Genomic DNA, 57,151 nt, shown 5'->3' on the forward strand with positions numbered 1-57,151 from the left:
CTCAAAGCCCGTCATTTGCTGACCAATTATACGTCCTTGGTCGCGTCACCCTCGTACATAAAGCAGCATGCGCCCATAGAAAAGCCTGATGACCTTCAAGATCATAACTGCTTACTCATAAGCCATGAGCGGCAACGACACTACTGGCACTTCAGTAAAAAATCCGTGAATAAAAAGGTGTCAGTCAAAGGAAACTTAATTTCTAAAGGTGGCTCACCGTTGCTGTATGCGGCATTACAGGGAAGCGGTGTTCTACTACTGTCGGACTGGATGCTAAAACCGTACTTAGAAAATAATCAACTAGTAAAACTGCTACCTGTTTGGACAGCAACCCATGGTGAGCAAAGCAGCGGAGAAATTTTTGCTATCTATAAAAGCACCCAATATCCCAAGCCTCATATTCGCGCCTTCATTGACTTCTTGGTGGAGAAACTGCAATCCATGACACCGGTTATTTAACCTATAGCTAATGACAAGTCGCAAACGGTCATCTACGACAGGAACGCAGCGCAACTGAACGACTCATTGATAGATTACACGGTGCTGTCCAAAGTGATTTAGGTCGATCTTGGATAGATCGATCTTCTGTTATCGAAAGTATTCAGCAGACACTCTCCACCTCTTTACGTTTAATGTCGATAACATTAGGTCTCACCTTTGTACTGTGCTTATTCAGTTCACCTCATACATTTCATCACTGGAAGCGAGGAAAACTTGCCCGAAGTCGTGTCAACGCTTAGACCCAAACTAGTCTATGCATTTTATGCATAGACTAGTTCACATAATATCATTTGAGTCACCTCTTTCATCTCATTACACTGCGCGCTCTTTTTTATCACCATAACATCACGATTGAGCGCCATGTTTTCACAATCAATTTTGGCTCAACTGTTTAGGATGCTTGCACTGCTTACCGTCACACTGGTTGCTGTGCATCATTCCCCGACATTACTTGAACTGTTTGCTGGGCAAGCCATTAATTCTGGCTGCCACCAACAAAACCCAACGGGTGAACCTCATCATTCACACCAATCAACACACCACCATCATTAGAGCCTGATTTTTATGAGTATTTTCCGCTTTCCTATTTTAGTTTGGCTCGGTATTGGCATTTTAATTACTAGCCTAGGTATCCGTCAGTCCTTTGGCATTTTTATGATGCCCATTTCTGAGCATTTCCAAACTGGACGCGAATTTTTTAGCTTCGCCATTGCCTTACAAAACCTCATGTTTGGCGTGTTCCAGCCCTTTGTTGGCATGGCTGCCGATAAATGGGGGTCGAAGCGCATTATCTTAATGGGGGCTATCGCGTACGCGGCGGGATTATATCTAACGTCTATTGCCACAATTCCTTCGCAACTCTACTTCTCGCTAGGCGCGTTAGTCGGGCTTGGTTTAAGCGCCACTAGCTACGTCATTGTACTCGGCGCAGTCGCCAAGGTTGTCCCAGCACAACACGCAGCGAAGGCCTTTGGGCTGACGACAGCAGCAGGATCCTTTGGTATGTTTGCCATGATCCCCGGTGCACAAATGATGCTAGAAACGATTGGTTGGCAAGGCGCCCTGCAAGCGTTTGCTATGCTTTGTACGATGATGATTGCGTTTGCGTTGTTTATGAAATCCAATAAAGCAACAAGCGCTTCGCAAACACACCAAGTTGAAGAGCCCGAGCAAACACTGGGTCAAGCACTCAAAGAAGCCTTTAACAATAAAAGCTATTGGCTCATTCATGCTGGCTTCTTTGTTTGTGGCTTCCACGTCATGTTTATTGCCACCCACTTACCCAGCTATCTAGCAGACAAACACTTGCCTGCCAGCAGCGCTGCTTTAGCACTGGCATACGTCGGTATTTTCAATATCTTTGGTTCCTACTTTTGGGGCGTGATGGGGGATCGTTTCAGTAAACGTCACGTGATGTCTGCGCTTTATTTAGTTCGCACTGTCGTTATTGCTTGCTTCGTCACGCTGCCCGTCACAGAAAGCACAGCGGCTATTTTTGGCGGTGCCATTGGTTTTTGTTGGTTAGGGACAGTGCCACTCACATCGGGCCTTGTTCGTCAGATTTTTGGGGCTCGTTACCTTTCTACGCTTTATGGTTTGGTCTTCTTCACTCACCAAATCGGTAGCTTTTTAGGTGCGTGGGCGGGTGGTCGTATCTATGATTACTATGGCTCATATGAGCCTATTTGGTGGTCAACGGTCGTATTGGCCTTCCTAGCAGCGCTGATTCACTTACCTATCAATGACAAACCGCTTCGCACTTTCAAGCCCTTGGCTGCGGCTTAACCAAGTACCATCCCTTTCTCATAGCCTCTCTTAGGAGAGGCTACCTTACGAACCTATTCAAGCTCTTCTAGCTGGCTGTGCAACCAATCAGAAAAAACGCGATACTTCGAACGATGTTGCATGCCTTGCGGGCAAACCAAATCATAGCCTTTTCCAGAATCGACTCTTGCAAAAGGCGCAATAAGCACCCCTTGTTCTATCAATGGTTTGACAAATTCATATCGACCTAATGCGACGCCCATAGAGCAACACGCCGCCTCAATGGCTAACCGATTATCACTGTATCGGTCATAACTACGTTGACAATCCATCGTCAACTCGCTTTTCTGCAACCAGTGCTGCCACGAGCTACTATCACCGCTGTGGATAAAATTGGCATCAACAAGGTGCCCAACGCCGTCAAGTAACCCTTGTTTTTTTGCGTATTCAGGTGAACAAACGGGGGTTCTGATGCCGTTAAATAATCGAGTGCTATGGTGATTAGGGTAGTGACCATCACTATAAAATATCGCCACATCATAGGGATCAAACTGAAATTCAATCTGATTCTGTTTCGTCTGCAGCTTAATACTTAAATGCGGGTATAAACGCCGAAACGAGTTAAGTCTTGGCATTAACCACGCCGACGCAAAATAAGGCGAGGTAGCAATATAGATCTCCCCTGTTAATTCACCATTTTGTATATCACTGAGCTCATTAAAGATGAGTTCAAATGAGGTGTTTAACATTGTCAGAACTCTCTCCCCTTCAGGAGTCAGTGCCAGCTTACGTGTTTGGCGGACAAACAGGCGAAAATTAAGCTGTTTCTCCAACTTTTTTATCCGATGACTCACCCCTCCTTGAGTTAGAAATAATTCTTCCGCAGCCAAAGTAAAGCTCAAGTGCTTAGCCGCAATACTGAACGTGTGCAATAACGCAAGAAGCTGTTGACGATTTGAGAATGGCACTATGCATTACCTCCAGTAATCCATTAGAGCAAATAGCGAGTTTGTAGGGTATACCCAATCCGATTTAAATTAAACCACGTAATCCAACAACATTAATTAAGAGGTCGTTCTATGAAACCTAAGCAAACTCTCAAAGTCGTTGTCATCGGTAGTGGCTCAAGCTATACCCCTGAACTCGTTGAAGGCTTACTCACTCGCCATCATGAACTGCCGATTGCCGATCTATGGTTAGTCGATATCGAAGCCGGAATGGAAAAAGCGCAAATCATCGCCGACCTAACAAAAAGAATGATTGCAAAAGCAGGCTGTAACATCCGAGTTCACCTAACGACTAATCGAAAACAAGCGCTAGAAAATGCCGATTTTGTTTGCTCTCAGTTCCGAGCTGGTCGTATGGAAGCACGCCTGAGAGATGAACGCATCGCTCTAAAATATCGCATGATTGGACAAGAAACTAATGGCCTTGGCGGATTTTCAAACGCTTGCCGTACCATTCCCATTGCGTTAGACATTGCGAGAGAAATGGAAGTCTTATGCCCGGACGCATGGCTACTTAATTTTACTAACCCGTCTGGTATGGTCACTGAAGCACTGTTGAAATACTCCAGCATTAAAACTGTCGGTCTTTGTAACGTTCCCGTTAATATGGAGCGCGGCGCGGCAAAAATGTTAGGTGTCGATCGAAACGAACTGACGATGCAAATTGCCGGGCTGAACCATTTAGTTTGGGCTCGACAAATCCTGCACGGTGGTCAAGATAAAATGGCACAAGTCACTCAAGCCTTGCTCGATGGCAATGACCAAATGACACCCAAAAACATTCCGCCATTTCGCTGGGATCCAGAATTAATTACCAATATGGGTATGGTGCCATGTGCCTACTTACGTTATTACTACCAGTCTCGAGACATCATTCACAAAGAGTTTGCGGCATCCGAATCAAAATCGAATCGAGCTGAACTTGTCGCAAAAGTAGAAGCGCAGCTCTTAGAAATCTATCGAGACCCCAAACTGGATACGAAACCTAAGATACTAGAAGAACGTGGCGGCGCACACTATTCTGAAGCGGCGTGTGAACTGATGAGCAGCATCTTTAACAATAAGCGAACCATTATGCACGTCAATACCCGCAACAACGGCGCTATCCAAGGTTTACCTAATGACTGTGCTGTCGAAGTTAGTGCCGTCATTACAAGTAGCGCTATTTTACCGCTTAATGTCGCACCATTTGACCAAGATACACTGAGATTGATACAGCTAATGAAGGAATTTGAAACGCTCACCGTAGAAGCTGCTATAAATGGCGATACTAATGCAGCTAAACGCGCGCTGATTCTCAACCCTATTGTTGATAGTGGTAGCCATATCGACGAAGCGATCAAAGAAACGGTGCAAGAGAATATTGAATTCATGCCTGCATTCGCTCATGTATTAACTCGATAGGACAAGTATGAAGCTAATTCTTAACGCCGATGACTTCGGCTTAACTGAAAGCGTCAATAACGCTATCGTCGACTGCTTTAAAGTAGGCATCGTTAAATCGACCACTATCATGATGAACCAACCGGGTACACAGCATGCCATAGATTTATACCACCAAGGGTTGATTCACGAACTAGGTCTGCATTTCACCGTCACTGCGGGGAAGCCGATTCTAGACGCGAAAGAGGTGTCAACACTGGTTGATGAGCAAGGTTTTTTCCTAACACGACGCGAATTATACGACAAAGCCGATGTCTGCTCAGAGCAAGTCTATCAGGAGCTGAAAGCGCAGTACTACGCTGCACTCAAGGCGGGCTTAGCTATCAACCACCTCGACACACATCACTTTGGTGGCATCTTTCCTCGTTTAAAAACCGCATTTACTCAGTTTGCTAACGACGTTAATTTGCCAGTAAGACGCACTGACAGCATTATCGTGGGGCAAGATGTGTTGAAAGTCGCGACACCCGATGCGTTTGATCTTGGTTTTTATGATGAAGGAGTAAGCCTTGAGCACCTAAAAGCGATGCTTATCAGCTATCAAAATAAAATGCCGAGCGGAGTGGTTGAACTAATGTGTCATCCGGCCCAAACGGTCACTCCGGAGCTAGTCGAATTATCCGGGTATACTCAAAAACGCGTTGATGAATGGAAACTCTTAACCTCAATGGAGTTAAAGACGTGGCTAAAAAACCAAGGTATAGACTGTGTCGGATTTAATCATCTCCATCACGGCTAAGCGCTAATCAAAGGAACAATAGATCGTCGCCTGATGGCTTTAACGCCCCCTGAAAACGCCCCTATTTATGAGGGGCGACCAATTTAATAGTGTTTAACTTGGTCATTCGAAGTAAGGGGGCCATCGACCTTGGCATTACTAGTACTATAGGTATTAATACGTTGCAGAACTTCCACACCAGTTCGCTTTCTATCCTTGGCATATTTGTAATCAAAGGTGGGGATACGTGACAGGTTCACGTTGTGCTCGAAAGCCCGCCAGTGTGGTTTACCCAAGTTAACTCGCGATTCAAACCTAAAACCACACGAAGAACAATGACTTCGCCAGAATCACATCAAATAGAAAATTATCACTCATTATTTATGGTTTGTAGATTTTATTTCCCCACACAATGCCAATTAGAGACAAAAAGGCAATTTTTTTCTCCAACGACTTACCTATACTGTGGCACATCAAAAAGGCGCAATAAGCCTATGATTTAATACAATTATTAATGAGAAGTTTTCATGAATTCGAAGTCGCTAACTATTTTACTATTTGTCTCAGTTTGCTTAATTTGGGGGACCACTTGGTTCGCCATGGAAGTAGCGCTACACTCTATCCCACCTATTTTTGCTACTGCACTGCGTTTTATCCTAGCAGCCCCTTTACTAGCAGTATTGGCGAAAGCCTTTAACCAGCCTCTGCTTTTTCCAAAAGGTAAACGTCGCTGGTTACTGATAGTTGCGCTGATGTACTTTGCTATTCCTTTTACTTTGATGATCTATGGCGAGCAATATATCTCTTCAGGGTTAGCGTCGATCATCTTCGCAAACATGCCCGTCGCAGTCATGTTGATGTCTGGCTTATTCTTAGGTCTACGACTAGCAAAGCACCAAATATTTGGTTTAATTTCAGCAGTGGTCAGCTTGTGTTTAATCCTCGGCAATGAAATGCAGATGGGTGGCGAAGACTACCTAATTGGTACCGTTTGCTTAGGCCTTGCTGTCGCTATTCACGCGGTTATGTATGTGTTGGTTCAAAAGCACTGCAAAGGAATTGAAGTACTGACCTACAACGCGGTACCGAGTTTAATTGCCGCTCTGTTCTTGTTCGCCGTTTCGGCTATGAGTGAAAACGTCAATGTCGAATCCTTCACATGGGACTCAATTTCAGCGGTGCTTTACCTAGGCTTTGTAGCAAGTGTTGGCGGCATTGTTGCCTACTTTAAATTGGGGCAAGTATCGACACCATTTCAGGCGTCTATCTGCTTTTTGATCTTCCCAGTAGTCGCTCTGCTAATTTCGTGTTACATCAACGATGAAGTGCTATCTGAGCAATCACTGGTTATGATGATACCGCTTCTGTTTGGCATCTTACTCACTAAGGTACCAAAAGGAGTTTTCAAACTACGTTCCACACTAAAAGCCGCGAGCAATAACTAGTTTCTTTCTTTAGAGGCTCGCGATGAGCCTCTAAATACCCATCGCTTAGTTAATCGCGTACAACGTTGAATGCGCTTTGCGCTCGCACTAACGATTAAGGGGTGAGGGGGAAGTACTAGATAACCAAAATAAATGTGTTTCAGTTCAACAATGACATAAGCCCCTCTTAAAGAGGGGCTTATGTCTGCGAGTAGTTCACTTAAAAACTAATAGCTCACTTGAATATTAATAGTTCACTTGATAGTTCAGAGCAAAAGTACGACCTCGTCCTTTGTAGTTATAACGCTCACCACCGCGATACAGGATTTGAGCTTTTTGTCCCCATACCGTGGTGTAATCCTCATTAAATAAGTTATTAACCGAGAATGCTACGCTGCCAACGGGTAATTGAACCGTTGTTAAGAAGTCAACCGTGGTATAGCCATTGAGCTTACCGCCTTGATCGTCTTCTCTATCCAACATCGTTTGGCTTTGTATACGAGCAGAGTAACTGTCTTGTGCATACCCAAGCCAAGAGCCGACTTTAGAGGCACTGGAGTACCCTACACCCACTTTCTTCCATTCGCCGGTGGTCTGGTCTTTATCTTCCGTTTCGACAAGATGGCCGTTGGCTCCAATACTCCAATTATCATTGATGTAGTAACCCACCGATGCCTCTAGGCCATAGGTTCTCTTATCTTTGTTTTCAACGATAACGTCGTAGTTTTTCGTCTTAATTGATTTATCCGATAACGCATAGTACGCCGCCGTTTGAATACTCAAGCTATTCATATCTATGCGGTAGCCTATTTCATAGCTATTCGTTTTAACGCCTTCTAAACGAGCGGAGTCAATATCATAGGCTTGAACTAGCTTTCTATGACCCGGATTCGCCGCGTCATCTTCGTACTTACCTTTGCCATAATATTTAGCGGCATCGGGTAAATCAAAGCCTTGCGAGAAATTCGCCCAAATCTGACTATCATCCGTGAGCTTATATAGAGTGCCTGCGTTAAACAGCCCGATGTTATAGTCCGTCGAGCCGCCTTTGACTGCGTCTGCAGACGTGGCCGATCCCATCGCGATATTGACTTGCTCGTTTGCAGCAATGAAGTCATCCACTTTATTGTGCATATATTGGAAGCGATAGCCCCCTTCCACACTCCATTTATCCGTGATCTGGTAGCCCAATTGAGCAAAAGCCGCTACCGATGAGGTTTCCACACCTGGGTAACGCCCGATCGTATGAACGGTGTTGTTCACCATGCCACCTGAAGCAGCGCTCGTCGCCTGATCAAAAATAACCTGATTCGACTCTAACGTGTCCATATAGCCATCTAAGCCATAGTTTAGGCTCAGTTGATTGAAATCTTTCACCAAAGCGGTTTTAAAGCTGATGACTTGTGTTTTCTGTTGAGAAGCTCTGAGATGATCGTTGTTTCTTGAATCTGAATAAAGGTAAGGAGCGAAAGTGTAATCTTCATTTCTAAACGACAATTGAGCTAAGAGTTGCTGTTGCCCAATGAAATCCGTATCGGAGTATTCGGCGTTAAGTAGCACTCTTTTCGTGCCTTGCTGACGGTCAGAGGAAAAGCCATCAGAAACCGTTGGGTTAGTCTTGTTGGCAAAATTGGGGCCGTAGTTTAAGCCATAAGGGCTAGACTGCTGGTTGCTGTAATACTGAGCCAAGAGGTTAACGGATTTTGAATCAGCGAGGTCAAACGTTAATGAGCCCATGGTGTCGAGCACTTCATTGAACTGCGACGAACCTTGCGTGGTATCCGGCACCACCATTTTGCCATTAGCATCATAAAAGGCTTGGGTTTTACCATAAACGACCGATGCACGGCCTCGTACCTTGTCATTGCCGCCACTCACCGACTGAGCAACCTTAAAGTCTCCATCTTCACTGGAATTAAATCCAGATTGACCGCTAACAAATGACTCAAATTGCAGTTCTTCAGAATCGGCTTTCTTAGTAATGATATTGACCACACCACCTGTCGCGCCCGCCCCATAGATGGATGTCGCACCAGATAGCACCTCTATTCTTTCAATATTAAACGGATCAATCGAATCTAACTGGCGACTCACCGCTCTTGATGAGTTCATAGAGACACCATCAATCATGACAAGCATTGGGCGACCACGAAGGTTTTGTCCGTAGTTGGTTCGGCCTTCCGTTGAAATATCCAGTGAAGGCACTTCCTGAGCTAAAATTTGACCGAGACTTTTACCACTGCGGTTACCACGCTCTATCGCCTCATTGTCTACGTACCAAACTGTCGCTGGGATTTCACTAATACTTTTAGGGGCACGACTCGCTACCACCACTAATTTTTCATCTGTTTTGCGTTCAACACCCGATGTATCCGATTCAGCCTGTGCTGACATGGATACACTAAAACCTGAAGCAACCATCGTTGCCAGAATGCCGTTGAGCGCAAATTTCCTTGAACTGATTTTCATTGTTTTCTCTTATTATTTAAACCACTAACACTAATGACTACCGGATGTAGCACGCCACAATCCAACTCTCGCAGGATCATAAATGATAAGCATTACTATTTCCATTTATATTTGTACTTTTATTTCCCTTAATTATATAAATGCGAGAGTTGAGTGGATGATTTTTGCTATTCAATTAAGCAAACTGATGATTTTCGTCATGATTCATTGATAAGCTTGTATTACTAGGCGTATTCCAATCGATAAAGTCACCTCGGCTGCTAATATCAAATATCAGCGAATTTGCCACCGAATTAATGATCTTAGCCGCTCGCCACGCCGCCAAGCTTAATTGTGGTTCAGCGATACCGTGACTATGAATTCCTGCATTAACAACAAAGACCTCGCCGTAATTTTGTTGATCGAATTGAGCAATATTAAATCCTTGACCAAGGCAAATATGCTGGTTGTGATCGCGTTGAAAATGCGCTTCTAGCGGTTTGGCGCAGCTGGGTAAACTCCCCTGATAGCCGGTCGCCAGAAGAACAATATCCGTGTCTTCCTGTTCAGCACCGCTAGTTAGACCATTTTGATAATGTAATCTAAAAGCGTCCCCTACTTGCTTCATCTCAACCATCGTCCTATGTGGCAGTAAATGCACCCAACGTTCTTCACCAGCGACATCAAACCTTTGATAGAGCGCTTGGTAAATCTCCAGTAAGCACTTCTGGGTCACCCCATCCGAAGTTAACTTCTGGCTAGCCACTTCTTTTTCCTTAATGGCATGATTTAACTTATAAAAGTTTTCAACGTAGTCTGGAGTAAAGTACTCATTAGTGAAGGAAGCTTCATCCAACGGTTGATAATTGGCTCGTCTCGAGATCCAGTTAAGTCTCGCTGGTTTACCCCATTTCTCATTAAGAATATTAAGGAAAATGTCCGCACCAGATTGCCCACCGCCAACAATCGTCACTTTACGCCCCGAAAAGTCTCGGTCACGTAAGGCAATCTCTGCGGCATGAAACACGTTAGCTCCCAAAAATGGCTTAGCTGATTCGGGGAAAAATGGCGTTTTCCCTGTTCCCAAACAAAGGTGTCTTGCTTTAAATATTTGTCCATTAGAGTGAACATGATAAAGGCCGTCGCGCTTTTCAATCTGCTCGACCGGGTGATTAAACTGTACGTTAGGCATTTCATTACTGGCCCAGTGCAGATAATCGGAAAACTCTTGCCTGCTGATACAGTTTTGCTCTGTACTTAAAAAGCGGTAATATTTTTTCTTGGTCACTAGATAATTGAGAAATGAATATGGACTCGTCGGACACACCGCACTCACGAGATCTTTCAGAAAGTGAGTTTGCATGTGTGCATTATCTAACAACAGGCCAGGATGCCAAGAGAACTGGCTTCGGGCCTCTAGAAAAAGACTTTTTACCGTGGATGTTTCATTAACCAACGCGGCAACACTTAAATTAAATGGGCCAGCTCCTACGCCAATCAAATCGTATATCTCTTGATGAACTGTGGTGTGTTTCATTTAATGTTCCTTATTGTTCGGCAATATAAAGTGGGTTGTCCATATATCGAACCATATCCGGTAGCATGCGATCGCTGCTCTTATCGGTGTTGTGTCGGAATTTAGACAAGTTCAGCCCCAGTCTTAGGATTTTTGGTTTGAATAGATCAAGGCTTTCAAACCGTTCAGCAAGATCAGGGTGTCGATGTTGGTACTGTCTAATAACTCGAGAAAGGCAGCGGTAAAATTCCAGCTCTGACACATCTAAATGATGAAGAAGTGGTGAAATAAACCGCAAAACCGTAACAAAGTGCCCCGTCTGCAAGTCATGAATAATCAATTCTTCAGGAAGGCGAGTTGTCACTTGCCTAACAATATCGGGAAGCCCGTCAAGTTCAGGGATATCGGATTGAACTAATCGCATATCACCTTGAAAGTCTTTCAATAGAATGCGCTGAGGTATATTGTCCCGGCAGATAAGCGTCACATTCTGACCATGAGCAATTAAGGAAATACCGTGCTTCGCTAACAAGTGGTAATAAGGGATCACCACGACTTCAAATAGCTTATTTAGCCATTGTTTTGGCGCAAGCCCTGATCGCTTGATCAACTCAACAATGACCGAGTTACCATGACTGTCCTGCTCAAACAGCATCGCCATGACATACGCATGTTCGCCTTGTTTTATTTGGCTTTCTGCCGACTCCCGCCAAATGACTCCCAGTAATTCATGATAGCGATACGGGGCGTTCGTTAACGGCGCATAACACTGAGCGTTAATGTAGGAACTGGCTGGCTCCTCCAATGCCTGTGTCCCAAGGCGTTGCAATTCACTATCGTTGCGGCACAGTGACTTAATCCAACTTGACGCATAAGGTCCAGCCTTGATATATCGTCCTGGTATGCCGCGATAACAAGAGGTATTCATTATCGTCAGCGGCAACTTAATATCATATTGTGGCGCAGTCGTATTCGCCCCAGATGGGTGAACTGATAATGTTCGAATCGATAACTGAGATGAAACGAAAGCCCCCGCCTCACCTAAATAAATCAGTGTCTGGTCACTCAGTTCCTTGATGAAAGCTAACGATACTTTGCTGCGCCATTGCCATGGGTGCACAGGTAGAATCACATAGCTGGCGATATCAACACCCAAGGCGTGGATTTGTTGGTGAAACTGCGACCATTCTTCGGCAGAAAGCACGCTCGAATTCAAATGTTCATTCCAGTCAAGGTGGCTGGCAATACCTTGCTGCAATGTGTCGCGACATACTGCGACCCACATCAGTTGAAACTGGGCTTGATACTCAGGAGCGTAAGCTTGTAAGTCATCAATTCCCCATCCTCGTCGGCCTTTATTGAAAGCAAATTTGGGGTGACCATTAACGATTGCTTGCTGCTGTAACAAGGAAATATCACATAAACGCTCTACCGAGTAATCGGCTCTATTTGCCATCATACGACAGTCCGAATAGAGCGTAGCGTTCATGTCTTCTACATGTTCCGCAACTTGCTCATCGGTCATTGGTAAATGATGTTTTAGATCTTCAAGCAGATGAAGCGCTTCGATAGTGTCGCTTTCCTTGCCATTATCTATCCGGCGGATCGATGCAGGATCAATCTGGATATTATCCCAAATATACCATTGGCCCATAAAAAGATACTTAGACTCACCGACCCACGCGTAATACTCTTGCATGTTGACAAATGCTTCACTTTTACCAATATCAAATGCGCCTTCATAATAAAATTCACTTAATATTTTCGCGACCATTTGCCGATTCGCGGCCGCCCAATAACAAGAGATAGCGGTCATATCATCCATTGCGAGCCTCCGTAAAAAAGCGATCTCTTAGCATCATCATGAGTGCCGATCTTTTATGAGGAAAATTAAACTCAAAGCACTTTTCAAAACAGGTGGTCGTTAAGCGATGAAATAACTTTGCATTGTCAACTCTAGGCTCCATAACGATTCGCGTGGTGCGAACATCATCTAAAAAAATATAGTGGCATAGCGCCCATAGCCACGAGTCAAAATGCGCTTTCCCCCGAAAGCTGTTTTCACCCACTAAAAGGTGTATGCCCCGATCAAAGGTTTGGCAGTCGTAGTAAGGCGCGAGTCGATCCTCTTGAACCCAATAGACTTCAAAATACCCAAAAGGCTGCCCATTAAACTCTCCGATTAACGGCAATGTGAAAGAATCAGAGAGTCGCTCAAGAATGAACGCTTCGAGTTTATCTTTGGTCCATGCTTGCTCCCAGAACTCGGCGACTCTGGCATCATTCATCCACTTTTCAAACCTATCCATATCGCGACTTGGATCGAAAGTACGAAACGAAATAACCTTGTCTAGCGAGACGTCAAAACGGCTGTAGACCTCCCCTGTTGGCTTAGTAGGGCGAAGCGGGTTATAGCCCTTTCGTGGATCTCGCTGTTCCAGTATTAAAGGAAAGCGATCAGAGGGTTGATGTTTGTGTCCAGTAGCCGTCAATTGATAAAAGGCGGCTTTAGACAGCTCGTTATTCTCAAGCCAAGATGGGCATAGATTTAGGCGACGGCATTCATCGTCAGAAAGTGCGACGCCCTCATTGTTTGTTGAGTAAGTTAACTGCGCTTCTATTTTTTTAACTAATGCATCAGAGTTCATCGACTAACTCCTGTGTTGCTACAAGGGGGTTATTCAAATCAAAGTAAATAATGGACGGATCAGGGATCGAGTTCTCATTGAGTCCATGTAAATAGCAGAAAAAGTTACCTTTACAGCACAAATTTGGCGAGGTCAGTACGTACTTCAAGCAATCATGGTCGGCTGGGTTACTTTCATACAGCGCGAGTAACCGCAATCTTAATATCATGAATAGTTGATCTTCATCCACCAAGCTCGATAGGCTAGCAATGACACCATAAGCGGAGTTGATAATGAGGTAGTAGGGAAAGTAACGATTCACTTTATCGTCATTCCAATAATTATCGGTCTCAGTCGGACTGCCCAAATGAGGGAATAGACTAAACGCCAATTTCGTCAGCCCAACGCCTTGACAGTCTCTAAAGTAGCTTTGAGTTGGCAAGCCCTCTTCCATTTCGACAACGATATTTTGCTGGTGGGCTAATAGCACGATGCCCAGTTGGCTCTGAAGCGTAAAAATAGGCAACACAACCTTGTCACAAAACTGCTCGAACCACTCCAGCGCAACAGACTCAGCGGAAGCTTTTTTCCTCTTACTTTGGGTACGAATCATAGATGACAACACAGAGCTATCACTGGAGTAAGGCGTTTGCTGGCATAATGTGGCTAACACGGCTTGGGAGCGATGAGAGCTCTCAAGTGATGCCCTAAAAGGGTTCTCGCGAATGGTAAGCAGCGATTCGTCAATGATTAGCCCATCGCCATCAACTAACCCCATATAGGCGGGTTCTTGTAAAATCCTAAGCTCATGGCTGATGAGTTCATATTGCGATGGAGTGAGATGTTCACAAATAGAAGCCAAAGCAACGCCGCGTTTTACTTCTTTTTCAGAGAGTAAACGAATCGAATTCGTCAGTTTGACACTCAAAGAGTATTTGAGCATGAAAGGAGAGTCTGGGTTAAACAGTGCACGTGTTGAGGATGTAGCAGACCAAGATTGTCCAGCAAAACCTAAATCAACTAACTGACCCGATTTCACATGCGGCTGTATGCTGCTAAGCGCCAACATTTGCTCCGCCTGCCACGGGTGCATTGGAAAGACATTCCATCCCTGATGGTGGTCATACTCATGTATCTCATCTGGCAAACTACTGTCACTTTGTCGCAATTCAAGCAAATAATCTTGCCAACTTTCAGTCCCAGCTGAATCGCCGACCATAATGTCATCAGAAGCTGCAAACCACCTTAGACAGAATGACGCTTTCAGTTCTGGTGAAAGTTGCTGGCTTAGCTCGATACTCAGATTCGAGCGACTCTTTGGCGCTGGGTGCATGGAGTGACCAATGAACAAACTTTGTTCAGCTTCAAGAAACTGCCACATTTTATCGTCCTGATGATGGCCATATCGATCCAAGGCAACCCAAGTATTTCTGTGACTTTCCATCACCGCATCCAAAAATGCAGATTTTTGCGAAGCGGAAATATCGCCCACGAGCTCCGCGTTTGAAAGAATACACTCAACCGCACGCTCGAATGTGATGAACTCCCACCACTTACCATCGCTATCACCTCGAACAATCGTCGATGAATAACAATTCATGCCCGTTTTAGACATTCGTAACACTTTGACTCGTATGTCACTATTGCTGCCTATCGGTATCGTTAAAAACCGGTCTTCGCCTACCGCAACAATACTCGCTAAGCGAGACTCTCGATAAAGCCCATTAAAGAAACAATTTGCCGCTACATCCGTAGTACGTGCTTGACTAGGATTCATCTGTCATTACCTCTATAAGTTGAACCACAAACAACAATGCGAATGCTAATTATTATCATAATTAATTACAATAGATTTGTTGTGCGGGTAATTTGAGGAATAAGCAGTATTATCGAGATTGGAACGAACTGATGACGAGATATGGTCGAAATGTAAACGTAACGCCGGGGAACTGACGTGCAACAGGTTGATAGAACCATCAAAAAGACCAATAAAAAAGGCACGTCCCCGTGCCTTTTTTTGTGAGTTGTATCACGTGAATATTATTGATAATTTGAGTTCATAGTACTATTCATTCATCGAGTTGCTCCCAAACTCGTAGTGAAAAGTACTCACTCCAAATAGTATTAATTCTTACGCAACAGCAAAAGAAAGTATCCACCACCCACGACTGACGCCATCAACCCTGCCGGAAACTGCCAAGGGAACCATACTGTACGGCCAAGCCAGTCAGCTGTAACCATTAAACTGGCGCCCACTAAGCAGCTAACCACCAATTGATGGCGAGCTCGATATTGACCAAGCCCCCTAGCAATGTGCGGAGCAAGTAAGCCAACGAAGCTCAGTGGACCTATCACTAATGTGGCTAATGCCGTCAGCAGTGATGCCATAATCAGCAATACTAAACGCGTTCGTTTCGTGTTTATACCAACGGAAACGGCAGAGGTTTGCCCTAAATTGAGTATGTCTAGCCATCGGCAGGACAAATACGCCCCTCCCCCCAGAACCAATACCCCCAACGCTAACGCCAGCACATCTTGATAACTCGCTAAATAAGTAGACCCCGAGAGCCAGGTAAGTAACGCTTGCACATTATCTTGTCCCGATGACAAAGCGACCCTCAAAATGGCGTCAAGCGCTGCGCTAACAGCGATACCCGTCAATAACAACTGGGTGGGTGCATAATTGGATCGCTTGCTAAATTGAAGAATTGCCATCATCACCAACGCCGCACCAATGCCACCATAAAGAATTTGTTCCGCTCTGGTTGGTGTTAAACCCAACCATGCACATAGGACCAAAGCAAGTGCCGCACCAGAGCTAATACCCATCACTTCCGGGCTTGCCATTGGGTTAACGGTAATCCTCTGCACAATCGTTCCAGCCAACGCCAGTCCACAACCTGCAAATATCGCCCCCAGTACCCTAGGTAGCCTTAGGTCAATAATGCTCCAATCATAAGAGAGCTGCCATCCTGTTTGAGTTCGCCCTAAAAACACAGCTATACAAAAGAGTGCAACTAATAACAAACAAAGGAGGCTCGATATTCGTGGAAAGGAGCGAGGATGATAGCGCTTCGTCGCGACATCTTCGGCTTTAAAGCTCGCTGAGAATTTGTTGGTTGTGAGCAGCCATAAAAGACAAGGTGCGCCTAGTAGCGCGGTTATTGCCCCGGTGGGAAGTAACTCACTAGAGACGCCAGAGAATGGTTGAATCAGTAAATCAGCGAAAAGCAGCAACAACGCACCAACAAGAGCACTGATGAAAACACGATGGATAAATCGGCGAGCACCCAACATTTTAGCGACCGTTGGTGCAACTAAGCCAATAAAACCAATCACGCCTACCGTTGCAACAACGATAGAGGTAATGAGTACCGATAAGGTCAACCCAAATAATCTAATTCGAGCGACATTCACCCCTGAAGACTCGGCCACCTCACTACCTAGTCCAAGCGCTGCAAGTGGTCGCTGAATCACCACAATCACCACAATAGTAAGCGTAAGAATTGCCAAAACGAGTTGCGTATTTTCCCAACCTTGCTGAGTGAGTGCGCCCGCACCCCAAACAAACAAACTGGTTAACTGTTGCTCATTTAGCATCACCAACATCATGTTCGTCGCGCCTAGAAACAGAGTCACAACCATTCCTGCTAATACCATTTGTAGCGGTGCGAAGCCTTTTTTAGCGGTTAGCAAAAACACTAAGCCCGCCGCAAGCAGTCCTCCGGAGAAAGCAAACATATATTGAGTGAACCCACCAGCGACGGAGCCCACGAGTAAGCTTGCGGTCATACCTAGCTCAGAACCTGCCGCGACACCCAATGTCGTTGGAGAGGCCATGGGGTTTTGCAACAAGTGCTGCATTAAACACCCGGCAACGGCTAATGACGCACCGCAAACCAAGGCCATGGATAAACGCGGGAAGAAGGTAAAATGCAGAATGAGTTGTCTAAAGTCGCTATCATCACGATGGAACAGAAAGGTCTGCCATTCAGATAGCGTTAACTGATAGGGAAGCGCGTGAACCAACAGCCAGCCTAGTACTAACAGCGTCATAAACGCCAATAGATGAAACCTACTCTGTTGTGTTTTTAATGGGGAAATGGCTAGTTGCATCATCAACCCTATTGCGCATTTAGCGCTGCAACGCGAGTGACCACTTCATCACTCAACCTTTGCATTGCGATTAAACTACCAAACGTCCACACCTTGGGAACAATGGCAACACGCTGCTCTCGAGTAAATGCCATCGCACCCCATAATGGCGATCCATTGAGCGTCGCTTGTTCCTGCTCACTCAAAGGACCAAAGATTAACACATTACTGTTTTGATGCTTCGCTAACTGTTCAACGCTAGCAGAAGAGAAACCCCAGCTGTTAGTGGGACCTTGCCAGCCGTTGGTCATCGACATCGCCGCTATGGTGTCGTTCATTAGTGAGCCATCACTATGGATCCGAACGTGTTTGTCACCAATGAAACGTATCATGATAAATGAACGACTATCTTGCCACTGCGCTACTTTCTCTCCGTTCGTTGCCAATTTAGCTGCCGTTTTATCAATCAACGTCTGCGCGGCTTGTTGGCGTTCAAATACGTCACCTAATGTCTGGATGATACGCTTGGCATTTTGATACGGCTGTTTGCTATCGTTATAAATGGTGAGGGCCAGTGTAGGCGCGATCGAGTTAAGTTTTTTATAAGCAGGCGCAAGGTGGGCACTCATAATAATCAGATCAGGTTTTAAGCTGGCAATCAGCTCCAAATTTGGTTCTCGACGAGAGCCCACATCCACCGTGTCTGAAGGTAATGTCGGCACCCCTACCCAATCTTGGTAGCCTGGAACATCAGCGACGGCTAGAGGCTGAATGCCTAATGCCAGCACAGATTCTGCCAAAGCCCAATCCAGCACGACAATTCGCTTTGGGGTGCCTTTAAGCGCTTGCTCACCTAAATCATGCTGAATCATGCGGGCAAACGTCGATGTTGAAAGTAAAAGACACAGCGTCATAAAAAATGTAGAGATAATTCGAGTTAACACGTTGGCATTCCTATTTCATTTAACGAACGTAACTGATGAGGTTGCAAGATTCAGGGTCTTTAAAAATACTTAATGGCATGCCGTAAATTTCACTCAGTGATGCTTCTGTCATCACATCATTCGGGGCACCATCAACAACGATTTTGCCTCGCTTGAGTGCCACTAGCCTGTCGCTAAACCGGGCGGCCATATTTACGTCGTGTATCACCATGATCACGGTGAGTCCTAAACTTTGATTAAGCTCGCGTATCAGCTTTAGTAATTCATATTGATGGGTCACATCCAATGCTGACGTAGGTTCATCTAGCAAGATGCACGACGTTTGCTGAGCCAATAGCATGGCGACCCATGCCCGTTGGCGCTCTCCTCCAGAAAGCGTGCTGACAAATCGATTGGCGAATGCCATTAAGCCCACTCGGTCAATCGCTTCTTCAACAATACGATGGTCATCGTGGGTATACCGCCCTAACACCCCTTTCCAAGGGTAGCGGCCAAACATCACTAACTCACGAACGGTCACACCATCTGTGACAGGAGGGTGCTGAGGAAGGTATGCCACTTTTTTTGCAAACTCTTTTGCTGTAAGACCCTCAATATCTTGATCTTCTAGCATGACTTCGCCCGCAGACACTTGGTTTTGACGGCTTAACAATTTAATAAGGCTGGATTTGCCACTGCCATTGTGACCCAGTAAAGAGGTCACTTCACCTGCGTTAAAGCTCAAATCAAACGGTGCTAATATTTCATGCGACCCTATGTGGTAACTGGCTTGTCTTAATGAAAACATAATCTAAGAGACATCTCGTGCTAGGCGCAATTTTAACTAACTGTAAACTTAAATTAATTGCGAATGAGAAAAGTTTGTATCCGCATTATAATTACTTTAGAGTCTACTGTCATTACCCTATGAAAACTCATTGATATGTTTAACGATACGTCCATCACTGGTAATGCACGACCTTCTAATACATCGCTCTACACCATTTGTTTATTTGCGTCACTTATTGGGTTTGGGCAAAACGCTCTTCTTGTTTCATTGCCAATACTGGTGACAACCACAGACATCACCCTCGCAAGCTGGTCAATGTTAATTGCCGTTGGTACCGTGTTGTTCATCCCTACCGCACCTTACTGGGGAAAACGCAGTGATCGACGTGGTCCTAAGTCTATTGTCTTAACCGCGCTATTGGGGCTTTCTCTATGCTTTTCAGGTATGGCGGCGACCTTATTTGCCCTAGATAAAGCGTTACTGACAACCACCGCAGCGCTAGTGCTGCTCGCAATGCTAAGAATCGTTTATGGTGTTACTGTCTCTGGGTTGGTCCCAGCTTGCCAGCATTGGGCGATATTGACCGTTGGGGAACAACATCGATTATCCGCTATCACTTCCGTCAGCGCATCGCTAAGTATGGGCCGAGTTCTTAGCCCTGTATTGGCCGTTGCCCTTATAAAACTCGACCCTTTGTTCGCCATCACAGTGGTCGGATTCGCCGCTTTAGGGTTGTTCGTTGTCTGTCTCATGACACCCGCATTGACGCCAAAACCCATCACACACACAGCGTTAGATAAACCAATAACCATGACGATTCCACGCTATCTCATCATTGCACTGTTACTTTGCTCGGCACTGGGTGTACTGCATTACTCTCTAACTCCTTTACTAAGCGCAGTCTCTTCCCTTTCGGCTGAGTCTCTCTCTGATTGGGTCGGATACTTGTTAACCCTCAGTGCGGTCGTCACACTCGCAACCCAGATCGGGGTTGTCAAAAAGAAAAAACTGTCTCTGGAGCAAATGCTATTTTGGGGTGGTCTGCTACTAATCATGGGTTATTCTCTGTTTCTCCTTGCCAATATCATCGCCTATCTAGTGGGCATCAGTCTGTTGTCGGTAGGCAATGCCATCTTGACCCCGGCCTACACGACCAAAGCCATGAGTAAACAAAGTGGTCATCAGGGACAGATCAGTGGTTTGCTGGCTACCAGCCACACCTTAGGCTTTGCTCTCTCGGCACTCTTTGTCACAGCAAGCACTGCACTATTCATTAACCCCCTATGGTTTAGCGTATTATTTGCTTTCACGTTATTTACCATCATCACTTACCCGCGCCTACAGCGAACGTAATAAGCCGTTAGCAACTAGCAACTAGCAACTAGCAACTATAGTTACCACCCAAATAGGATGCCGATTAGCAAGACAAAAAAAGCCCCTCATATAGAGGGGCAAAAGTTCCATCGCTTATAGTTATAGTGATTATTTAGCTCAAGTTACCTTAGTTGATTACGCTCATGCGACACCCTAAGGTAACAACAAAAACGTTAAAGTTAACCAAAGTCACCGTTCACGTAACCTTGAGTACGATCATCACTAGGGTTAGAGAAGATCACTTGAGTATCGTTATGCTCGACCAACTCACCCATTAAGAAGAAAGCCGTGCGATCTGAAATACGACGAGCTTGCTGCATCGAGTGAGTCACAATAACAATGGTGTAGTCTTTTTTAAGCTCTTCCATCAACTCTTCGATCTTGTGCGTTGCAATAGGATCGAGTGCCGACGTTGGCTCATCCATTAAGATGACATCCGGCTCCATTGCAATAGTACGCGCGATACACAAACGTTGCTGCTGACCGCCAGACAGACCAAATGCGTGCGACTTAAGACGGTCTTTTACCTCATCCCAAAGCGCCGCGCCGCGCAATGAACGCTCAACGACCATGTCAATGTGCTTCTTGTCTTTAATGCCTTGAGCACGCAGACCAAACGCGACGTTCTCGTAAATACTCATTGGAAATGGGTTTGGCTTTTGGAATACCATGCCCACTCGGATGCGCAAATCTGATACATCGATATTGCCGTAGATGTCTGTGCCATCCATTTCAAGTAAACCGTTAATTTTAACGCCTTCAATCAAATCATTCATACGGTTCAAGCAACGCAGTAATGTTGACTTGCCACAACCAGAAGGACCAATCAGCGCCGTCACTTGACGGGTTGGGATAGGCAAGTTGATCGATTTAAGCGCTTGGTTCTCACCATAAAATAGGTTTAGGTTTTCAATATTAAATTTGTTCATAATCTATAATCTCTTCATTCTTAATGTCGTTGTTTTGCAACGTGCACTCTTTGTGTTCTGGTGACGTTGCAGACGTTCTGCTATTCGAACTGGCGTACCTGTTAGTAGGTTGCCGTGTTAAAGCGGCTTGCAATCAACTTGGTTACCATGTTGATTAGCAGCACTAATACGATAAGCACTGTGGCTGTCCCGTAGGCTTGGTTCCACTCTTCAATGGTGAACAGCTCAGTCGTTAATTTGTATAAGTGAACCGTTAGGGTACGGCCTGAATCCAATAGCGAATCTGGAATTCGGGCTACCATGCCTGCTGTTAAAAACACAGGCGCTGACTCACCAATGACACGACCAATACTAAGAATGACCGACGTTAAGATACCTGGCATTGCACTTGGCAAGATTAAGCGCCAGATAGTATAGATTTTTGAGGCACCCAAACCGTAAGACCCTTCACGGTAAGTTTGTGGTACCGACATTAAGGCTTCTTCAGTAGTACGAATAATAACCGGAAGAATCAAAATACTTAGTGTCAGTGCACCTGACAGAATCGAGAACCCAAGACCTAGAATGGCAACGAAGAACGTCATACCAAACAAACCAAAGATAATCGATGGAATACCCGCCAATGACTCGGTACAGAAACGAATCACTTTAACCAATTTACTGCCAACTTTGGCATATTCGGTCAAGTAAATTGCCGTCATAATGCCAAGAGGAGCAGCCACTGCAATAGACGCAATCACCATGTAAATCGTTGAGATGATCATCGGGAAAATGCCGTGCTCATCGCCCGTACGAGTGTAATCGTCGGTGATAAAGCTCCAGCTCACGTGCTGAAGACCATTGGATAAAATGTACCAAATGATCCAAAACAAAAATCCAACGGTAAGGGCTGCAGACGCCCAAACAAATACACTCAGCAGCGTATCTTTATTTTTACGTGCTTGTTTTAGTTTTACAGTATCCATAATCGTTACTTCGCTTTTTCACGGTTCAAGTACAATAGTGCGGCATTGAGCATCATAATGAAGACCAATAACACAACGCCCGTCGCGTACAACGCATTGGCGTGGATGCCACTTGCATAGGACATTTCAATGGCAATGTTCGCTGTCAGGGTACGAGCAGAATCTAAAATCCCTTCTGGCATCGCAGGGGCATTACCCATCACCATGATAATCGCCATGGTTTCACCCAATGCACGACCAATACCCAGAATGACGCCAGTCATAATGCCTGAACGCGCCGCCGGTACGAGTAGCTTAAAGATAGTGAATATCTTTGAAGCCCCTAACGCTAAAGACCCTTCTTTATACGCATGAGGGACCGCACGAATCGAGGTTTCAGAAACCGTAATAACGGTTGGGAGAATCATAATCCCCAACACGATAATACCGGCTAGGATCGTGTTACCTGCTGGTACTTGAAACACTTGCTGAATTAACGGAACGATAATAACCAGACCGAAGAAACCGTACACCACTGATGGGATACCCGCTAACAGTTCCACGGCTGGGCGAATGATATCCGCCACTCGTTTCGGGGCAATTTCAGCAATAAAGATGGCCGTTAATACGCCAATTGGCACACCAACCACAACGGCACCAAGCGTGGATACAACAGAGGCAACAATCATGGTTGCAACACCGTATAGCGCAGGTGGTAACCAGTTTTGACCTAGGACGATTCCAGAAACACCCGCAGCTTGGAACGCTGGAATACTTTCTCGAACAATGAAGTAGGCGATAACGGCAAGGGAAACAATGCCAATCACTGCGCTGGATAAAAACAGTCCGTGGAAAATACGTTCTTTCCAATCGACTTTTTTCTTGGCCTTCAGGCTACGTGCTGCAGCTTGAGTCGCTTGTTCGCTCATAAGCTTCTCACTATTTGTTGCGATGGTCATAATTAAACTTCTATTTGTCGATAATTCGAAAGATAGAGAAAAGGCCCAGCCCCAAAATGTGGGCTGAGCAATATTGATTCTTTACTTACAGATTAGTTTACTGAGATGTAACCTTTCTGTTCTACTAGCGCTTGAGCGTCATCTTCAAGCATCCAATCTAGGAATTTTTGAGTTTCTGCTGAAGGCTTACCTTCTTTGTATAAGACAAGGAATGGACGCGCTACTTTGTAAGAGCCGTTTTTCACGTTATCTACTGTTGCTGGAGTGCCATCGATTTCTAGAGCATGAACGGATTGGTCAACCGTGCCTAGAGAGATGTAACCGATAGCGTATGGGTTGCTTGCTACCATTGTTTTTAGTGCGCCGTTACCGTTAGCAACTTGAGCGCGCTGAGAGATAGCAGTTACTTTCATGCCGCTGATTTTTTGCTTAAGGCTCATGATGTCTTCAAATGCACCGCGAGTACCTGACGCTGTATCACGAGTGATAGCAACGATAGGCTTATCAGCACCGCCAACATCTTTCCAGTTAGTCACGTCACCTTTATAGATAGCCGTTACTTGCTCAGCTGTCAGACCCTTTAGGTCGTTCGCTGGGTTAACAACAACCGCGATGCCGTCACGAGCAACAACTTCTTCTACTAGAGTCGACTCTTTTTCTTCCGCTTTAAGGTTACGAGAAGACATGCCTAAATCAGCAGAACCGTTTTTCGCTGCTTTAACGCCTGCAGAAGAACCCGGTCCTTGGACTTCAATGTAAACGTTTGGTTGTTGCTTCATATATGTTTCTGAGAAAACTTCCATCAGTGGCGTTACGCTGCTAGAACCTACCGCAGAGATAGTTTCTTTAGCTGAAGCTGGAGTCACTGCGAGTGCGCCTAGTAGTGCGATAGCACCGATAACTGTCTTTTTCATCACAATTTCCTTTATTGGCTTGATTGCCTGTTTCATTTCAACGAGGTCAAGATTAGAGGCTAAATATGACAGTTGTGTTTCACTAAATTGAAAGGTGTATGACAGTGCCATTTTTTTTACGCGGAACAAAAAACAATCATTAACCATAAATTCAGCAAGTTACAGACAGTACTGATGCTTTTATCGCCAAAAAGATGACTTTCAACTGAGTTTAGCTGTCACATTTCTCGACAATTTAACCTGTTGGCTGTCATAAACCAGAGTCGTTGCGTCTCTTTACTACTTAGGCAACGCAGTCATCACTCAATTGATTTAAATCAATAATAGCTCCGATTTGTTTTGATGTTCGCTTGATAACAAGGATGAATAGAATTTCGGACAAATTGGTTCGCTGCTTTATACTTAAGTAATGATAGTTACGTTCGTTGTTAATCTATGAATATTGATGCGAGATATCATCAATCTTATCCAGCTTATTTAATTATACGATTCCTCCTTCTATTCTAAACTCATTTTTTGTGAACAACCACATAGTTACTTTCATCCATTAATCATAAACTAACCGCACTAACAATTCTTAATACAAGAAGTTTGCTTTCTATATTTATATTATTAGTTTCAACGTGGTGCTTGATATAATTTAATATATTCTACTAGCGTTCTATTTAGTAGTCACTGAATAGAATAAGGAGAAAGCTATGACTACACAAACGATACCCCAAAAAACGAATAAACGGGGGTTCTTTGCTAATTTCAAGTTCCCATCCGCTTATACCATTCTATTTATCTTAATTGCACTCGTGGCAATGTTGACTTGGATAATTCCTGCTGGGCAATATGACCGAGTAATGAACGATGACCTAGGTCGTGAAGTGCCTGTCACCGGAACGTATCAATCTGTTGAAAGTAATCCACAAGGTGTCATTGATGTCTTGCTCGCACCCATTGATGGTTTCTACGACCACAATACCTATGAAGCCGCCGCTATTGATGTCTCTTTATTTATCTTAGTTATTGGTGGTTTTCTTGGGCTGGTGACGAAAACTGGAGCCATTGATGCAGGTATTGAACGGGTCACCGCTCGGCTGCATGGCCGAGAAGAGCTCATGATTCCAATCCTGATGGCGCTATTCGCGGCAGGTGGCACAGTGTATGGCATGGCGGAAGAGTCTCTCCCTTTTTATACCTTGTTAGTCCCGGTCATGATGGCGGCTCGCTTCGATCCATTGGTCGCTGCGGCAACTGTACTACTTGGTGCTGGTATAGGCGTACTCGGGTCAACCATTAACCCATTTGCGACGGTTATTGCTGCCAATGCTTCGGGAATACCCTTTACCGACGGCATAATGCTGCGCGTATTCATGCTGGTTGCCGGCTGGGGGATTTGTGTCGCCTATGTCATGCGCTACGCTAGAATGGTACAAAAAGACCAAACTAAGTCGATCGTATACGACAAATATGAAGAGAACAAAGCACATTTCCTTGGCAATCAAAACGGAGAAAAGCTTGAATTTACCATGACACGCAAAGTCATCTTAACTATCTTCGCGGGTTCTTTTGCTGTCATGATTTATGGTGTATCTGTCGCCGGTTGGTGGATGGCCGAAATATCTGCGATGTTCCTTGCCGCGACTATTCTGGTTGGGCTCGTCGCAAGAATGAGCGAAGAAGACTTTACCAATAGTTTTATTGATGGCGCACGAGACCTTCTTGGAGTTGCACTCATTATTGGTATCGCACGCGGCATCGTCGTGATTATGGACCGTGGAATGATTACGGATACCATTCTGAATTCAGCTGAACATATGATTACTGGCCTGTCTTCAGTCGTATTTATTAATGTGATGTTCTTTTTAGAAATACTGCTGTCATTCCTAGTACCATCAACGTCGGGGCTTGCTGTTCTTACCATGCCGATCATGGCGCCATTAGCCGATTTTGCCGGCGTTGGACGTGAGCTCGTGATCACGGCCTATCAATCAGCATCGGGACTGGTCAACCTCATCACCCCGACATCCGCCGTGGTTATGGGTGGTCTTGCGATTGCTAAAGTGCCCTATGTTCGATGGGTTAAGTGGGTCGCACCATTGCTCGGAATTTTGACAGTCTTTTGTGTCATCGTGCTCAGTATCGGTGCGCTAATCGCGTAATGAAACGCAGCTAATACAAATACACCTAAATACAAGGCTCCTCTATATTGCAATTTTAGTTAACCACTACAAATATATAGCGGACACGACCTAACGCAACACATCGCTCTATCAGGATGTGTTGCGTTTTTATATCGCCAACCTCAGTCCTTCATTACATCTCTCTACTCACATCTAAACGCGGAGACACCGTGCTAAACGCTAAATCCTACTAAGGTACAAAAAAACCTTAAATCGACCGCGTGCGGCTCACCAGTGGCCTAGGCCACGCGCTTTTATACGCTCTCTTTCATCGCACCAATTAAGCTCACTGGCAAATATATTCGCTTCAACTTTGTCATTTTACTATCGAACTTAATTCGATACTCTATCAATAAAGAATCCTGTTAATATTCTTTTACCTTGGAATTAATATAGGTAAGTCATATTAATTAGAATTTTTAATGACACATCTTAAAAACTGAAACCCCACCAGCATAAAACTGTGATACAAGTAGCAAATTACCACACTAAGTTTGTTGAAAAATTATTAATTCACATTGAAAAATAATATATCTAGCGGTTATGAGTGCATAAATACTCTCACAGCTCGCACTTTAGTGATTTTGCAATTGCATGAAATTCTGCCTGCAAACCAAAACAACACTCAGATTGAATGAAATATGAATATTATTCCATTCAACTAGCTATTAAATTTTAGCATGCGTAAATCCACGCTGAATACATATTGTTATTTAACAGGTCATTTCAGGTTTTGAGCAATAAAATACATTTGTGATTGAACTCAAATAATCACTTCGAATATTGAGTAATATAAATAACACCACGACAAAGCTAATAAATAAAACGTACCCTAACTATGATGGTCTATTAACAATCAATAACCGTCATATAATAAGAGAGATAAGATCATGAATAAACTTTATGTCGGTTCAGAAGTTGGTCAACTACGTCGCGTACTCATTCATCGCCCAAGACGCGCTCTTACTCACTTAACGCCTTCTAACTGCCACGACCTGCTGTTCGACGACGTATTGTCCGTAGAGCGCGCTGGCGATGAGCATGATGTATTTGCACAAACGTTAAGAGACCAAGGCGTTGAAGTCTTACTACTCACTAATTTACTTGCAGAAACACTAGCCGTACCAGAAGCAAAAGAATGGTTATTGAATACACAAATCTCTAATTATCGTTTTGGTCCTACCTTTGCCAATGACGTTCGTTGTTACCTTGGCGATATTCCTAATCTAGAGTTAGCAAAAATTCTGACTGGCGGCTTATCCTTTGGTGAAATGCCAATGAAATCTTCCTCTATATTGCAGTCTATGCACAAGCCGACGGATTTCATTATCGATCCACTGCCTAACCATTTATTCACTCGCGACACATCTTGCTGGGTGTATGGCGGCGTTTCTATCAACCCAATGGCTAAGGTGGCTCGACAAAGAGAGACCAACCATGTCAGAGCTATCTATCGCTGGCACCCAACCTTTGCTGGCCAAGATTTTGTCAAATATTTCGGAGACGAAGAGAAATCCTATGACCGCTCTACCATTGAAGGTGGAGACGTACTTGTCATCGGCAAAGGCTCAGTATTAATCGGTATGTCTGAAAGAACCACTCCTCAAGGGGTAGAACAACTGGCATCCGGGTTGTTCAGACACGGTCAAGCGAAACAAATTATCGCCCTTGAACTACCGAAAGATCGCTCATGCATGCATTTAGATACCGTTATGACACATATGCGTGAAGATACCTTCTCAGTTTACCCAAATGTCATTCCTGACGATGTGAAATGCTGGAGTCTAACGGGTGATGAATCAGGTTTTGTTAAAGCCAAACAGCAAGACTCCTACATTCATACGATTGAGAAGGCCCTGCAAGTCGACAAACTCAACCTTATCACAACAGGTGGCGACAACTTCGAAGCAGAGCGTGAACAGTGGAATGACGCAAATAACGTGCTGACGGTTAAGCCAGGTGTGGTTATCGGTTACGAACGTAATACCTATACCAATGAGAAATACGACAAGGCTGGTATCACAGTACTACCAATTCCTGGCGATGAGTTAGGACGTGGACGTGGTGGTGCTCGCTGCATGAGCTGCCCGATTGAACGAGATGGTATCTAAAAAGTACGAATAGACAAGACTACGTCACTCTCACGTATCTCTATGGGCAAAGCGAACCACTTTGCCCTAGTAATAGGAAGTTAAATCATGACTAAACAAACCATTGTTGTTGCCCTTGGTGGAAACGCATTATTGCGCCGAGGCGAGCCGCTAGAAGCTGACGTGCAACGTCATAATATAGAAATTGCCGTAAACACCATTTCTAAGATTGCTGAAGAATATAACGTTGTCCTAGTTCACGGCAACGGTCCACAAGTAGGATTACTGGCGCTACAAGGCCTGGAGTACAAGAAAGTCAACCCGTATCCACTTGACGTACTAGGCAGTGAAACCCAAGGCATGATTGGCTACATGCTGATGCAAGAGTTCAAGAACCAAATGCCTGCTGTTAATGTTACATGCATGCTGACACAAATGACGGTTGATCCAAACGATCCCGCTTTTGCTGACCCGACCAAACCGATTGGCCCGGTTTATAGCAAAGAAGAAGCGTGCGAGTTAGCGGAGAAATTCAACTGGACCGTAAAACCCGATGGCGAATTCTTCCGCCGCGTCGTCCCTAGCCCTCAGCCTACTGGCATCGTTGAACATGAGGCTATCACCACGCTCATTGACCAAGGACACTTAGTTATTTGTACTGGCGGTGGTGGTATTCCAGTCAAAAGAGAAAATGGCAAGCTTGTTGGTGTTGAAGCCGTCATCGACAAAGACATGTCTGCGGCGTACCTCGCAAGACAACTCAATGCCGATGCGCTATTGATCCTAACCGACGCCGACGCCGTCTACCTTGATTGGGGTAAACCAACCCAACACGCGCTGCGCTCAACCACACCAAGTGAGCTCACGAAACACCAGTTCGATGCAGGCTCAATGGGACCAAAAATTGAAGCCTCATGTGAATTCATCAACCATGGCGGAAAAGTGGTTGGTATCGGTTCACTAGAGCAAGGCATTAATATTCTAGAAGGCACGGCTGGCACCAATATTGTCAAAGGCTAACCGCCTATTTACAAACAAACCACTAGATAGAGTTCAACATACTCAATACCTAACTGAACTCTATCATCACATAGATAATATCGGTCGCATGCATCGCGACTAATCAAAAAGGAAATCATCATGGCTTTTAATCTTCGTAACCGTAACTTCCTTAAACTACTTGATTTTACTCCACGTGAAATTCAGCACTTTTTAGACTTGTCAGCTGAGCTTAAAAAAGCCAAATACAATGGCTACGAGCAGCCGCGCCTAAAAGGCAAAAATATCGCTCTCATCTTTGAAAAAACATCCACACGTACGCGCTGTGCATTCGAAGTCGCGGCGTTTGACCAAGGCGCTCAAGTTTCTTACCTTGGCCCTACAGGCTCACAAATCGGCCACAAAGAATCCATGAAAGATACGGCTCGCGTGCTAGGCAGAATGTACGATGGCATTGAGTATCGTGGCTTTGGACAAGAAATCGTCGAAGAGCTAGGTGCTTACGCTGGCGTTCCAGTTTGGAATGGTTTGACGGATGAATTCCACCCAACTCAAATCCTCGCTGACTTCTTAACGATGATGGAGCATGGTCGTGGCAAGCAATTGCATGAAATCAAGTTTGCTTACTTGGGTGATGCTCGTAACAACATGGGTAATTCATTGATGGTGGGCGCGGCGAAAATGGGTATGGATATTCGCCTTGTCGCACCAAAGCAGTTCTGGCCTGAAGCTTCTTTAGTGGCTCAATGCCAAGAGATTGCGACGCAGACTGGTGCGAAAATCACGCTGACAGACGACGTAAGCGAAGGCGTTCAAGGCTGTGATTTCCTTTATACTGACGTTTGGGTATCAATGGGAGAAGCAAAAGAAGCGTGGGCTGAGCGCATCAACTTAATGCTTCCGTATCAAGTAAACATGGATATGTTAAAAGCTACAGGTAACCCACACGTGAAGTTTATGCATTGCTTACCGGCGTTCCATGGCGAAGATACCGTTGTTGGTAAATCTCTTGCTAAAGACTACCCTATCTTGGCGCAAGGGTGTGAAGTCACTGATGAAGTAGTGGAATCTGAGCACTCGATTGTTTTTGATGAGGCAGAAAACAGAATGCACACCATCAAAGCGGTGATGGTTGCAACGCTAGGCGACTAATTATTATCTCGTTTACAAGCCGAGCCTTATTTACAAATATACCATTAAGGTAAGTATGAATAAGGCTCGCATAATTTTTCACTTTCCCTTACTGACATCCCCTTTATTCTATTCATCAATATAGATAAACAAGGCCTCTGGCAGGGATTAAAAAGGATGGTAGTTTGGATAATTATCCAATTTATGGATACTTTACCAAGCATATTGAACGATAGTAATTTCACCGTATAATCTATATAAATTGACGAGAGATTATTCATGAAAAATAAGACCCACCTACTTATCGACTCTAAAAATAAAAACTCAACAAATAATCTCTTTCATTGTTGTTGTACTAAATAGCCTCCTCTTCATAGGAGGCTTTTTTATATCTAATTGGCTATAATTAAGGAGAAATGTGTCATGCCACATTCACTATTTAATAAACATATCATTTCTATACCGGAGCTTAGTCGTAAAGAGTTGGAGCTGATTGTAGAAACCGCAACACGCCTCAAGGCGGAGCCTAATCCGGAGCTGCTTAAGAACAAAGTCATCGCCAGTTGCTTCTTCGAACCTTCAACTCGAACCCGCCTCTCTTTTGAAACTGCAGTCCAGCGCTTAGGAGGAACGGTCATTGGCTTCGATAATGGCGGCAACACCTCCCTAGCTAAAAAAGGCGAAACCCTGGCAGACTCAGTTCAAGTCATCGCGTCTTACGTCGATGCGTTTGTCATGCGCCATCCTCAAGAAGGTGCTGCAAGACTCGCCTCTGAATTTTCCAATCACGTCCCTATCATTAATGGCGGTGATGGGGCAAACCAGCACCCAACCCAAACCTTGCTCGACCTGTTTTCTATCTATGAAACACAAGGGACGCTTGATAACTTGAACGTAGCTTTTGTCGGGGATTTAAAATACGGACGCACAGTGCACTCACTCACTCAAGCGCTGGCTAAATTTAATAACATCCGCTTTTTCTTTATCGCACCTGATGCTTTGGCGATGCCAGATTACATCTGTGAGGATCTTGACCAAGCCGATATCCGTTATAGCCTGCACTCCAACATAGAAGAAGTCGCACCTGAGCTGGATGTACTGTATATGACCCGAGTGCAAAAAGAACGATTTGACGAATCTGAATACGCTCATATTAAGTCTGCCTTTATACTCTCAACGGAGACGTTAAAAGGAGCACGACCTAACTTAAGAGTGCTTCATCCGCTACCTCGTGTCGATGAAATCACAACCGATGTTGATAAAACACCACACGCCTATTACTTCCAACAAGCAGAGAATGGAGTTTACGCCCGAGAGGCTCTGCTTGCCCTTGTTCTATCTGAATCTCTACACGTGTAAAAGGAGCCGAACTATGACTAAGCAAACCAAACTTCAGGTAGAAGCCATTCGCAATGGTTCAGTTATCGACCATATCCCGGCTAATGTAGGCATAAAAATACTAAAACTGTTCAAGATGCATAAAAGTGAACAGCGGGTCACCATTGGCCTCAATCTTCCATCATCGGCACTAGGTGCCAAAGATATCATTAAAATAGAGAATATTTATCTGACAGAAGATCAGGCGAATCAGCTTGCACTATATGCTCCTCAAGCCACCGTTAATCAAATAGAAGAGTACAATGTCGTCAATAAGCTCACGCTTGAATTACCTCACCAAATTGAAAGTATATTTCAATGTCCGAACAGTAATTGTATTTCACATGGCGAACCAGTTGAAAGCCGCTTTTATGTCGTAAATAAGAACCGTGATATTCAATTAAAATGTCATTATTGTGAGAAAGTATTCTCTCGAAGCATCGTAAAAGAGAAAAAATAATCCAGATGGCTTAATGTTGATTATGGATATTTATCCTAAAAGCTGAATAAATATCCATTTCAACACAAAAACAGAGAATATCAATAATGTTAACTCACCGTCACTTATTAATAACCATTAAGTGTTAGAATACCAGAAGATCTACAAAGTCTAGGAAGCCAAGATCAGATGATACGGTTGCAAAGCACTTTAATTAAAACAGACTATTTGGCTAGATCTGCATCCGGACTTCTTGGCTTCATATAAAAGATTTTCTCACTCCAAGGGCTTGGAGTGTGTCACGACAAGGAAAGGTTCGTTCATTCCATATAAGAAGGAGTTACTATGAACGAGACTCTTGAATTAACCGAAGCCGATGACAAAACACTCACGGCTGCGTGCAAGAAACTATTACAGCAACAGAGCTTTACGACCCAGAATAAGTTACGAGAAGCCTTAGTCAGTATCGGCTTTGTTGGAATAAGCCAATCCACCGTATCGCGATTGCTTTCCCAATTAGGGGTCATAAAAGTCCAAAATGCATGTGGTAAAAAAGCATACTGCTTAACCGTCGAAAATGCGCCAGTACGCGTTGAATCTTCTATCTCATCGCAGATTGAATTTATTACCCACAATCAAGCTGTCGTGGTCGTCAAAACTCACCCAGGTAGCGCTCAACTTATCGCTAGACTGGTCGATATCGACCCCCACAACGAGATTTTGGGTACTGTCGGTGGTAATGATACCGTACTTGTCATCCCCAAAAGCGTCTCGGAGATTGATAAGTGTGAACAGATCGTACGAATTCGGTTAGGGGTACAGTAAGATCATCTATAGAAACCACTCATAAAAAAAGCCTCTAACGAGGCTTTTTTTATTTATTCAGATTCCGGTGTTGGTTTCGGCTTTTTCTTTGGAATAAAGACCGAATCACCCACTGCTACGTTTTGGTAGAACGCTTTATCACGCTTAACAGGCTTCTTAGTGCCCGTTTGTTTCTTCTTCTTCTGAGCTGGTTTTGCTGCAGTGTTCTTAGCAAAGGCAGGCTTACGCGGACGTAACCCTTTAAATTTACCTTTTAAACCTTCTAGTTCAGAGAAGGTAATGTCTTGCTGTAAGAAAGCTTCGACACGCTTCAAGCTGTCCCAGTCTTTTGGACCAACCAATGAAATGGCGTCACCCTTGTTACCCGCTCGACCAGTACGCCCAACACGGTGAACATATTCCTCGGTATGCTTTGGCATATCAAAGTTGATCACGTGCGTAACGGTATTAATATCGATACCACGTGAAGCCACATCCGTGGTCACTAGGATCTTAAAGACATGACGCTCAAACTGACTCATGATGTTGTTTCGTTGAGTTTGGTTTAAACCACCACTTAGCGCCACAACTTTCAGTTTTTTCTCATTTAGCCAAGTTGCCAATCGCTCCGTATCCGCGCGAGTCGCGGTGAAGATCATGACTTGTGTGTAGTCTGCTTCTTGTAAAACACGCTCCAAAATAGCTTCTTTATGATCTAAATGATCACACAAGTAGAATTTTTGCGTAATGTCTTTGTGCTCTTCATTAGAAACACCGACTGAAATACGCTTAGGAGCATTAAGCATTTCATTCGCGATCTCATTCATTTCCGCATGATCAAGCGTGGCAGAAAACATCAATGTCTGACGACGACGATGCTTCGCCGCGCGATGAATACGCATAAGTTCAGGTGCAAAGCCTAAATCCAGCATGCGGTCTGCTTCATCCAGAATTAGTGTTTCTAAACCATCAAGAAACAATGAACGATGTTCTAAATGGTCAGCAAGTCGTCCTGGCGTCGCAACAATAAATTTAGGATAACGACGTAGAGCTTTCACTTGGTCGTTAAAGTTTTCGCCACCTAAGATCAGGGTCGCGTCGTAAGTTAATCCGCCCAACATCGCTCTTAACTCGCTGTATACCTGCTTTGCCAATTCACGAGTTGGCGCTAAGATAACTGCACGTGGGTCCTTTGCTGAAAACGACTTACTCTTCAAAGATTTGTGAAGCATAGGCAATACAAATGCCAAAGTCTTACCTGAGCCCGTTTTCGAAGACGCAATCAGATCCTTACCCGCAATTGCGACTGGAATCGCCTGCTTCTGGATATCTGTCGCTTTTTTGAAGTCATAGTGCTTCAGATTCTTCAATAAACGGTTATCAAGACCAAGATCTTTAAATTGCAAAGGTTATACTCCTAACGAGGTGGGACGAACTAAAAAATTAGGGGCGCATAATACATGATATTTACCCTTGCCACCAGCATATAGCCAAATGACATCAAGATGCAGGATTAAGCGTACCCAGATGAGTCTACAACAAGAATCTTTTCTTCACTTTGATGTGACTTGTATATAATGCATATCCACGCAAAACCCTGAATGGTTCCCAATCATGTAGGCCCATTCTGATATACATTACCGTTCCAAGGTTTTATCCTTACAACCGCCTTGTAAACAATGTGTTAACTTCAAGAAGCACTGAGGGCGTGATATGCATCACATTCTGATGGTATCTCAGTTTCTCATAAATAAGACAAACCATCTTTAACGTTAAAATCGCGTAATTTTTTGGTTTTTCTGACTTTTAAATAGTTTGCGTTCTTAAAATAAGGCACTAAACTCAAAAATAGCCTTATTGCCTAGATGTAGCAGGGCTGTTTGAAATAATAATCCTCAAGGAGCTTATAATGAATAAAGTGTTAATTGCAGCAGCAGCATCGTCGGTTCTACTACTGGCTGGTTGTGCATCTGGTCCAGACGAAGCAACAACAGCAAAAATGGACGATCTAAACAATCAAGTAAGCCAACTAAGTGCAGACGTACAAGCACTTAAAGATGAAGTTCAAATGGGCAACAAAAACGCTATGGCTGCGCAAGAAGAAGCTTCTCGTGCAAACGAGCGTATCGATAACATCGCTCAGTCTTACACTAAGTAAGTAGAATTAGATTTAAAATTCGATATTAATCATAAGGTTACATTTCGAATAACAGCCTAATGGCGATAAAGTGGCGACATGATTTCATGTCGCCACTTTTGTTTTTATGGCTGCAGTCGCCAAACGTGCGGCAGTGCCAACTGAAAGGTATACGGAGCAATTTTAGTGATGTAAGACCAGAGTTATTGACCCAACTCACAATGGATTGTGAATGAACTAGGTGTCAGACTAGAAACAGTCCGTAAAAATTGAACCATGCTCACAGATTATGTTTTTTTTTGCGAAATAACTCGTCAACAAATTCAATTATTAAATGGAACCGCTAGCCAATTAGACCATATAGCCACAAAACCAGTCATTACGTCGTTAGAATACCCAAAATTACTAGCCAAAAGAATATACAGCATAGTTAACATACCCTAATTGGATTTACTTATATATCTGATATTGTTGCGTTTTATTTGATTGAGTATTTACAATGAGCACAATAGCTTACCTAACTATTGATAGTCTAACAGGTGGAAACTTATCTACGGGATGCAACACCGCCGAATCTATGGGTAATGGTTTTCAATCCACCCATGAGAATGAAATCACTATACTGGGGTTTTCCCACAACTTGGCTTACGACAATCGTTCAATCCATTCCCCTGTTCAAGTCATAAAGAAAATTGATAAGGCAAGCCCGTTACTAGCTCAAGCGTGTGCTGATGGCTCAGAGTTAAATTGCACCCTAACATTTTATAGGCACTCACCGACAGGAGGCACGCAAGAAAAGTTTTATGAGATAATTCTTGTAGGAGCACTAATCCGCAATATTCAAGTTGAAATGCCAAATGTCATCCACTTAGGTGAAGCTGAAATGCAAGAGATCGTCGATATTGCATACAGAGACATTCACTGGAAGCACTTAGCCGCGACAACAAATGGCTATTCTTCTTGGCTAGGTGCTTTAGGTAGTGCTTCAAGAAAACTGACGGACTTATAAGTGAATGGACGAATCAAGGGAAAAAGTTGACGATGCGTATTGGCTTTTAGAAAAAGAGTCCAGCCTTCTTATTACAGCGACGCTTTCGTCTCTATCACAACTCAAGTTAGAGCGCTCGCTCCAGTCCAAGGCAGTTCGAGAAATGAGCCAAGCTATTAATATTATTCTCCGAGCTTATCGTAAAGGGAGCATAGACTTTGAATCGGCACAAAGCACTTTGAGTAATCTAAAGTATGGGTTTGTCGACGGTGTCAGAGCCATCAAAACAGCTGATAGAAACCGAGTTATTCGCAAACAACAACGTATAACAACTAACTTAAATTCTGACAGTAGCTATCGTCGAAGCATGCGTGTCAACAATCAAGCTTTCAACGTTCGCTTTAAAGCACGTTGTGCGACTCCAGAATGTTTGATGAGAGGTGCGAACTTTGATTTACAAGATGATGCATTTCAGGATTACGTGGAAGCGGCAACTAACGGGAAAAAAGACGATGTTATGGGAATTGTAAATACAGCTCTCATTGCAAATCCTTACGCACGCCCTCTCATATGGCTTGCTAACGCAGATACTGCATATACAATAATGCACGAAAGAAACTATACGCCTCTCGCAGCATACTCGTTGGGAAAAGGGGTTGCATATAGATTGAAAATAATAGGGGTTCCTGCTCCGATAAGGGATCGACTAGAGAATACCATTTCACATACAACGGGCAAATTTCTTGATGAAAATCTATCCAAAAACTAAAGATATAAATTCCAGGTTAAATAGCACACTGATAGCCAGCTTGCTGCTCTTTCTAACATGCGTTATTTTGAACAATTTCTCAACAAGCCTTCCTATTTTAGCTCTGTTTACCTTTTCGTTCTTGCATTCTGAAATTCACTTGAGAGCGTATGCTCGAGGTAAAAAGCTCGTAAAATTTGGAACAATTTCTGATGTTGATAATAAAGATGAAGAGGCGAGTTCTTATAAACACCATTTTGCGATGGTGTATGGCTGTGTGATAGTGATATTCACTTATGTAATCTATTATGCTTTGACCTGAGCACTATAAGCAGAAGCGGTTGCAAATTTCTAGAGACGCTGAACTCGAATAACTTTTGGTAAGGCAAACATATAATAACAAGTATGGATGAGTTCAGACTCCAAACAATTTTGAAAAAATGCTATGACACTCCTCTTCGCTTCAAAGCCTTATCCCTTTTGACTTATCCACCACGAAAAGAGATCTTTAATTTCACACATTAGATCTTTAAATATCTAACAAAAAACACCAAGTAACATTCAAAATCAATCACTTAAGATTAAAATTAAGATCTTAACAGATCGTCATTATTGCAATTTAGCGAACAAAAACGCAATTATCGAAATTCTATTAGGTGCAATATAAGCCCCTTTCAACGGTTTTTCGAATCACTCGAAGCCTTTACAACAAAAGACTTTATCGTGTGTTCTACGCCTTCCTCAGCCCCATAGATTTTCACCAAATCAAAATTGCGAAAAAACCAGATCGAAAACGTCGCAGGTGGGGAGGAGGAGTGCGGATTCCGTCACCTGATTGCTCCTTTCCGTGGCGTTAGGCTATTGGGCTTTAGATATAAGAAAAGCGCCCATAGTGGGCGCTTGGTGATGATATGGTATGTGTTTAGGTGACTTTGTAGTTTCCGGCAGAACTGCCGCCTGTTACTGGCACTTGGGCATTCTGAGTAATTTCGTCCACTACTGCGTTAGCAATGGCTTCTGCCATCTTCCCTGCCATTGCAAACTCACCATCGAGCACAAAGCCCTGTGCTTTCAGTTCGTTTTCTAACTTCTCTTTCAGTGATGCTTTGCTTAGTGCCATCTTACTTGCCTGCAAATACGGTGGTTGATACGTCTACATGCGGCTTACCCATAAACGGGCAAATGCTTGCGCCTGTGCAGACTCCTTTACCACCATTCATCTTTATCGAGTCTGCTTTCTCGGTAATGTTCTTGGCCGTGGTGGCTTTATTACCTTTGACGGTTTCCGTGTGATCACCTTCAATTTCGGCTAAACGGCTTTCAAGCACCTTGATGCGTTGGTTAAGACATTCCAGCTTGTCGTCTTTATCTGTCTTACGCTCAAAGTTTCCGTCTTGGTCTACCAGCTGGTAAACGCCTTTGCGTTGTTGGTATCGGCTTTCTCCTTCTTTGATACTTGGTAACTTGAACCCAAGCGGAAGAACGCAACGAATAAACGGCTTGTCTGGTTGGCCAAACATAAAACCTAACTCAACAATACTACCGATAGCCGGTGGCTCTAATCGACCAGCATGATCACCAAGACCAGGCACCGGAAGTGGTACCGCCTGCAATGGTGGTTTATCTTCGTACTCCATGCCCTTTTCATCGAGTAGCTGAATATCCACGGCATAGTGAGGATAAAAGCGATCCGATAAATCCCCTTCTTCTGGAAGTTCTGGCAAAGCGACGACCTTGCCCCATCTTGGCAGATGCCACTGGCCTGTGAGCTCAGGGAACAAGCGGAAGATAATGCGCTTAATAACATTCACATCCATGTTAGCTTCGCCTCCGTTCCTTCAAACTCTACGCCGACTAAGCGAAGGCCATTCACGACAACACCCGGCTTTAGTTTGGGAATAGCCGGTACCTTTACTGACTTGTTGGCCGTGTGCTTGGTCATGAGTTCATTGGGTATGGTGATAGGTTTATCTGCCCAGAATGAATCCTTCCAACTGCCTACGTAAATTTGCCCGTTGCCTTGTTGCTGCCAGAATAAGCCATCAATGCTGAACGCTTGGGCTAACTCGTCTATAACTCGGTAGCCGTTACCATCGCTGTAAAAACAAGGAATAGCTGTTTTGCTATAGGCTTTCTCTGGCACCACAAATTGAAGTCCCGTTTTATTGGTCACTTCGCTAAGCAGCTGCATGAGTGTTGGGTGACGCATAATGATGTTAAGTGGCTTGTAGAGTATTGCGGCTAATTCACGGCAAAACACTTTCGACCATCCTTTTTCTGCAGGTTGAACTCGTTCGATATAACCAAGGAATACTCGAGTAATGTCATCACCCCAACCAAGGTCCACGGCAATGATGGCGTTGAGTTGCGGGTTTCCTTGAATTGAGAGTTCACAGCGTCCAGGGGTATTTTCGCTAAACACAATGCGATGACTTTTCACTTTGGCCTTGGATTTACCAAGGTAAGCACGGCAAAGAAACTTGTTGTTTGTTGTCATTGTTCACCGCCTTTTCACGGTTAGGCCAAAGCATTATCGACAGCTTTGAGCACCTTCATAACACCAGTTAGCTCCACTTCTGTATCTGGCGGCACATCGTCACTTTGTCCGGCTTCAACGGGTGTATTCACACCTTGTACTTTTTGCTGTGCGGCGGGTTTATCCGGTTGGCGTTGTTCCACCCGTTCTGGTACCGATAGGTGTTCGACCAATTCAAATGAAACGCTCCATTGCCTGTGAGAATCTTGCTCATCAGCACGAACAGCGCCTTGGAATTTCACTTGGCGAATTTTCAAAGCTTCTGCCGTTTTGTTACTGATTCGGTAGATATGGCGAGAGCCAGTTTCTAACGCTTCAGCCATGCTAAACAGATTGGTAAGAAGTTGGCTCTTACTGAACGGGATCACACCTTTTACGGTTAAGATTTTACCCTTAGTACCCGTTTCCGCTTGGTCGGTAGCCGAGGTTTGGCCGGACATGTCTTGTCCGGCTAGTTGTTGACGAACGCTAATGCGTAGGTTTTTTAGTGGGAGTTGGGAGCCGTTTAGGATTAGCATTTAACTCTCAACCATTTCCAACGTTAAAGTAAATGCTAACTGAACCTTGGAGCGTGCTATTTCTCTGCTCTTCACGATATTGTCCGGAATTGCTTTACCCGTTTCTTGCAGGCGTAATACGTACCAATCCGTTTCTTGGAGGTACTTTCTATAGTCATTATCAATATCAAATTGAGAACGCTCGCCACCTAATTGATCTGTTTCGTTTATAAACCCTGTCATAGAATTATCCCTGATGTTCAAGTATCGGTTTGTTGATAAAGCCCCATTTACCTTTAGGTAACTTACCCGCTACAACTGCAGGTAAGGCAATAAGGCAACTTGCTCCGCCATTGCTCATATTTATGCTGCGGGTTATTTCATGCCACTTGCCATCATCTGGTACTCGATCTGATTCGTTTGGAGATAAAAACCGCACATCGCCCTGTTCAACTTTAATCCAACCACCGAACGTCATAGGAATACCGCTCGGTATCGCCCCTTGATAGAGGGAATAAAACGTATTGATGCTGCTTGGTTCAGCATCAGGTGACGTCGATACTCTGACGACAGCAAAGTTTGGTTGATTGTACTTCGGAACTCCCCCCTTAATATCTGTCCACATTTGCTGAATGATTGGACTTTTCTTATCTGGTTCAACCCCTGATTCTGTCGATGCCACAATCCGGCAATGGTGGATACCCTTAGCGCGATTCACCCACCCATCCGGCGTACCCTCTAGCCCATCAGTCAAACTACCGTTAACTCTTAGCTCCTGATTTCGAGTCAATCTGTAAAACGGAAAATCAGAGTGTATATTGGCAATCAGTTGGTCATACTCTTTTTCGGCTTCACCCATTCTCTGGTCAATGCTTGGTTTAATTTTAGCTACATCATCGGCTAGTTTTTTACTCGCTTCTGTTTGTTGAATTGAAGCATCTATAACCTTTTGCAACTGAACCGTATATTCAGACATGTGTTTCCTCCAACAGTCTTACTTTTTCAATTAATTTCAAATTACTTTGCATAAGGGAGACTCGCTCGCTTCCCCCTGACAAGATTGCGCTAGCGAGTAGTGCAATAAGAGGGTTGTGTTGCTCTAAAGCGCAAATCCTTTGTATTGACTCAACGATTTCTGCGGATAACTGATTATCCACAGATTCACTCCGAGCCATGCTTTCGCTCAACACCATTAACTGCTCGGTCAATACCATGTCTTTATGAGCCATTTCTACAATATGAATCTGACTCGATACCATCCCACAGACTAAAGACATATCGAGTTTTTCCATTTCTCGAATTTGTTCATCGTAATTAAATTGCCACGTTTCAGGGGTCACGGTGATATTCGTGATCGCTTGTGCGCCTGAGAACTTGAGCAGGAAATTACGTGTTAGGTTATTGCCCTCTTCACCACTCAATTCGTTATTCTTACGCTTGGATTGCACAACCATATGATTGGCTGAGACCAAAACGCCTTCTTCGCTCACCAGCCCTAGCCAGTTGAAATGAAAGTTACCTATCGTGTTATCTAAAATCAGCGAATAGACCACTTCATTTCCGTTCACGACAGCGCTTCGTGTTGGCGCCATTCGAAAAGCAATTTGGGTGCTTGATGGCAATGATTGATTTCGTTGAGGTGGCTTGGATGGGTCCACATTGGGAACATACGCAAGCACAAACTCACTGATCACCAGAGGCTGTTTCGCTTGCTGTTTTTGGGCAATAAGACGTTCGCCCGCGATGGTGATAACTGCCATAATCTATCCTATCGATGCACTGTAAGTTTCATGACTGTGACTAAATTCCGAGACCGAAACATGAGGGTTTGCGATTGTGGTGACATCAAAGCTATATCGTCGACATGTCCGCCCATATTGACGAACTAACGCGTCCATCAGACCGGGCACTTCATTGATATCCCCATCCTTCACTTTCACACTAACCACGTCCCACGGGTAGTAATGAAGCCGCTCGTCGATTTCGATATGGGGATAGCCCAACTTATCGAACATATCTTCCCAACCCACTTCCGAGCCGCCGCCTGCCGCAAACGAGTAAGCAAAGTTCACTCGTATTCGGTATATCTGCTCAGGCTCTTTGGGTAAGCGTTCAATGTCACGCTGCCAAGCAATCAAATCGACAAACTCAATGGGCGCGACCATGGGATCAAGCTGCTGAAGTGGCCATTCCAAAATGACTTTAATTCGGCTCCAATATCCCAACAGAGCATTGCCTAATTTGTAGAGCTCGCGTTTACCCATCCAGTGCTTAAGCGTTAAGTTAGGCAGATTCAATGTTCACCTCCAAACGGCTCATCCGTGGAACTTCCATGCCATTGGCAATATCAGCGTTCTCGAACTCTATCGACTCAACTTCAGGGAACTGGCCGTGAAGCTCTTGCGCTAATTTAGAAAAGCTAAAGCGCGATGATGGTTTCGTTTTCGTCGCCTTGTAGTCAGTGTTTTGCCTAAATGCTGAACCAATGAATAGGCCAATATTCGTTTCTAGTTCTTCCCTTTCGGTACTCGTTAACACTCGACCTACCCACGCTCTGCATGTCACATCAATGAGGTTACCTGGCATCGCATACACCAGAAGATCATCGCCGTGGCCATGGTTGCCATCACGATTGATATGATTATTTAAGTCACTGAGCATTTGAGAAGATGGCTCACCGGAATCCAATAAAATGAATGCGCTGGCTGAACCGGCACCGCGTGGAGCGTTATGTTCGAAGTAGACGTTTTCGCTATTGATACCCGCGCGTAGCATAAGCAAAGAACGGTACGCCGCATCGATATGCCATTTTGCTACACCACTAAATTGGTTACGGATACGCACTCGAAGTTGATCATCACTTTCTTTATCCGCCCCAGCTTCAATAAGCCAATCCGCTGAGTTGACGCCTTCTCCAATACCTGGCACTGCCGTGGCGAAAATATGGTAGTAACCTTCACCAAGATTAAACGCAGCGCCTTCATGTTCAGCTTCCACTTCCCCCATTACAGACAGCGCATTTTCAGGCAACACGGTGTCTTCTTTTAAAATGACGCGATAAACCGTACCGTTAATGGGGTCGGTCTGAATAAAAGTGCCTTTGGGAACCACAATGACCGGCCCCTTTGATGCGGCCCGATAGAACACCACTTGCCCCACTGCTTTCGTGGCAGGCTTTCGTAGCACATTGAATTGCCATGCCCATAAATCCAACCACTTGTCTTTTGCGGTTGCGACAAACATATTTGGCAGTATGTAACCCACCAAAAAGGTATTGATAAGCCATACCGTCGGACTGATCACCATGGTTTCTATCAAGCGCCAGAACGGGGAATACGTTGAATCATTAGCAATGGTGCTGCCTTGTTTTTCTGCTTCTTCTTTCAGCACGGCTTTCCACTGTGCTCCTTCAAGAGGTAAACCCGCTTTCTTGGCCAGTTCGGTAAAGTCCGGTTTAGGGATATCAGTCAAGGTTCACCTCTGCGCTTACGCTGCCAAACTCTAAGGTTTCGGCAAATATATAAATTCGTCCATCGTCGACTTCTTCAATACGAACCGTCCCTGGTACCAATCGCACATCCTCTTCAACCAACAACTCTAGCTGTGTGCGTGCATCCGCCTTTTTTGAGGGGCTTCGCTCAGCAATCAGAAACACAGCCAGATTGCTTTCAATGATGGCGTGTTTTATGTCTTGGGCGATCACTGCTCGGTCTTGAATCAATACCGGGTTACGACCTGCATCTAGAACCACATCACCGTTTTCAATCAGCAAGTCTTGGTATTTAAAATCTGCCATTAGCCTGCCGCCATTTCTAATTCACTCGCCATGTCTTGCGGGTCACTCATGTAGGTGGGGTAAATCGCCACGCCACCATAATTGGTTGAACTGGTTTGATAGTTGGCAATGCTCTTGGCCGCGCCACCTTGCGGAATTTGTGCATGAGGGGTCGCCCTTTGCACTGACTTCGATTTCACTTGAATAGATTCATCCTCACCACCGAAACCTGGAACCCAATCCACTAACCCTTTCAAGCTTTCCCAAATACCCGCTAACTTGTCGGTGAACCAGCTAAACACGCTACCGAATATGTTGCGCATGTATTCCGCCATTTGCCCAATGAAGGCAAAGCCACTGGTATCAGTGAACCCACTCATCACCCATTGCCAACCTGCCGATACGAAATTGAATAATGTTCGAAATGGCAGGGTGATTAAATTGATGGCACCTTCTAATACTTGGAACCACGTTGTGTCACCAAATGAAGCCTTGAGATCATCCCAGTAATAAATGAGTGCGCCCACGGCCACCACGGCTGCAGTAACACCCGCAGCAATGAGGAAAACAGGGTTAGTGAGTAGTGCGGCAGTAAATTTTAAAGCAGCCATTGTGCCTGTCATGAATGCACAACCTAACCAAGTAAGCGCTGTTGTGGCTGTACCATAAATAGTCGCTGACATACTCACAGCACCATTGAGCAACCACTGTCCAGCTGTTACCAGTTTGGTTTTTACCCCATAAATATTCATATTCATGTGTAGCGCGAGCAGCGACACTCTCAATACCTTGATTAACGCTGAATAACCTTGTTTCACGACCACCAACGCTTTTAGCGCGAGCATATAAGCGGCCATTGCTTGTTTGCCTACGCCCATCATTAACGTAAATGCACCACCCGCTGCCGCTGCGGTTAAAATCCCTATCGCAGCAAAACCAATGTATTTGGTGAGGTTCGGGAACATCTCCGTCCATTCGATGATTTCCATACCACCATCAGCCAAACTTGAAATCACCGGTAGCAGTGCAGGAAGTAACGCTGCACCAAACGCGGTGCGAACAGCAAATACACCTTGCTCAAGTCTTTCCCATTGGTCGGTCATGCTGTGCGCCATATTGACGGCGGTATCTAAATTCGCGGCATCGTTTAGACTGGATACATTGGACTTTAGATCGTTCGTTTTGCCGATTAAGTCAGTGATAACCAATAGCGCCTGATCACTACCAAATGCCTTTTTCAGCTTTGCCATCTCCATTGAGTCCAGCTCACCGAACTCATTACGAAGCTTGTTCATGATGTCGAACATGGGCAGCATCTTTCCGTTACTGTCAGTAAAGGAAATGCCCAGGTCATCTTGAGCTTTCACTACGCCACTCAAAAACGCTTTGTATCGAGTCCCCGCTTCGCTGCCTGACATCGAGCCCTGCAACATACCGAGGATGGCCATTTGTTCTTCCATGGCGACGCCGTGAGTTTTACCCAATGCGCCCACCCCTTTGAACGCATCAGACATGCCTTGCCCGTTGGTTTTAAAGAGCTCCACGGACTTCGCTGTTTGCCCTGCGACGCGTTCTGCCCAGTTATCTTTGCCAATGTCATCCGCTTGGTCTTTGAATACCGAGTACATGGTGCCCATGTAGTTGGTAATCGTGGCGGTGTCGGCTTTGGTCGCGGCGGCCAAAATAGCAGAGCTTCTTGTCACACCCGCTAGTTCATCACCGCTCATATCGCCCATCGCCGATTTAATATCGTAAGACGCGGCTACAAAATCCGTCGCGGACTTACCGTATTCAACCGAAAACTTCATAGCGGTAGACGTAAGGGTTTTCAATTGGTCATCAGCCACACCCAGAGACTTTACTTCGCCTAGTGCTCTATCCAATTCAATCGCTGGCATCAACGCTTTTTGCAATGCGAAACCTGCACCCACCATGCCAGCCGCACCCGCCATCATGGTATGGGTACCTTGACGATAGGTATTGGTGACATCATCCAGATGACGTTGAATATTGCCCAGAGGTTTTGAGATCTGGTCAATCAATCCAACTTGAAATCTGAGTGCTTCTGGTAACATTACTGGTTCCTGTTAACAAATAGGCTTATGCGCCAAACCCTTTCGCTACACCGCTAGCGGTGACGGCTTGCATTTTTTCCCAATGGTTTGTCTCTAACCAAATCGCGTAAGCAAGGTTCTGATCAGTATCCGGTTCATTAGGTAGCCACTTTCGCCGCCACGCATACATCTTTTGCCTGTCGCTGCTTTCCACAGCAGCGACAAGCGCATCTATTTTTTTACTGAGATAGCGAGCTTAGGCGCGTACTCTTTAAGAACGGCGCCATAAATCTGTGTCGCCGCCCCTGCGTTGTTATTGGTAATTTCGCGCAACGCATCTTTTGAATCTTCGCTAACACAGCTCATCAAGAAATTGTGCGCCGCACTACTCGCATCACCTTGTAGAATGGTGTTTTGCGCTTCGTCGTACTCGGCAGGGGTTGGGATAAATTCAATATCGGTATTGCCGACAGTTAGTACAATTGACTTGCTCATTGTTGTATCTCCTGTTCGTGCATCGCACGCCATTTAAAATATTCATCGGGTTGTTTTGCACACTCTCCGAGTGCGGCTTTTAAATTGGGTATGTCATCGGTCACCACCTCTGGCCATGTACCGATCACGGTGGGTTTATAGCAAGGCTCGATCAAACCAGCAGGTGGCAGCTTCACGATCACTTCGGTTGCTGTCGTCTTAGTAGTGCTCGCGCAAGCGGTCAGTAACAGCGCTAGGAATAACGCATTTAATACCTTCCATCTGTTGTTTGAGCTGCTGTACTTCATCTTCTAGTTCCTGACGCTGAGTAATTTGTCGTTTCTTACGAGCAACCAACACTTGGTTAATATGCTGGTTATCCTGTTTAAGCGTGTTAATCGTGCGTTGATTGGTTTGGTTGTCCTGCTCTGCCTTATCTAACTTGATTTGAAGAAGATCTTGCTTGGCGTAACTCGCCTTAAGCGCAAACCCCTGCAGTACCAATAAACCAATGAACAACGCGAGCCCACCCCACTTAATCCACTTCCATGCAGCGAGCATGCTCCGCCCTCCGCCGTTTCACTAAACCAGGTAGCTTCTTCCCAGCACCATAAACCCATCGCGGTAATTGATTACACGCTTGTTCATAACGACTCGCCAGAAGGTGACTATAAATGCGAGTTTTGGTGCCATTACGATTACGTTCAAAACGGGTGCATCCCGTGTTAAAAGCAAAAGAAACAAAGGCATCAAATTGGCCCTGAGATAACGCTACCCCCGACTGTTTCTCGGCTCTTGCAATGCAGCGCTCTGCACCTTGCAAGTTCTTCACCCAATCCTTAGCCACTTGGTTCATGGTAATGATGAGATCCGGCACATCGTGCGTATTGCCAATGCCATTGGTTGTTAAACCTGATGGGCAGGTGTATGGATCTAATCGACATCCTTCCATATTGCCGACAATCGCGAGCCCTTTCGGACTGATACGAAGTTCGCCTAGCGCTTCATTAGCAACCACCACTTGCCCTGTGGGTGCCACTGAGTGGGTACCTAATGTTGCCCCGCCCGTAATTAAGGCGATGACCACACCAACCGAACACACCACCTTTTTAGCCAGCTTCATTGATGACTACTCCCTTTTCCTTGGCAATGCGCTGCATATTGCGCTTATGCCAAATGTTAACCCCCGCCATAATTACCCCGAGCACGATAGAAGACAGGAAATACCAGTGTTCCATCGTCATTTGGCTGACAGCGATACCGAATACAGAACACAAATACGCTATGCCTGCGGTGATTTTATCTAGCCAGTCGCGCATTCATCACTCCCTTGAGGATTGGCACTGAGTGCAGTATTGGCACCCTGGCACTTTTTGACGGCGTTGCTCAGGGATTGGGTCGCCACATTCTTCGCAATCCTGTGCACTTTCCCGTTGTTCATTTTGCTTAGCCCTTGCCAGGTGGTGAGCAAGCGCCACTTGTGTGAATTGGGCTTCAAGGCCACTGGCATGGTCGATAACATCAGACATTACGCCTCCTATCTATTAAGCAAAAAGTTACTGAACCAAGTCTTCGGTTTCATCTGGTCGCAGGTATGGAACACCATTGATTTTGATGAAATCTGGGCTGGTCACTTCAAACGGCAACTTATGAACCAATGCATTCGCACCATTGGAATCCACATCAAGCAGATCAGAGATTTTGATACGACAACCAAAGGCTTCTACTTTCAGTTCGTCTTTATCAATTTTGCCGTAGAACAGCGAATCAAAATCCGGTAGCCCACGCCAAGAGCCGGCTTGTTTGGCTGCCTTGCTCATTTGGTTGAACTGCTGAGTGGTCAGCTCCATTTCACCGCTTGCTTCTACATCGCCATCTACCCAACCATCTGGTACACCAGAGGTTTTGTTCACGGCTGAATTGTCGGTAATAGATAGGGTGACTTTTTGCGCTTTTAGCTTGTAGTCGCCCATTGAAAAGTGCATGTTCTTGCCAGAAATACGCATGCTCATTGGTTATGCCTCCACATCGGCAGGGTTAGAGAGATCAAGCCCAATGTTGACCACAATGTGTTTCGGGCAGTTATGAGGGCGAACCATTAAGCCAATATTGACTTTGGTTTTGGTCATCCACTGAATCGACACATCTTCATCGCGTGGGGGCATGATTTCACCAGGGAACGGAATACCGCCAATCTCAGTGGTCTTGGACATGTCGCGCATGTCTTTACTGAAGTAAGTGCGGTTGAGTTCAATACTTGGCGGTGTCGAGTTAAGGATTCGGTCAGCGATACGACGAATTGCTTTAATACGAACACGGCGGTTAAGCTTGTGAACCGGGCGAACGTATTCAAGGTATTGGTAGTCGCCACCTTTGGCTTCTAGCGTGCAACCATCCGTCCAGTACACCCCTTCCATATCCGCATACCATTGCGGTAATGAGTAACGGGCATCAGCTAGTGCTGAAATTGTGCTCATCTCCAATGGCTTACCCGTGCTATCAATCGGCATTGCACCCAAGCCAAGCAAACTGCCTGTTGCGACTCGCATTGGGCTATCGGCCACGGTGACCGCACGGTCACATAAACGGCCACCCAGAACACCCATGTTATTACCGTTAAGCATTGGTACTGGCGTGACCATGTTTGCCGTCACATCTTTCACTAGGGCTAGCATGGCGGTTTCATAATCCGACCAGGTTTGGTCATCTGCATCAATGCCAGGACACGCAGCAAGGAAGAACACCCAACGGCCAAGTTTGCTCGTAAGCTCTGTTGCTTTGTCTTGCATGGCAGTGAACTGCGCTTTGTCTGTCACCACATCAACAATGCAAACGCCCTCAAACGAGTCAGTGCGGTTGGCAATGTCTACGGCTTCTTGCCAAGTATCATCCACGGCCAAACCGAAGATGGCACCCGTCCAGTTTTGTTTGCCATTAAGCTGCGCGGCTTTGATGTTTGCGCCTAACACATCATCTGCCACCACTTCATCAAGGTTGGTCATGTTGTTTACGCGCGTGACCTTGCCTTGCAGTTCCGCTTTATCGGTGCGCCCGATATAGAGCAAGTGGCGTTCTATTTCTGGTATCCCGCCTTGCCCTAAATTGAGGTTGTTTACCTCTACCTTTCCGGTTGCCATTGGTTGTTTCCTCGCTTATTTTCGCGTCTTGGCCTGCTCAAAAATGGTGATGAGTTGGCGGGTGACTTCGCGTTCTTTACTGCCTAATATTTGCCGTTGTGCTAACGGGATATCCCAAACGGTCACGCTGGGCTGATTGCTCAGCTCTCGAATAATTTTCCCTGCTTGCCCATGGATAACGGTGTCCATTAACAAACGAAGGCTAGGCTTTTTCCGCCCTTTGCCGCTTTTCCTTGGTACCGTGTAACCCAGCTCCCTTAGCTTTCTCGCCTGCCCTTTGGAGCAAGGCGCAGAGTAGTCTGGTGTTCCCCATCGCTTTTGCATTTGCCGTGCGGTCATTTTTTGCTTTTGACCCACATGGTGTCTGGCTGCAATTTTTGCGGTGAGTTTGTTATTCCAAGTTAGGTCTAGCCTGTTGGCGTTTCGAACATAAGGGGTTAGTCCTTTCGCCATACGGCGCATCACTTTGCCGCGTTTCTTACCTTTTTGTGGCGCAAGTGCTTTCCCGTGAATGTCTTTTTGTTGCTGAATCCGTTTACGCGTATTGGCTTTCTCCCATCGCCCTAACGTTTTCAAAATCCAAATGCGCTTTTTAGGTGGAAGGGCTAACATCGCAAGCTTCTCTTGCATGTTGAGCACATCCCTTTTATTCGCACTAACCGTCGGTTTCATTCACCAACTCCGCTTCTTCTGCGGTATAAATTTCTACAGCTTGAACTCGATATTTAATGCCGCGCCAGGTAATCATTCCGGCTTCTGAATCTGGTACCAGCTCGATAGGTTCCATCAACTCTAGCTCTATACTCACATCCGCCAGTTCACTACTGATCACATCTACCGACAGCGTTGGGTCTTCTAGTTCTTGTTCGTTTCGGTCTTCTTCATGGTCGCTTAACCAACAGGCAACCAGAGCTAACAAGCAACGTGGGTCTAACTTCTGGTGCGGAAATTCTTCAACCGATACCACGGCGTTGTATTTCCAATAACACGCGATATAACCGTTGTTTCCGCGGTCTTCACCGCTTGGCACTATCGAACCGTTTTCTTGCCAAGCATCAATTTTGTTATTAAGCACATTGCTGTTTAGGTGGCTGACAATGTAACCAGTTAAATGCTCAAGCTTGGTTTTGTTGTAAACAGTGTCACTCATATCGAACCAATCCCATTGGCACTGCGGCCAAGTAGCAAACGCACATCCTGATTACTTTGGGTGATAAAACGAGCCTCTTGCTCTGGTTCATCCGTTGCTACGCTTTCACCTTCCTTTCGGCGGTCTTGCGTAGCGAACTCTGGTAAAAGATCAGCATGGGCCAAACCATAAACTGCGCGCTTATATACGGCTGTTTTTGCTGCGCTTAACACTGGCGGGTTGCCATCAACCAACAGGCTTTCAAGTCGCTGCTGAATATTCAAAGCCGCAATACTCACGGCTGCAGCCATAGAATCGTTATCAAAGGTGTGGGGAATACGGCGCAATTGGCGGAATTCATCGGTTGATAAATCCGGCCAACCTTCACCTGGTAAGGCGGCATTTACTGCGCTGTTCACTTTCCCACCAAAGCTCATTAGAAGTCCTCTCGCTGAGCTCGTTCATGTATAACAAGCATCACTACACCACCGACCATTGTTGCAATCATCCACGCTATGCCTGTTATCCAATATCCCCAGAAAATGAAAGTGCACCCAATGCACGACCACAAAGTGATTCGAGCTTTGCTTTGCCACGCTTTAGTGCCTTTTTCTTTCATCCTTTTGGCTAACTTGTTCAACTGTTCATCGTTAAGCAAGGCGAGAGAACCGAGCATAATGAGGCCTGACTTCACCCAAGCAGCGACTAGCAACAGGTTGACAACGCCATCACTCAACGTCCCCAAGTTGTTGGTTGTTAAAATCGCTACGGTCATTAGCAGCATAAATAGCCACATCACTAAATTTTTCATCTCAGTTCCCCTGAATAGGTGCGCCTCTAGCCACTGGGTCAACGAGTAACAATGAGCGTTTGCTATTGCACTCTTGCCAGCCGAGGCGCGGTGGCGTAGGAGTCTTTTCTATTACTGACTAAAGATTCGTACCGTCTCTAATGGCACGAATGCGTTGTTCGATTTTCTTTATCTGCGTACCCACACCCACTTTGCAGTGCTTATTGTGTGCGTGTTGAAGTAGGCCCAAAGCCTTTTCCAACGTTTCCAAATTACCAACTGCTGTGGCTTGCGGTTGGCCGTCTTCATTTCGAATCAGATATAAACCCGCGAACTTGAACCACTTGGCTTCCACTTTTTCATGCAGGCGCCACTCTTTCTCAACCTTCTCAAATACTTTGGAGAAGTAAGGTTCAATTGAATTGCCACGTTCTGATTCGCTTTCAGCCCACGCTAGAACTTCATCGGCACAGAATGTCGGCCAGTTACGACGGAAGTTTTCTGGTGTTGGCAGGTCACGATCTATGGCCGTCATGCACCAATCAATCGCGGTATCCAACTCTTTAATGTCGAATAGCCAGATCACCAAATTGGTAAAGATTGGGTTTTCAAATTGCTCACCACTTTCCAAATAGGCTTGAACATACGGTTTGTATTTCGGTACCAACACATTGCGTTTATGCTCAACACGGTCAGCAATCGCATTGAAAGTGCGTAAATGCTTGCGGTCTTCTTCGAAGTCAATCAGCTTGATGTGCAAGCTATTGGTGTCTGCACCAGAAACAACCTCCGGTGCAAACTGGCTAGCCTGTTTTTCAAGTAATTGCTTCCGCTGTTTTGCTAATGGGCTAACCATTTTTCACTCCATTAAGCCGCTGGCTCTATAACAGTTACTGATTCAATTGCAGCGAATTTAGATAGTCGGCCAACTGCATAACCTTCCATACGAATATGGTTACTCTCAAATCGCATACGATCAGTGTTGTTCTCTTGCTTACGCCACTGCGTACCCGACTGAGTAAGGATTTGTAGATTCTTAAAACTAGTTACCCAAACCGCATCCGCAGGGAAGAACGGTGGGGTGTATGCTTTTTTTCCAGCAATAGTCTTCGCTAGGGATTGAGCCGCTTTATGCTCAGTCGGTGTGTCTGCTGATTCCAGTAGTCGGTGCTGCTCTGCTGCGACCAAGTTCGAACCGATCACCACAACTAGGTCATCATCTTGGCGAGATTGCTCGGCGATGGTTGTATTGATTAGATCTTGGACTAGCGAGTCCAAGTTTTTGTAGGCATCTGCCGTTGCACCTGTTGAGTCAAGCTTTGCTGCCGCAAGAACTTGTGCGGGTGCTTTCTCTTTAACAAGCGTAAGCCAGCCCTTGTTAACGTCCTGTCCAAGTGGATTAGCAGCGGGGTCGGTGGTGTTTGCAACACTTGTACCGTTAAAGCCAATACGAAGCATGTCTAGTGCAAAGCGTTTAGTGATGGCACCTTTCATTAGGTTCATCCACTGCCCTTTACTGCCAGAATTAATCCACTGGGTCATAAGTTCCCAAGGAATATGCGCTCCAGAATCCGTTTTTACTAACTGGTAGGTATTACCATCTTGCCCGACTTCCACACTGAAGCGACCAGCCGCACGGCCAGTAGATAGACCGTCGTCACCCACATCAACAACTTGACCTTGGATTTGGTCAACAAGCCCGGTGTGGATCATGCCGAGAAAAGCATGAGAATGTTTTAGTGCTTCACGAAGTTTGGTTTCCATTACTGGTGTAATAGAAAACATCTTCTCGTCTGCCTCGGCACTCGCAGCTTTAAGAGTGCCGCTGATAAATTCTGCTAAGTAGGTTTTAAAATGTGCCTTGCTCATTTAGAAGAACTCCATAGCGGTGTTTGCGCCCTCGCCTTCCGGCTCTTGACCCGGCACTTCTTGTGAAAGGTCGTTGAATTTCTTTTCTAAGCCAGCCACTTTCTCAACGAGTGGATTAAGTTTTTCTTCCAGCGCTGCAGAAAACTGCTCTACTGTTGTGCCTTCTGGTTTAACTTCCGGCTTTGTTTCTGGCTCAGATTCTTGCTTACTAAACTCTTGCTTGAGTTCGTTGGTAAGTTCGGTTTTTAACTCACCTTTAAAAGCACTAAATTGCTTTTGTAGTGCGGCTTGTAGTTGTTCTTCGGTCACGTCGCTATCCTCTGGTTGCGATGGATTCTCTGGCCTGTCTTCGCCAGAGGAAAAGAATTGATGGCACATCGAAAAAAATCGCTCACTGCGGGTAAAACATTCATCAAGATTGATTTCTTCAAGGTGACTACATTCAAGGCGAGTGGTTTCGCCCTCTTTACGGGAGAATTGAAGTAGCGAAGTACCAGTGGATGCTGGGGAGTCAGTCGCAGCTAGGCCCATTAAGTAACAACGCCCTTCGCCCTTGTAATCAGGATTTGGCTCAATAGAAGTGAATAATTTTTGCTTTTTACGGTTGGCTTCAAGCATGTAGTCATTAGGCTCTAGCTTGGCAAAAAGACGCATTTTCCCGTCTTTTTCTTCCGCTTTAAGCTCAACAACCTTGCCCCAGTTTTCACCAAACCCATAAAATCTACGGTGCTCTGGCCAAATCAATGCAGGATATTCGTCAAGTGAATAGCACTCCGCCATTTGGGTTAACCATTCACGGGTGATTTTTCGCCCATCTACGGTTGGCCCTTCTGTCGCTACGATTTTCCAGTCACTCGTCTTAGGCATTTACGTACTCAAATTCGTTATTCACATTTTCATTTGAGCCAACAATACGCCTTTGACTTAGTGCTTTCAGCCACTTCAATTCCGAGAAATTCGGATTTTATCCGTATCCGAATTCATCCGAATTTTGGTTAGTCATTTGCGCATTTTCAGCGCGTATGATGCGGCTATGGCATATTCAGATGAAATAAAAGAGGCCGCGAAAAAGCTTTATTTACGCGGAGTACCTCCAAAAGAAATAGCGGCGCAACTTAACTTAAATAGTGACCGCATCATTTATACCTGGGCGGAGAAATTCGGCTGGGCTTTGTTGTTAAACGAACTGTCCGTAGAGGAAATGATTAACCGCCGATTGGCCGTGTTAATTGATAAAGACGAGAAAAGCGATCAGCAGCTTAAAGAGATGGATAAACTCATAGACCATCACGTCAAACTGCTAAAAGCGAATGCCGATGCAAAAGCCAAAGCAGAGCGAATGCTTTCGCAAGGCAGCTCAAAGACAAACAGCTCCGCATCATCTAATAAAAACTGCAATGGTAATGGCGAAAGTAAGAAGAAAGGAAAAGGCAGAAATAACATTGAACACCTTGGCGACGGTGACTTTGTAGACTGGCATAAATCATTGTTCGAATACCAACACACCATGCGTAACAACATAAAGCAGCGTATTCGAAACATCCTTAAGTCACGCCAAATCGGGGCAACATATTACTTCAGTGGTGAAGCACTAGAAGACGCTATCCTAACGGGCGATAACCAAATATTCCTTTCTGCCTCTCGCGCTCAAGCAGAGGTTTTCCGCAGCTACATTATTGCCATTGGCAAAGAGTTTTTAGACATCGAGTTAACCGGCAACCCGATCATTCTTTCAAACGGTGCCGAACTTCGCTTTTTATCAACCAACAGCAAAACCGCCCAGAGTTACCACGGCCATGTTTATGTGGATGAATATTTCTGGATACCCAAGTTCGACGAGCTGAACAAACTCGCTTCCGCAATGGCGACGCATAAGAAGTGGCGTAAAACCTACTTTTCTACACCGTCGTCAAAAATGCACCAGGCTTACCCATTCTGGACAGGTGACCAATGGCGCAAAGGCAAAGAGTCTCGCGAGAAAATTGAATTCCCAACGTTTGAAGAATTTCGCGACGGTGGCCGACTCTGTGACGATAAACAGTGGCGTTATGTTGTCACCATTGAAGATGCCGCCAACGGTGGCTGTGACCTATTCGACATTGACGAACTGCGTGAAGAATACAGTCAAGACGACTTCAACAACCTGTTCATGTGCATATTTGTTGATGGTTCACTTTCTGTCTTCAAGTTCTCAGACCTTGAAAAAAGCATGGTGGATGCCGACCACTGGCAGGACTTCAAACCAAACAATAAGCAGCCCTTCGCCCACCGTGAGGTTTGGTTGGGTTATGACCCAAGCCGAACTCGAGACAATGCGTGCTTGGTGGTCATCGCGCCACCTGCCGTCGCAGGGGAAAAATTCCGCGTTCTAGAAAAGCACTACTGGAAAGGGCTCAACTTCCAGTATCACGTGTCTGAAATAGACAAAGTCTTTCAACGTTACAAAGTCACTTACATTGGCGTAGATACCACGGGCATTGGTGGCGGTGTTTGGGACTTAATTTCTAAAAAACACCCACGTGAAGCGCACGCCATTCACTACAGCAACGAAAACAAAAACCGTCTCGTCATGAAGATGATCGACATTGTAGAAGCTAAGCGGCTTCAATTCGATGCTGAACACAAAGACATTGCCATGGCATTTATGGCAATTAAACGAGTTCCAACCGCCAGCGGCAATGCAATGACATTCAAAGCAGAGCGTAGCCAAACCACAGGTCACGCCGATGCATTCTGGGCCATCTCTCACGCCATTATTAATGAGCCGTTAGACCATTCATCACCAACTAAATCAACTTGGGCGACTGCAGCATGACCGAGCAAACCGAAACGTTAATCAAACAAGAAGAACAAGCACCTGGATCTGTCTATCACATCGACTCTGCATCAGAAGCCATTGATAGCAATAGTTGGATGACGTCCTACTCAGATTTGTTTTACAACGATTCAGAGAATTACTGGGAACCACCCATTTCGCCAACGGGATTGGCCGATGTTGCCAGAGCCAACTCTTATCATGGTTCTTTGCTAATCGCTCGAGCCAACTACGTAGCAGGACGATTCCAGCAAGGTGGTGCGATTCGCCGTCGACACGTTCAAGCATTTTGTCGTGACTACTTCACTTTTGGTCATGCTGGATTTTTAAAAATCCGAGATGGTTTCAAGCGCGTGGTACGTTTGCACCCGTTGCCAGGCATGTACCTGCGTAAACGTAAAAATGGCAACTTCATCATTCTAGAACGCGACAACCAACAGCGAGAATACCGCAAAGACGATGTAATATTTTTGCCACAGTATGATCCGCAACAGCAGATTTATGGTTTACCCGACTACTTAGGCAGTATCCAAAGCAGCTTATTAAACAAAGATGCCACACTGTTTCGCCGCCGTTATTACAAGAACGGCGCTCACATGGGCTTTATCTTTTACGCAACAGACCCGAGCTTAAGCGAAGCGGATGAAGAGATGATGAAGGAGACCATTGCCAGCTCTAAGGGCGTGGGCAATTTCCGCAGCATGTTTGTGAACATCCCGAACGGTAAAGAGAAAGGTATTCAATTAATTCCGGTTGGCGATATTGCCACTAAAGATGAATTCGAACGAATTAAGAACATTACCGCGCAAGACATC

The 57,151-nt window shown here is 45.0% G+C and carries 60 protein-coding genes (2 of these 60 cut by a window edge); 19 read left to right on the forward strand and 41 right to left on the reverse strand.

The genetic code is table 11. The annotated features are described in order from the left end of the window. The 3 genes from L4D74_RS05320 to L4D74_RS05330 form a co-directional block, all read left to right on the forward strand. On the forward strand, nucleotides 1-459 hold the 3' portion of the coding sequence (locus L4D74_RS05320; RefSeq protein ID WP_428751095.1) for a LysR family transcriptional regulator. 450 nt of this gene lie to the left of the window's left edge; the window shows 459 of its 909 coding nt (coding positions 451-909); its start codon lies off the left edge, out of view; its stop codon occupies nucleotides 457-459. 402 nt (nucleotides 460-861) lie between these two features. Then, nucleotides 862-1,053: a hypothetical protein gene (locus L4D74_RS05325; RefSeq protein WP_265675386.1), complete on the forward strand. Its 192-nt coding sequence runs from the start codon at nucleotides 862-864 to the stop codon at nucleotides 1,051-1,053. 12 nt (nucleotides 1,054-1,065) lie between these two features. After that, on the forward strand, nucleotides 1,066-2,286 hold the full coding sequence (locus tag L4D74_RS05330) for an MFS transporter (protein WP_428751096.1): 1,221 nt from the start codon (nucleotides 1,066-1,068) through the stop codon (nucleotides 2,284-2,286). A gap of 53 nt (nucleotides 2,287-2,339) precedes the next feature. On the opposite strand, the gene L4D74_RS05335 is transcribed toward L4D74_RS05330, so the two are convergent. Next, nucleotides 2,340-3,233: a LysR substrate-binding domain-containing protein gene (locus L4D74_RS05335; RefSeq protein WP_428751097.1), complete on the reverse strand. Its 894-nt coding sequence runs from the start codon at nucleotides 3,231-3,233 to the stop codon at nucleotides 2,340-2,342. A gap of 111 nt (nucleotides 3,234-3,344) precedes the next feature. Here L4D74_RS05335 and L4D74_RS05340 point away from each other — a divergent pair, with 111 nt between their 5' ends. The 3 genes from L4D74_RS05340 to L4D74_RS05350 all read left to right on the forward strand — a co-directional run bounded on the left by L4D74_RS05340 (nucleotide 3,345) and on the right by L4D74_RS05350 (nucleotide 6,878). Continuing rightward, nucleotides 3,345-4,676, forward strand: a complete 1,332-nt coding sequence (locus L4D74_RS05340) for a 6-phospho-beta-glucosidase (RefSeq protein ID WP_428751098.1) — start codon at nucleotides 3,345-3,347, stop codon at nucleotides 4,674-4,676. Between the two features lie 7 nt (nucleotides 4,677-4,683). Further along, a complete protein-coding gene (locus L4D74_RS05345; RefSeq protein WP_428751099.1) occupies nucleotides 4,684-5,454 on the forward strand; it encodes a carbohydrate deacetylase in 771 nt (256 codons plus the stop codon). Nucleotides 5,455-5,960: 506 nt separating this feature from the next. Beyond that, on the forward strand, nucleotides 5,961-6,878 hold the full coding sequence (locus tag L4D74_RS05350) for a DMT family transporter (RefSeq protein ID WP_428751100.1): 918 nt from the start codon (nucleotides 5,961-5,963) through the stop codon (nucleotides 6,876-6,878). 225 nt (nucleotides 6,879-7,103) lie between these two features. On the opposite strand, the gene L4D74_RS05355 is transcribed toward L4D74_RS05350, so the two are convergent. The 8 genes from L4D74_RS05355 to L4D74_RS05390 all read right to left on the reverse strand — a co-directional run bounded on the left by L4D74_RS05355 (nucleotide 7,104) and on the right by L4D74_RS05390 (nucleotide 19,274). Then, on the reverse strand, nucleotides 7,104-9,326 hold the full coding sequence (locus L4D74_RS05355) for a TonB-dependent receptor (RefSeq protein WP_428751101.1): 2,223 nt from the start codon (nucleotides 9,324-9,326) through the stop codon (nucleotides 7,104-7,106). A 175-nt stretch (nucleotides 9,327-9,501) separates the two neighbouring features. After that, the gene (locus tag L4D74_RS05360) at nucleotides 9,502-10,842 is read right to left on the reverse strand and encodes a lysine N(6)-hydroxylase/L-ornithine N(5)-oxygenase family protein (RefSeq protein WP_428751102.1); all 1,341 of its coding nucleotides are present in this window, start codon (nucleotides 10,840-10,842) and stop codon (nucleotides 9,502-9,504) included. 10 nt (nucleotides 10,843-10,852) lie between these two features. Then, the gene (locus L4D74_RS05365) at nucleotides 10,853-12,646 is read right to left on the reverse strand and encodes an IucA/IucC family protein (protein ID WP_428751103.1); all 1,794 of its coding nucleotides are present in this window, start codon (nucleotides 12,644-12,646) and stop codon (nucleotides 10,853-10,855) included. Further along, nucleotides 12,639-13,469 (reverse strand): GNAT family N-acetyltransferase, encoded by an 831-nt coding sequence (locus tag L4D74_RS05370; RefSeq protein WP_428751104.1) that lies wholly within the window; start codon nucleotides 13,467-13,469, stop codon nucleotides 12,639-12,641. Before L4D74_RS05370 ends, L4D74_RS05365 begins: the two co-directional genes overlap by 8 nt. Further along, on the reverse strand, nucleotides 13,459-15,225 hold the full coding sequence (locus L4D74_RS05375; RefSeq protein ID WP_428751105.1) for an IucA/IucC family protein: 1,767 nt from the start codon (nucleotides 15,223-15,225) through the stop codon (nucleotides 13,459-13,461). Before L4D74_RS05375 ends, L4D74_RS05370 begins: the two co-directional genes overlap by 11 nt. A gap of 347 nt (nucleotides 15,226-15,572) precedes the next feature. Further along, the gene (gene fhuB, locus L4D74_RS05380) at nucleotides 15,573-17,564 is read right to left on the reverse strand and encodes a Fe(3+)-hydroxamate ABC transporter permease FhuB (RefSeq protein WP_428751177.1); all 1,992 of its coding nucleotides are present in this window, start codon (nucleotides 17,562-17,564) and stop codon (nucleotides 15,573-15,575) included. Between the two features lie 8 nt (nucleotides 17,565-17,572). After that, nucleotides 17,573-18,487, reverse strand: coding sequence for an ABC transporter substrate-binding protein (locus tag L4D74_RS05385; RefSeq protein ID WP_428751106.1), 915 nt, complete (start codon nucleotides 18,485-18,487; stop codon nucleotides 17,573-17,575). 19 nt (nucleotides 18,488-18,506) lie between these two features. Next, the gene (locus L4D74_RS05390; RefSeq protein ID WP_428751107.1) at nucleotides 18,507-19,274 is read right to left on the reverse strand and encodes an ABC transporter ATP-binding protein; all 768 of its coding nucleotides are present in this window, start codon (nucleotides 19,272-19,274) and stop codon (nucleotides 18,507-18,509) included. Between the two features lie 135 nt (nucleotides 19,275-19,409). Between L4D74_RS05390 and L4D74_RS05395 the strand changes: the two genes are divergently transcribed. Beyond that, nucleotides 19,410-20,609, forward strand: coding sequence for an MFS transporter (locus L4D74_RS05395; RefSeq protein WP_428751108.1), 1,200 nt, complete (start codon nucleotides 19,410-19,412; stop codon nucleotides 20,607-20,609). Between the two features lie 200 nt (nucleotides 20,610-20,809). Here the strand turns inward: L4D74_RS05395 and pstB are convergent, their stop codons facing one another. From pstB to L4D74_RS05415, 4 genes are all read right to left on the reverse strand, one after another. Continuing rightward, nucleotides 20,810-21,559, reverse strand: coding sequence for a phosphate ABC transporter ATP-binding protein PstB (pstB, locus tag L4D74_RS05400; RefSeq protein WP_265675398.1), 750 nt, complete (start codon nucleotides 21,557-21,559; stop codon nucleotides 20,810-20,812). Between the two features lie 101 nt (nucleotides 21,560-21,660). Further along, nucleotides 21,661-22,524, reverse strand: coding sequence for a phosphate ABC transporter permease PstA (gene pstA / locus L4D74_RS05405; protein WP_265675399.1), 864 nt, complete (start codon nucleotides 22,522-22,524; stop codon nucleotides 21,661-21,663). 5 nt (nucleotides 22,525-22,529) lie between these two features. After that, a complete protein-coding gene (pstC, locus tag L4D74_RS05410; RefSeq protein ID WP_265675400.1) occupies nucleotides 22,530-23,462 on the reverse strand; it encodes a phosphate ABC transporter permease subunit PstC in 933 nt (310 codons plus the stop codon). Between the two features lie 92 nt (nucleotides 23,463-23,554). Next, on the reverse strand, nucleotides 23,555-24,376 hold the full coding sequence (locus L4D74_RS05415) for a phosphate ABC transporter substrate-binding protein (protein ID WP_428751109.1): 822 nt from the start codon (nucleotides 24,374-24,376) through the stop codon (nucleotides 23,555-23,557). A 698-nt stretch (nucleotides 24,377-25,074) separates the two neighbouring features. On the opposite strand from L4D74_RS05415, the gene L4D74_RS05420 reads away from it, so the two are divergent. The 7 genes from L4D74_RS05420 to L4D74_RS05450 all read left to right on the forward strand — a co-directional run bounded on the left by L4D74_RS05420 (nucleotide 25,075) and on the right by L4D74_RS05450 (nucleotide 33,408). Next, the gene (locus L4D74_RS05420) at nucleotides 25,075-26,526 is read left to right on the forward strand and encodes a YfcC family protein (protein WP_250617995.1); all 1,452 of its coding nucleotides are present in this window, start codon (nucleotides 25,075-25,077) and stop codon (nucleotides 26,524-26,526) included. Nucleotides 26,527-27,437: 911 nt separating this feature from the next. After that, nucleotides 27,438-28,658 carry an arginine deiminase gene (gene arcA / locus L4D74_RS05425; protein ID WP_428751110.1) on the forward strand — a complete coding sequence of 407 codons (1,221 nt, stop codon included), beginning with the start codon at nucleotides 27,438-27,440 and terminating at the stop codon, nucleotides 28,656-28,658. Between the two features lie 87 nt (nucleotides 28,659-28,745). Beyond that, nucleotides 28,746-29,657 (forward strand): carbamate kinase, encoded by a 912-nt coding sequence (gene arcC / locus L4D74_RS05430; RefSeq protein WP_428751111.1) that lies wholly within the window; start codon nucleotides 28,746-28,748, stop codon nucleotides 29,655-29,657. Nucleotides 29,658-29,777: 120 nt separating this feature from the next. Beyond that, entirely contained in the window at nucleotides 29,778-30,788 is a 1,011-nt protein-coding gene (locus tag L4D74_RS05435) for an ornithine carbamoyltransferase (protein WP_265675405.1), read from the forward strand. A gap of 402 nt (nucleotides 30,789-31,190) precedes the next feature. Continuing rightward, a complete protein-coding gene (gene pyrB, locus L4D74_RS05440; protein ID WP_428751112.1) occupies nucleotides 31,191-32,126 on the forward strand; it encodes an aspartate carbamoyltransferase in 936 nt (311 codons plus the stop codon). 13 nt (nucleotides 32,127-32,139) lie between these two features. Then, on the forward strand, nucleotides 32,140-32,604 hold the full coding sequence (pyrI, locus tag L4D74_RS05445) for an aspartate carbamoyltransferase regulatory subunit (RefSeq protein ID WP_265675407.1): 465 nt from the start codon (nucleotides 32,140-32,142) through the stop codon (nucleotides 32,602-32,604). A gap of 324 nt (nucleotides 32,605-32,928) precedes the next feature. Continuing rightward, a complete protein-coding gene (locus L4D74_RS05450; protein ID WP_428751113.1) occupies nucleotides 32,929-33,408 on the forward strand; it encodes an arginine repressor in 480 nt (159 codons plus the stop codon). Between the two features lie 53 nt (nucleotides 33,409-33,461). Here the strand turns inward: L4D74_RS05450 and L4D74_RS05455 are convergent, their stop codons facing one another. Further along, nucleotides 33,462-34,793 (reverse strand): DEAD/DEAH box helicase, encoded by a 1,332-nt coding sequence (locus L4D74_RS05455; RefSeq protein ID WP_265677972.1) that lies wholly within the window; start codon nucleotides 34,791-34,793, stop codon nucleotides 33,462-33,464. Nucleotides 34,794-35,296: 503 nt separating this feature from the next. Here L4D74_RS05455 and L4D74_RS05460 point away from each other — a divergent pair. From L4D74_RS05460 to L4D74_RS05470, 3 genes are all read left to right on the forward strand, one after another. After that, nucleotides 35,297-35,545, forward strand: coding sequence for an Lpp/OprI family alanine-zipper lipoprotein (locus L4D74_RS05460; protein WP_265677971.1), 249 nt, complete (start codon nucleotides 35,297-35,299; stop codon nucleotides 35,543-35,545). A gap of 478 nt (nucleotides 35,546-36,023) precedes the next feature. Beyond that, entirely contained in the window at nucleotides 36,024-36,533 is a 510-nt protein-coding gene (gene tssD, locus L4D74_RS05465; RefSeq protein ID WP_428751114.1) for a type VI secretion system tube protein TssD, read from the forward strand. Between the two features lie 4 nt (nucleotides 36,534-36,537). Further along, nucleotides 36,538-37,281, forward strand: coding sequence for a hypothetical protein (locus tag L4D74_RS05470; RefSeq protein WP_265677969.1), 744 nt, complete (start codon nucleotides 36,538-36,540; stop codon nucleotides 37,279-37,281). A gap of 901 nt (nucleotides 37,282-38,182) precedes the next feature. On the opposite strand, the gene L4D74_RS05475 is transcribed toward L4D74_RS05470, so the two are convergent. The 27 genes from L4D74_RS05475 to L4D74_RS05605 all read right to left on the reverse strand — a co-directional run bounded on the left by L4D74_RS05475 (nucleotide 38,183) and on the right by L4D74_RS05605 (nucleotide 54,388). Beyond that, nucleotides 38,183-38,380 (reverse strand): hypothetical protein, encoded by a 198-nt coding sequence (locus L4D74_RS05475; RefSeq protein ID WP_065605518.1) that lies wholly within the window; start codon nucleotides 38,378-38,380, stop codon nucleotides 38,183-38,185. Nucleotide 38,381: 1 nt separating this feature from the next. Then, nucleotides 38,382-39,077, reverse strand: coding sequence for a hypothetical protein (locus tag L4D74_RS05480; protein ID WP_428751115.1), 696 nt, complete (start codon nucleotides 39,075-39,077; stop codon nucleotides 38,382-38,384). Continuing rightward, a complete protein-coding gene (locus L4D74_RS05485; protein WP_428751116.1) occupies nucleotides 39,068-39,757 on the reverse strand; it encodes a hypothetical protein in 690 nt (229 codons plus the stop codon). The genes L4D74_RS05480 and L4D74_RS05485 overlap by 10 nt, the downstream gene beginning before the upstream one ends. A gap of 20 nt (nucleotides 39,758-39,777) precedes the next feature. Further along, complete coding sequence (locus L4D74_RS05490; protein ID WP_428751117.1) at nucleotides 39,778-40,314, reverse strand: baseplate complex protein; 537 nt, start codon at nucleotides 40,312-40,314, stop codon at nucleotides 39,778-39,780. Then, nucleotides 40,315-40,536, reverse strand: a complete 222-nt coding sequence (locus L4D74_RS05495) for a hypothetical protein (protein ID WP_428751118.1) — start codon at nucleotides 40,534-40,536, stop codon at nucleotides 40,315-40,317. It abuts the gene before it with no gap. Nucleotides 40,537-40,540: 4 nt separating this feature from the next. Next, nucleotides 40,541-41,269, reverse strand: a complete 729-nt coding sequence (locus tag L4D74_RS05500) for a hypothetical protein (RefSeq protein WP_428751119.1) — start codon at nucleotides 41,267-41,269, stop codon at nucleotides 40,541-40,543. Then, on the reverse strand, nucleotides 41,262-42,053 hold the full coding sequence (locus L4D74_RS05505) for a phage tail-collar fiber domain-containing protein (protein WP_428751120.1): 792 nt from the start codon (nucleotides 42,051-42,053) through the stop codon (nucleotides 41,262-41,264). The genes L4D74_RS05500 and L4D74_RS05505 overlap by 8 nt, the downstream gene beginning before the upstream one ends. Before the next feature lie 3 nt (nucleotides 42,054-42,056). Then, complete coding sequence (locus tag L4D74_RS05510) at nucleotides 42,057-42,557, reverse strand: hypothetical protein (RefSeq protein ID WP_428751178.1); 501 nt, start codon at nucleotides 42,555-42,557, stop codon at nucleotides 42,057-42,059. Nucleotides 42,558-42,576: 19 nt separating this feature from the next. After that, nucleotides 42,577-43,764 carry a baseplate J/gp47 family protein gene (locus L4D74_RS05515; protein WP_428751121.1) on the reverse strand — a complete coding sequence of 396 codons (1,188 nt, stop codon included), beginning with the start codon at nucleotides 43,762-43,764 and terminating at the stop codon, nucleotides 42,577-42,579. Then, nucleotides 43,757-44,089: a DUF2590 family protein gene (locus L4D74_RS05520; protein WP_372060121.1), complete on the reverse strand. Its 333-nt coding sequence runs from the start codon at nucleotides 44,087-44,089 to the stop codon at nucleotides 43,757-43,759. Before L4D74_RS05520 ends, L4D74_RS05515 begins: the two co-directional genes overlap by 8 nt. Further along, nucleotides 44,089-46,143 carry a phage tail tape measure protein gene (locus L4D74_RS05525; RefSeq protein ID WP_428751122.1) on the reverse strand — a complete coding sequence of 685 codons (2,055 nt, stop codon included), beginning with the start codon at nucleotides 46,141-46,143 and terminating at the stop codon, nucleotides 44,089-44,091. Before L4D74_RS05525 ends, L4D74_RS05520 begins: the two co-directional genes overlap by 1 nt. A 25-nt stretch (nucleotides 46,144-46,168) precedes the next feature. Beyond that, a complete protein-coding gene (locus L4D74_RS05530; protein ID WP_428751123.1) occupies nucleotides 46,169-46,312 on the reverse strand; it encodes a DUF6890 family protein in 144 nt (47 codons plus the stop codon). A gap of 41 nt (nucleotides 46,313-46,353) precedes the next feature. Continuing rightward, complete coding sequence (locus tag L4D74_RS05535) at nucleotides 46,354-46,617, reverse strand: putative phage tail assembly chaperone (protein ID WP_428751124.1); 264 nt, start codon at nucleotides 46,615-46,617, stop codon at nucleotides 46,354-46,356. Next, nucleotides 46,614-46,793 (reverse strand): Rz1-like lysis system protein LysC, encoded by a 180-nt coding sequence (gene lysC / locus L4D74_RS05540; RefSeq protein ID WP_428751125.1) that lies wholly within the window; start codon nucleotides 46,791-46,793, stop codon nucleotides 46,614-46,616. The genes L4D74_RS05535 and lysC overlap by 4 nt, the downstream gene beginning before the upstream one ends. Before the next feature lie 22 nt (nucleotides 46,794-46,815). Next, on the reverse strand, nucleotides 46,816-47,157 hold the full coding sequence (locus L4D74_RS05545; RefSeq protein WP_428751126.1) for a hypothetical protein: 342 nt from the start codon (nucleotides 47,155-47,157) through the stop codon (nucleotides 46,816-46,818). Continuing rightward, the gene (locus L4D74_RS05550; protein ID WP_428751127.1) at nucleotides 47,132-47,719 is read right to left on the reverse strand and encodes a lysozyme; all 588 of its coding nucleotides are present in this window, start codon (nucleotides 47,717-47,719) and stop codon (nucleotides 47,132-47,134) included. The genes L4D74_RS05545 and L4D74_RS05550 overlap by 26 nt, the downstream gene beginning before the upstream one ends. After that, nucleotides 47,706-47,915, reverse strand: coding sequence for a phage holin family protein (locus tag L4D74_RS05555; RefSeq protein ID WP_250618020.1), 210 nt, complete (start codon nucleotides 47,913-47,915; stop codon nucleotides 47,706-47,708). Before L4D74_RS05555 ends, L4D74_RS05550 begins: the two co-directional genes overlap by 14 nt. Nucleotides 47,916-47,918: 3 nt before the next feature. Further along, nucleotides 47,919-48,125: a TraR/DksA C4-type zinc finger protein gene (locus tag L4D74_RS05560; protein ID WP_372060128.1), complete on the reverse strand. Its 207-nt coding sequence runs from the start codon at nucleotides 48,123-48,125 to the stop codon at nucleotides 47,919-47,921. Nucleotides 48,126-48,152: 27 nt separating this feature from the next. Beyond that, nucleotides 48,153-48,608: a phage protein gene (locus tag L4D74_RS05565; protein WP_250618022.1), complete on the reverse strand. Its 456-nt coding sequence runs from the start codon at nucleotides 48,606-48,608 to the stop codon at nucleotides 48,153-48,155. 3 nt (nucleotides 48,609-48,611) lie between these two features. After that, nucleotides 48,612-49,733, reverse strand: coding sequence for a DUF2586 domain-containing protein (locus L4D74_RS05570; protein WP_428751128.1), 1,122 nt, complete (start codon nucleotides 49,731-49,733; stop codon nucleotides 48,612-48,614). A 15-nt stretch (nucleotides 49,734-49,748) separates the two neighbouring features. Then, nucleotides 49,749-50,405 carry a virion morphogenesis protein gene (locus L4D74_RS05575; protein WP_428751129.1) on the reverse strand — a complete coding sequence of 219 codons (657 nt, stop codon included), beginning with the start codon at nucleotides 50,403-50,405 and terminating at the stop codon, nucleotides 49,749-49,751. Continuing rightward, nucleotides 50,389-50,883, reverse strand: coding sequence for a phage tail protein (locus tag L4D74_RS05580; protein ID WP_428751131.1), 495 nt, complete (start codon nucleotides 50,881-50,883; stop codon nucleotides 50,389-50,391). The genes L4D74_RS05575 and L4D74_RS05580 overlap by 17 nt, the downstream gene beginning before the upstream one ends. Beyond that, complete coding sequence (locus tag L4D74_RS05585; RefSeq protein WP_428751132.1) at nucleotides 50,880-51,299, reverse strand: head completion/stabilization protein; 420 nt, start codon at nucleotides 51,297-51,299, stop codon at nucleotides 50,880-50,882. Before L4D74_RS05585 ends, L4D74_RS05580 begins: the two co-directional genes overlap by 4 nt. After that, complete coding sequence (locus L4D74_RS05590; protein WP_428751133.1) at nucleotides 51,299-51,673, reverse strand: hypothetical protein; 375 nt, start codon at nucleotides 51,671-51,673, stop codon at nucleotides 51,299-51,301. The genes L4D74_RS05585 and L4D74_RS05590 overlap by 1 nt, the downstream gene beginning before the upstream one ends. A 118-nt stretch (nucleotides 51,674-51,791) precedes the next feature. Then, complete coding sequence (gpM, locus tag L4D74_RS05595) at nucleotides 51,792-52,508, reverse strand: phage terminase small subunit (protein ID WP_428751134.1); 717 nt, start codon at nucleotides 52,506-52,508, stop codon at nucleotides 51,792-51,794. An 11-nt stretch (nucleotides 52,509-52,519) separates the two neighbouring features. Beyond that, nucleotides 52,520-53,521, reverse strand: coding sequence for a phage major capsid protein, P2 family (locus tag L4D74_RS05600; RefSeq protein ID WP_428751135.1), 1,002 nt, complete (start codon nucleotides 53,519-53,521; stop codon nucleotides 52,520-52,522). After that, nucleotides 53,522-54,388: a GPO family capsid scaffolding protein gene (locus L4D74_RS05605; protein ID WP_428751136.1), complete on the reverse strand. Its 867-nt coding sequence runs from the start codon at nucleotides 54,386-54,388 to the stop codon at nucleotides 53,522-53,524. A 166-nt stretch (nucleotides 54,389-54,554) separates the two neighbouring features. Here L4D74_RS05605 and L4D74_RS05610 point away from each other — a divergent pair, with 166 nt between their 5' ends. Next, complete coding sequence (locus L4D74_RS05610; protein WP_428751137.1) at nucleotides 54,555-56,336, forward strand: terminase large subunit domain-containing protein; 1,782 nt, start codon at nucleotides 54,555-54,557, stop codon at nucleotides 56,334-56,336. Then, on the forward strand, nucleotides 56,333-57,151 hold the 5' portion of the coding sequence (locus L4D74_RS05615) for a phage portal protein (protein WP_428751138.1). It continues 192 nt past the right edge of the window; the window shows 819 of its 1,011 coding nt (coding positions 1-819); it begins with the start codon at nucleotides 56,333-56,335; the stop codon falls past the right edge of the window. Before L4D74_RS05610 ends, L4D74_RS05615 begins: the two co-directional genes overlap by 4 nt.

Origin of the sequence: Vibrio cionasavignyae (assembly GCF_050337155.1) — a bacterium.
Classification (GTDB): domain Bacteria; phylum Pseudomonadota; class Gammaproteobacteria; order Enterobacterales; family Vibrionaceae; genus Vibrio; species Vibrio nomapromontoriensis.

What these genes read in the sequence shown, in the direction of transcription:
- L4D74_RS05555 (WP_250618020.1), bottom strand. Translation starts at nt 47,915, where the DNA reads ATGCGCGACTGGCTAGATAAAATCACCGCAGGCATAGCGTATTTGTGT.
- arcC (WP_428751111.1), top strand. Translation starts at nt 28,746, where the DNA reads ATGACTAAACAAACCATTGTTGTTGCCCTTGGTGGAAACGCATTATTG.
- L4D74_RS05450 (WP_428751113.1), top strand. Translation starts at nt 32,929, where the DNA reads ATGAACGAGACTCTTGAATTAACCGAAGCCGATGACAAAACACTCACG.
- L4D74_RS05325 (WP_265675386.1), top strand. Translation starts at nt 862, where the DNA reads ATGTTTTCACAATCAATTTTGGCTCAACTGTTTAGGATGCTTGCACTG.
- L4D74_RS05535 (WP_428751124.1), bottom strand. Translation starts at nt 46,617, where the DNA reads ATGAGCAAGTCAATTGTACTAACTGTCGGCAATACCGATATTGAATTT.
- L4D74_RS05610 (WP_428751137.1), top strand. Translation starts at nt 54,555, where the DNA reads ATGGCATATTCAGATGAAATAAAAGAGGCCGCGAAAAAGCTTTATTTA.
- gpM (WP_428751134.1), bottom strand. Translation starts at nt 52,508, where the DNA reads ATGGTTAGCCCATTAGCAAAACAGCGGAAGCAATTACTTGAAAAACAG.
- L4D74_RS05460 (WP_265677971.1), top strand. Translation starts at nt 35,297, where the DNA reads ATGAATAAAGTGTTAATTGCAGCAGCAGCATCGTCGGTTCTACTACTG.
- pstA (WP_265675399.1), bottom strand. Translation starts at nt 22,524, where the DNA reads ATGGATACTGTAAAACTAAAACAAGCACGTAAAAATAAAGATACGCTG.
- L4D74_RS05545 (WP_428751126.1), bottom strand. Translation starts at nt 47,157, where the DNA reads ATGCTCGCTGCATGGAAGTGGATTAAGTGGGGTGGGCTCGCGTTGTTC.
- tssD (WP_428751114.1), top strand. Translation starts at nt 36,024, where the DNA reads ATGAGCACAATAGCTTACCTAACTATTGATAGTCTAACAGGTGGAAAC.
- L4D74_RS05485 (WP_428751116.1), bottom strand. Translation starts at nt 39,757, where the DNA reads ATGACAACAAACAACAAGTTTCTTTGCCGTGCTTACCTTGGTAAATCC.
- L4D74_RS05470 (WP_265677969.1), top strand. Translation starts at nt 36,538, where the DNA reads ATGGACGAATCAAGGGAAAAAGTTGACGATGCGTATTGGCTTTTAGAA.
- pstB (WP_265675398.1), bottom strand. Translation starts at nt 21,559, where the DNA reads ATGAACAAATTTAATATTGAAAACCTAAACCTATTTTATGGTGAGAAC.
- pyrB (WP_428751112.1), top strand. Translation starts at nt 31,191, where the DNA reads ATGCCACATTCACTATTTAATAAACATATCATTTCTATACCGGAGCTT.
- L4D74_RS05500 (WP_428751119.1), bottom strand. Translation starts at nt 41,269, where the DNA reads ATGTCTGAATATACGGTTCAGTTGCAAAAGGTTATAGATGCTTCAATT.
- L4D74_RS05360 (WP_428751102.1), bottom strand. Translation starts at nt 10,842, where the DNA reads ATGAAACACACCACAGTTCATCAAGAGATATACGATTTGATTGGCGTA.
- L4D74_RS05530 (WP_428751123.1), bottom strand. Translation starts at nt 46,312, where the DNA reads ATGTATGCGTGGCGGCGAAAGTGGCTACCTAATGAACCGGATACTGAT.
- L4D74_RS05585 (WP_428751132.1), bottom strand. Translation starts at nt 51,299, where the DNA reads ATGAGCTTTGGTGGGAAAGTGAACAGCGCAGTAAATGCCGCCTTACCA.
- L4D74_RS05605 (WP_428751136.1), bottom strand. Translation starts at nt 54,388, where the DNA reads ATGCCTAAGACGAGTGACTGGAAAATCGTAGCGACAGAAGGGCCAACC.
- L4D74_RS05415 (WP_428751109.1), bottom strand. Translation starts at nt 24,376, where the DNA reads ATGAAAAAGACAGTTATCGGTGCTATCGCACTACTAGGCGCACTCGCA.
- L4D74_RS05480 (WP_428751115.1), bottom strand. Translation starts at nt 39,077, where the DNA reads ATGGATGTGAATGTTATTAAGCGCATTATCTTCCGCTTGTTCCCTGAG.
- fhuB (WP_428751177.1), bottom strand. Translation starts at nt 17,564, where the DNA reads ATGCAACTAGCCATTTCCCCATTAAAAACACAACAGAGTAGGTTTCAT.
- L4D74_RS05570 (WP_428751128.1), bottom strand. Translation starts at nt 49,733, where the DNA reads ATGGCAACCGGAAAGGTAGAGGTAAACAACCTCAATTTAGGGCAAGGC.
- L4D74_RS05370 (WP_428751104.1), bottom strand. Translation starts at nt 13,469, where the DNA reads ATGAACTCTGATGCATTAGTTAAAAAAATAGAAGCGCAGTTAACTTAC.
- L4D74_RS05435 (WP_265675405.1), top strand. Translation starts at nt 29,778, where the DNA reads ATGGCTTTTAATCTTCGTAACCGTAACTTCCTTAAACTACTTGATTTT.
- L4D74_RS05395 (WP_428751108.1), top strand. Translation starts at nt 19,410, where the DNA reads ATGTTTAACGATACGTCCATCACTGGTAATGCACGACCTTCTAATACA.
- L4D74_RS05365 (WP_428751103.1), bottom strand. Translation starts at nt 12,646, where the DNA reads ATGGATGATATGACCGCTATCTCTTGTTATTGGGCGGCCGCGAATCGG.
- L4D74_RS05340 (WP_428751098.1), top strand. Translation starts at nt 3,345, where the DNA reads ATGAAACCTAAGCAAACTCTCAAAGTCGTTGTCATCGGTAGTGGCTCA.
- L4D74_RS05420 (WP_250617995.1), top strand. Translation starts at nt 25,075, where the DNA reads ATGACTACACAAACGATACCCCAAAAAACGAATAAACGGGGGTTCTTT.
- L4D74_RS05355 (WP_428751101.1), bottom strand. Translation starts at nt 9,326, where the DNA reads ATGAAAATCAGTTCAAGGAAATTTGCGCTCAACGGCATTCTGGCAACG.
- L4D74_RS05525 (WP_428751122.1), bottom strand. Translation starts at nt 46,143, where the DNA reads ATGTTACCAGAAGCACTCAGATTTCAAGTTGGATTGATTGACCAGATC.
- L4D74_RS05590 (WP_428751133.1), bottom strand. Translation starts at nt 51,673, where the DNA reads ATGAAAAATTTAGTGATGTGGCTATTTATGCTGCTAATGACCGTAGCG.
- L4D74_RS05510 (WP_428751178.1), bottom strand. Translation starts at nt 42,557, where the DNA reads ATGGGTAAACGCGAGCTCTACAAATTAGGCAATGCTCTGTTGGGATAT.
- L4D74_RS05475 (WP_065605518.1), bottom strand. Translation starts at nt 38,380, where the DNA reads ATGGCACTAAGCAAAGCATCACTGAAAGAGAAGTTAGAAAACGAACTG.
- arcA (WP_428751110.1), top strand. Translation starts at nt 27,438, where the DNA reads ATGAATAAACTTTATGTCGGTTCAGAAGTTGGTCAACTACGTCGCGTA.
- L4D74_RS05375 (WP_428751105.1), bottom strand. Translation starts at nt 15,225, where the DNA reads ATGAATCCTAGTCAAGCACGTACTACGGATGTAGCGGCAAATTGTTTC.
- L4D74_RS05495 (WP_428751118.1), bottom strand. Translation starts at nt 40,536, where the DNA reads ATGACAGGGTTTATAAACGAAACAGATCAATTAGGTGGCGAGCGTTCT.
- L4D74_RS05490 (WP_428751117.1), bottom strand. Translation starts at nt 40,314, where the DNA reads ATGCTAATCCTAAACGGCTCCCAACTCCCACTAAAAAACCTACGCATT.
- L4D74_RS05330 (WP_428751096.1), top strand. Translation starts at nt 1,066, where the DNA reads ATGAGTATTTTCCGCTTTCCTATTTTAGTTTGGCTCGGTATTGGCATT.
- L4D74_RS05350 (WP_428751100.1), top strand. Translation starts at nt 5,961, where the DNA reads ATGAATTCGAAGTCGCTAACTATTTTACTATTTGTCTCAGTTTGCTTA.
- L4D74_RS05580 (WP_428751131.1), bottom strand. Translation starts at nt 50,883, where the DNA reads ATGAGTGACACTGTTTACAACAAAACCAAGCTTGAGCATTTAACTGGT.
- L4D74_RS05600 (WP_428751135.1), bottom strand. Translation starts at nt 53,521, where the DNA reads ATGAGCAAGGCACATTTTAAAACCTACTTAGCAGAATTTATCAGCGGC.
- L4D74_RS05575 (WP_428751129.1), bottom strand. Translation starts at nt 50,405, where the DNA reads ATGAAACCGACGGTTAGTGCGAATAAAAGGGATGTGCTCAACATGCAA.
- L4D74_RS05390 (WP_428751107.1), bottom strand. Translation starts at nt 19,274, where the DNA reads ATGTTTTCATTAAGACAAGCCAGTTACCACATAGGGTCGCATGAAATA.
- L4D74_RS05560 (WP_372060128.1), bottom strand. Translation starts at nt 48,125, where the DNA reads ATGTCTGATGTTATCGACCATGCCAGTGGCCTTGAAGCCCAATTCACA.
- L4D74_RS05505 (WP_428751120.1), bottom strand. Translation starts at nt 42,053, where the DNA reads ATGGCAGTTATCACCATCGCGGGCGAACGTCTTATTGCCCAAAAACAG.
- pstC (WP_265675400.1), bottom strand. Translation starts at nt 23,462, where the DNA reads ATGACCATCGCAACAAATAGTGAGAAGCTTATGAGCGAACAAGCGACT.
- L4D74_RS05345 (WP_428751099.1), top strand. Translation starts at nt 4,684, where the DNA reads ATGAAGCTAATTCTTAACGCCGATGACTTCGGCTTAACTGAAAGCGTC.
- L4D74_RS05565 (WP_250618022.1), bottom strand. Translation starts at nt 48,608, where the DNA reads ATGAGCATGCGTATTTCTGGCAAGAACATGCACTTTTCAATGGGCGAC.
- L4D74_RS05520 (WP_372060121.1), bottom strand. Translation starts at nt 44,089, where the DNA reads ATGGCAGATTTTAAATACCAAGACTTGCTGATTGAAAACGGTGATGTG.
- L4D74_RS05550 (WP_428751127.1), bottom strand. Translation starts at nt 47,719, where the DNA reads ATGAAGCTGGCTAAAAAGGTGGTGTGTTCGGTTGGTGTGGTCATCGCC.
- pyrI (WP_265675407.1), top strand. Translation starts at nt 32,140, where the DNA reads ATGACTAAGCAAACCAAACTTCAGGTAGAAGCCATTCGCAATGGTTCA.